At 72.2% G+C, this 53,601-nt stretch carries 59 protein-coding genes (1 of these 59 only partly in view); 25 read left to right on the top strand and 34 right to left on the bottom strand.

Going from position 1 to position 53,601, the window contains the following annotated elements; translation table 11 throughout:
• On the top strand, positions 1–270 hold a 270-nt coding region (locus A37W_RS22335; protein WP_018300961.1), incomplete at its 5' end, for a transposase.
• 63 nt (positions 271–333) lie between these two features.
• Here A37W_RS22335 and pheT read toward each other — a convergent pair.
• Positions 334–2,727: a phenylalanine--tRNA ligase subunit beta gene (pheT, locus tag A37W_RS0117220; RefSeq protein WP_018304290.1), complete on the bottom strand. Its 2,394-nt coding sequence runs from the start codon at positions 2,725–2,727 to the stop codon at positions 334–336.
• A gap of 159 nt (positions 2,728–2,886) precedes the next feature.
• Between pheT and A37W_RS0117225 the strand changes: the two genes are divergently transcribed.
• Positions 2,887–3,153, top strand: coding sequence for a hypothetical protein (locus tag A37W_RS0117225; protein ID WP_018304291.1), 267 nt, complete (start codon positions 2,887–2,889; stop codon positions 3,151–3,153).
• Here A37W_RS0117225 and A37W_RS0117230 read toward each other — a convergent pair.
• Positions 3,150–3,428 (bottom strand): YrhK family protein, encoded by a 279-nt coding sequence (locus A37W_RS0117230; protein WP_018304292.1) that lies wholly within the window; start codon positions 3,426–3,428, stop codon positions 3,150–3,152. The two genes, A37W_RS0117225 and A37W_RS0117230, sit on opposite strands and share 4 nt — an antisense overlap.
• Before the next feature lie 26 nt (positions 3,429–3,454).
• Positions 3,455–4,516, bottom strand: coding sequence for a phenylalanine--tRNA ligase subunit alpha (gene pheS, locus A37W_RS0117235; RefSeq protein ID WP_018304293.1), 1,062 nt, complete (start codon positions 4,514–4,516; stop codon positions 3,455–3,457).
• Positions 4,517–4,690: 174 nt separating this feature from the next.
• On the opposite strand from pheS, the gene A37W_RS0117240 reads away from it, so the two are divergent.
• Together A37W_RS0117240 and A37W_RS0117245 are read left to right on the top strand one after the other, a co-directional pair.
• Positions 4,691–4,948 (top strand): hypothetical protein, encoded by a 258-nt coding sequence (locus A37W_RS0117240; RefSeq protein ID WP_018304294.1) that lies wholly within the window; start codon positions 4,691–4,693, stop codon positions 4,946–4,948.
• A 65-nt stretch (positions 4,949–5,013) separates the two neighbouring features.
• Positions 5,014–5,589: a lysozyme inhibitor LprI family protein gene (locus tag A37W_RS0117245; RefSeq protein ID WP_018304295.1), complete on the top strand. Its 576-nt coding sequence runs from the start codon at positions 5,014–5,016 to the stop codon at positions 5,587–5,589.
• Positions 5,590–5,693: 104 nt separating this feature from the next.
• On the opposite strand, the gene rplT is transcribed toward A37W_RS0117245, so the two are convergent.
• From rplT to pyk, 7 genes are all read right to left on the bottom strand, one after another.
• Positions 5,694–6,056 carry a 50S ribosomal protein L20 gene (gene rplT, locus A37W_RS0117250; RefSeq protein WP_018304296.1) on the bottom strand — a complete coding sequence of 121 codons (363 nt, stop codon included), beginning with the start codon at positions 6,054–6,056 and terminating at the stop codon, positions 5,694–5,696.
• 14 nt (positions 6,057–6,070) lie between these two features.
• Positions 6,071–6,271, bottom strand: coding sequence for a 50S ribosomal protein L35 (gene rpmI / locus A37W_RS0117255; RefSeq protein WP_018304297.1), 201 nt, complete (start codon positions 6,269–6,271; stop codon positions 6,071–6,073).
• A 128-nt stretch (positions 6,272–6,399) separates the two neighbouring features.
• Positions 6,400–6,636 (bottom strand): DUF6894 family protein, encoded by a 237-nt coding sequence (locus A37W_RS0117260; RefSeq protein ID WP_018304298.1) that lies wholly within the window; start codon positions 6,634–6,636, stop codon positions 6,400–6,402.
• A gap of 39 nt (positions 6,637–6,675) precedes the next feature.
• Positions 6,676–7,389: a Crp/Fnr family transcriptional regulator gene (locus tag A37W_RS0117265; RefSeq protein WP_018304299.1), complete on the bottom strand. Its 714-nt coding sequence runs from the start codon at positions 7,387–7,389 to the stop codon at positions 6,676–6,678.
• Between the two features lie 7 nt (positions 7,390–7,396).
• The gene (locus A37W_RS0117270) at positions 7,397–8,056 is read right to left on the bottom strand and encodes an ATP-binding protein (RefSeq protein ID WP_018304300.1); all 660 of its coding nucleotides are present in this window, start codon (positions 8,054–8,056) and stop codon (positions 7,397–7,399) included.
• A 105-nt stretch (positions 8,057–8,161) separates the two neighbouring features.
• Entirely contained in the window at positions 8,162–8,386 is a 225-nt protein-coding gene (locus A37W_RS0117275; RefSeq protein ID WP_018304301.1) for a hypothetical protein, read from the bottom strand.
• A gap of 42 nt (positions 8,387–8,428) precedes the next feature.
• Positions 8,429–9,874, bottom strand: a complete 1,446-nt coding sequence (gene pyk / locus A37W_RS0117280) for a pyruvate kinase (protein ID WP_018304302.1) — start codon at positions 9,872–9,874, stop codon at positions 8,429–8,431.
• Between the two features lie 179 nt (positions 9,875–10,053).
• Between pyk and A37W_RS0117285 the strand changes: the two genes are divergently transcribed.
• From A37W_RS0117285 to A37W_RS22345, 4 genes are read left to right on the top strand one after another with little or no spacing between them, the layout of a single operon-like run.
• Positions 10,054–10,797 carry an N-formylglutamate amidohydrolase gene (locus A37W_RS0117285; RefSeq protein WP_018304303.1) on the top strand — a complete coding sequence of 248 codons (744 nt, stop codon included), beginning with the start codon at positions 10,054–10,056 and terminating at the stop codon, positions 10,795–10,797.
• Positions 10,798–10,799: 2 nt separating this feature from the next.
• On the top strand, positions 10,800–11,453 hold the full coding sequence (locus A37W_RS22340) for an HAD family hydrolase (RefSeq protein WP_018304304.1): 654 nt from the start codon (positions 10,800–10,802) through the stop codon (positions 11,451–11,453).
• A 24-nt stretch (positions 11,454–11,477) separates the two neighbouring features.
• Positions 11,478–11,789, top strand: a complete 312-nt coding sequence (locus A37W_RS0117295; protein WP_018304305.1) for a DUF1244 domain-containing protein — start codon at positions 11,478–11,480, stop codon at positions 11,787–11,789.
• Positions 11,786–12,307, top strand: coding sequence for a putative glycolipid-binding domain-containing protein (locus A37W_RS22345; protein WP_018304306.1), 522 nt, complete (start codon positions 11,786–11,788; stop codon positions 12,305–12,307). Before A37W_RS0117295 ends, A37W_RS22345 begins: the two co-directional genes overlap by 4 nt.
• A 16-nt stretch (positions 12,308–12,323) precedes the next feature.
• Here A37W_RS22345 and A37W_RS0117305 read toward each other — a convergent pair whose 3' ends face one another.
• The 8 genes from A37W_RS0117305 to A37W_RS0117340 all read right to left on the bottom strand — a co-directional run bounded on the left by A37W_RS0117305 (position 12,324) and on the right by A37W_RS0117340 (position 19,366).
• Positions 12,324–12,962 (bottom strand): hypothetical protein, encoded by a 639-nt coding sequence (locus A37W_RS0117305; protein ID WP_018304307.1) that lies wholly within the window; start codon positions 12,960–12,962, stop codon positions 12,324–12,326.
• Positions 12,963–13,027: 65 nt separating this feature from the next.
• Positions 13,028–13,888: a D-amino-acid transaminase gene (locus A37W_RS0117310; protein WP_018304308.1), complete on the bottom strand. Its 861-nt coding sequence runs from the start codon at positions 13,886–13,888 to the stop codon at positions 13,028–13,030.
• A 65-nt stretch (positions 13,889–13,953) separates the two neighbouring features.
• Complete coding sequence (gene dgcA / locus A37W_RS0117315; RefSeq protein ID WP_018304309.1) at positions 13,954–14,919, bottom strand: N-acetyl-D-Glu racemase DgcA; 966 nt, start codon at positions 14,917–14,919, stop codon at positions 13,954–13,956.
• Between the two features lie 68 nt (positions 14,920–14,987).
• Positions 14,988–15,989, bottom strand: a complete 1,002-nt coding sequence (gene dgcN, locus A37W_RS0117320; RefSeq protein WP_018304310.1) for an N-acetyltransferase DgcN — start codon at positions 15,987–15,989, stop codon at positions 14,988–14,990.
• Between the two features lie 455 nt (positions 15,990–16,444).
• The gene (locus tag A37W_RS0117325) at positions 16,445–17,047 is read right to left on the bottom strand and encodes an MSMEG_1061 family FMN-dependent PPOX-type flavoprotein (protein WP_018304311.1); all 603 of its coding nucleotides are present in this window, start codon (positions 17,045–17,047) and stop codon (positions 16,445–16,447) included.
• Complete coding sequence (locus A37W_RS0117330) at positions 17,047–17,796, bottom strand: lysophospholipid acyltransferase family protein (protein WP_018304312.1); 750 nt, start codon at positions 17,794–17,796, stop codon at positions 17,047–17,049. Before A37W_RS0117330 ends, A37W_RS0117325 begins: the two co-directional genes overlap by 1 nt.
• Positions 17,793–18,680 (bottom strand): cell division protein FtsX, encoded by an 888-nt coding sequence (locus A37W_RS0117335; protein WP_018304313.1) that lies wholly within the window; start codon positions 18,678–18,680, stop codon positions 17,793–17,795. Before A37W_RS0117335 ends, A37W_RS0117330 begins: the two co-directional genes overlap by 4 nt.
• Before the next feature lie 11 nt (positions 18,681–18,691).
• Positions 18,692–19,366 carry a cell division ATP-binding protein FtsE gene (locus A37W_RS0117340; protein WP_018304314.1) on the bottom strand — a complete coding sequence of 225 codons (675 nt, stop codon included), beginning with the start codon at positions 19,364–19,366 and terminating at the stop codon, positions 18,692–18,694.
• A 185-nt stretch (positions 19,367–19,551) separates the two neighbouring features.
• Here A37W_RS0117340 and A37W_RS23890 point away from each other — a divergent pair, with 185 nt between their 5' ends.
• The gene (locus A37W_RS23890) at positions 19,552–20,619 is read left to right on the top strand and encodes a zinc-ribbon domain-containing protein (protein WP_018304315.1); all 1,068 of its coding nucleotides are present in this window, start codon (positions 19,552–19,554) and stop codon (positions 20,617–20,619) included.
• On the opposite strand, the gene A37W_RS0117350 is transcribed toward A37W_RS23890, so the two are convergent.
• From A37W_RS0117350 to A37W_RS0117370, 5 genes are all read right to left on the bottom strand, one after another.
• Positions 20,616–21,140, bottom strand: a complete 525-nt coding sequence (locus A37W_RS0117350; protein ID WP_018304316.1) for a DUF3035 domain-containing protein — start codon at positions 21,138–21,140, stop codon at positions 20,616–20,618. The genes A37W_RS23890 and A37W_RS0117350 overlap by 4 nt on opposite strands.
• Positions 21,141–21,199: 59 nt before the next feature.
• Positions 21,200–21,691 carry a signal peptidase II gene (gene lspA / locus A37W_RS22350; protein ID WP_018304317.1) on the bottom strand — a complete coding sequence of 164 codons (492 nt, stop codon included), beginning with the start codon at positions 21,689–21,691 and terminating at the stop codon, positions 21,200–21,202.
• A 10-nt stretch (positions 21,692–21,701) separates the two neighbouring features.
• The gene (purH, locus tag A37W_RS0117360; RefSeq protein WP_018304318.1) at positions 21,702–23,318 is read right to left on the bottom strand and encodes a bifunctional phosphoribosylaminoimidazolecarboxamide formyltransferase/IMP cyclohydrolase; all 1,617 of its coding nucleotides are present in this window, start codon (positions 23,316–23,318) and stop codon (positions 21,702–21,704) included.
• A 17-nt stretch (positions 23,319–23,335) separates the two neighbouring features.
• Positions 23,336–25,066: a heparinase II/III family protein gene (locus tag A37W_RS0117365; protein WP_018304319.1), complete on the bottom strand. Its 1,731-nt coding sequence runs from the start codon at positions 25,064–25,066 to the stop codon at positions 23,336–23,338.
• A gap of 96 nt (positions 25,067–25,162) precedes the next feature.
• Positions 25,163–26,464: an RsmB/NOP family class I SAM-dependent RNA methyltransferase gene (locus tag A37W_RS0117370; protein WP_018304320.1), complete on the bottom strand. Its 1,302-nt coding sequence runs from the start codon at positions 26,462–26,464 to the stop codon at positions 25,163–25,165.
• Between the two features lie 83 nt (positions 26,465–26,547).
• Here A37W_RS0117370 and A37W_RS22355 point away from each other — a divergent pair, with 83 nt between their 5' ends.
• Positions 26,548–26,721: a DUF1674 domain-containing protein gene (locus A37W_RS22355; protein ID WP_018304321.1), complete on the top strand. Its 174-nt coding sequence runs from the start codon at positions 26,548–26,550 to the stop codon at positions 26,719–26,721.
• A 31-nt stretch (positions 26,722–26,752) separates the two neighbouring features.
• On the opposite strand, the gene A37W_RS22360 is transcribed toward A37W_RS22355, so the two are convergent.
• Positions 26,753–27,130 carry a DUF1643 domain-containing protein gene (locus A37W_RS22360; RefSeq protein ID WP_018304322.1) on the bottom strand — a complete coding sequence of 126 codons (378 nt, stop codon included), beginning with the start codon at positions 27,128–27,130 and terminating at the stop codon, positions 26,753–26,755.
• A gap of 496 nt (positions 27,131–27,626) precedes the next feature.
• Between A37W_RS22360 and A37W_RS0117390 the strand changes: the two genes are divergently transcribed.
• Positions 27,627–28,313, top strand: a complete 687-nt coding sequence (locus A37W_RS0117390; RefSeq protein ID WP_018304324.1) for a DUF8692 domain-containing protein — start codon at positions 27,627–27,629, stop codon at positions 28,311–28,313.
• A gap of 219 nt (positions 28,314–28,532) precedes the next feature.
• Here the strand turns inward: A37W_RS0117390 and A37W_RS0117395 are convergent, their stop codons facing one another.
• The gene (locus A37W_RS0117395) at positions 28,533–28,904 is read right to left on the bottom strand and encodes a hypothetical protein (protein ID WP_018304325.1); all 372 of its coding nucleotides are present in this window, start codon (positions 28,902–28,904) and stop codon (positions 28,533–28,535) included.
• 56 nt (positions 28,905–28,960) lie between these two features.
• Positions 28,961–29,803 (bottom strand): 4-hydroxy-tetrahydrodipicolinate reductase, encoded by an 843-nt coding sequence (gene dapB / locus A37W_RS0117400; RefSeq protein ID WP_018304326.1) that lies wholly within the window; start codon positions 29,801–29,803, stop codon positions 28,961–28,963.
• Positions 29,804–29,884: 81 nt separating this feature from the next.
• Here dapB and rbfA point away from each other — a divergent pair, with 81 nt between their 5' ends.
• From rbfA to A37W_RS0117420, 4 genes are read left to right on the top strand one after another with little or no spacing between them, the layout of a single operon-like run.
• Positions 29,885–30,268: a 30S ribosome-binding factor RbfA gene (rbfA, locus tag A37W_RS0117405; protein WP_018304327.1), complete on the top strand. Its 384-nt coding sequence runs from the start codon at positions 29,885–29,887 to the stop codon at positions 30,266–30,268.
• Entirely contained in the window at positions 30,265–30,996 is a 732-nt protein-coding gene (locus tag A37W_RS0117410; RefSeq protein WP_018304328.1) for a phosphodiester glycosidase family protein, read from the top strand. The genes rbfA and A37W_RS0117410 overlap by 4 nt, the downstream gene beginning before the upstream one ends.
• 48 nt (positions 30,997–31,044) lie before the next feature.
• Positions 31,045–31,755: an aminoacyl-tRNA hydrolase gene (gene pth / locus A37W_RS0117415; RefSeq protein WP_026198574.1), complete on the top strand. Its 711-nt coding sequence runs from the start codon at positions 31,045–31,047 to the stop codon at positions 31,753–31,755.
• A complete protein-coding gene (locus tag A37W_RS0117420; RefSeq protein ID WP_018304330.1) occupies positions 31,752–32,777 on the top strand; it encodes a DUF2332 domain-containing protein in 1,026 nt (341 codons plus the stop codon). The genes pth and A37W_RS0117420 overlap by 4 nt, the downstream gene beginning before the upstream one ends.
• A 7-nt stretch (positions 32,778–32,784) precedes the next feature.
• On the opposite strand, the gene A37W_RS0117425 is transcribed toward A37W_RS0117420, so the two are convergent.
• Positions 32,785–33,822 carry an NAD(P)/FAD-dependent oxidoreductase gene (locus tag A37W_RS0117425; protein WP_018304331.1) on the bottom strand — a complete coding sequence of 346 codons (1,038 nt, stop codon included), beginning with the start codon at positions 33,820–33,822 and terminating at the stop codon, positions 32,785–32,787.
• Between the two features lie 65 nt (positions 33,823–33,887).
• Here A37W_RS0117425 and mnmC2 point away from each other — a divergent pair, with 65 nt between their 5' ends.
• Positions 33,888–34,565 carry a tRNA (5-methylaminomethyl-2-thiouridine)(34)-methyltransferase MnmC2 gene (gene mnmC2 / locus A37W_RS0117430; RefSeq protein ID WP_018304332.1) on the top strand — a complete coding sequence of 226 codons (678 nt, stop codon included), beginning with the start codon at positions 33,888–33,890 and terminating at the stop codon, positions 34,563–34,565.
• On the top strand, positions 34,565–35,434 hold the full coding sequence (locus tag A37W_RS0117435) for a DMT family transporter (protein WP_018304333.1): 870 nt from the start codon (positions 34,565–34,567) through the stop codon (positions 35,432–35,434). Before mnmC2 ends, A37W_RS0117435 begins: the two co-directional genes overlap by 1 nt.
• Here the strand turns inward: A37W_RS0117435 and A37W_RS0117440 are convergent.
• On the bottom strand, positions 35,431–37,545 hold the full coding sequence (locus A37W_RS0117440) for a lytic transglycosylase domain-containing protein (RefSeq protein WP_018304334.1): 2,115 nt from the start codon (positions 37,543–37,545) through the stop codon (positions 35,431–35,433). The two genes, A37W_RS0117435 and A37W_RS0117440, sit on opposite strands and share 4 nt — an antisense overlap.
• Positions 37,546–37,716: 171 nt before the next feature.
• Here A37W_RS0117440 and dapA point away from each other — a divergent pair, with 171 nt between their 5' ends.
• Both dapA and A37W_RS0117450 read left to right on the top strand, forming a co-directional pair.
• Complete coding sequence (gene dapA / locus A37W_RS0117445; RefSeq protein ID WP_018304335.1) at positions 37,717–38,589, top strand: 4-hydroxy-tetrahydrodipicolinate synthase; 873 nt, start codon at positions 37,717–37,719, stop codon at positions 38,587–38,589.
• Between the two features lie 88 nt (positions 38,590–38,677).
• Positions 38,678–39,430: a hypothetical protein gene (locus A37W_RS0117450; RefSeq protein WP_018304336.1), complete on the top strand. Its 753-nt coding sequence runs from the start codon at positions 38,678–38,680 to the stop codon at positions 39,428–39,430.
• A 3-nt stretch (positions 39,431–39,433) separates the two neighbouring features.
• Here the strand turns inward: A37W_RS0117450 and A37W_RS0117455 are convergent, their stop codons facing one another.
• The 3 genes from A37W_RS0117455 to A37W_RS0117465 form a co-directional block, all read right to left on the bottom strand.
• Positions 39,434–40,624, bottom strand: a complete 1,191-nt coding sequence (locus tag A37W_RS0117455; protein WP_018304337.1) for an amino acid aminotransferase — start codon at positions 40,622–40,624, stop codon at positions 39,434–39,436.
• A gap of 2 nt (positions 40,625–40,626) precedes the next feature.
• Positions 40,627–41,493 carry a 3-mercaptopyruvate sulfurtransferase gene (sseA, locus tag A37W_RS0117460; protein WP_018304338.1) on the bottom strand — a complete coding sequence of 289 codons (867 nt, stop codon included), beginning with the start codon at positions 41,491–41,493 and terminating at the stop codon, positions 40,627–40,629.
• A gap of 65 nt (positions 41,494–41,558) precedes the next feature.
• The gene (locus A37W_RS0117465) at positions 41,559–42,509 is read right to left on the bottom strand and encodes an asparaginase (protein WP_018304339.1); all 951 of its coding nucleotides are present in this window, start codon (positions 42,507–42,509) and stop codon (positions 41,559–41,561) included.
• A 1,151-nt stretch (positions 42,510–43,660) separates the two neighbouring features.
• Between A37W_RS0117465 and A37W_RS0117470 the strand changes: the two genes are divergently transcribed.
• From A37W_RS0117470 to smpB, 3 genes are all read left to right on the top strand, one after another.
• Positions 43,661–44,107: a potassium channel family protein gene (locus A37W_RS0117470; protein WP_018304340.1), complete on the top strand. Its 447-nt coding sequence runs from the start codon at positions 43,661–43,663 to the stop codon at positions 44,105–44,107.
• On the top strand, positions 44,104–45,315 hold the full coding sequence (locus A37W_RS0117475) for a winged helix-turn-helix domain-containing protein (RefSeq protein WP_018304341.1): 1,212 nt from the start codon (positions 44,104–44,106) through the stop codon (positions 45,313–45,315). The genes A37W_RS0117470 and A37W_RS0117475 overlap by 4 nt, the downstream gene beginning before the upstream one ends.
• A 101-nt stretch (positions 45,316–45,416) precedes the next feature.
• Positions 45,417–45,890, top strand: a complete 474-nt coding sequence (gene smpB / locus A37W_RS0117480) for an SsrA-binding protein SmpB (protein WP_018304342.1) — start codon at positions 45,417–45,419, stop codon at positions 45,888–45,890.
• Positions 45,891–46,340: 450 nt separating this feature from the next.
• On the opposite strand, the gene A37W_RS0117485 is transcribed toward smpB, so the two are convergent.
• Complete coding sequence (locus tag A37W_RS0117485) at positions 46,341–47,618, bottom strand: ammonium transporter (RefSeq protein ID WP_047772162.1); 1,278 nt, start codon at positions 47,616–47,618, stop codon at positions 46,341–46,343.
• Positions 47,619–47,918: 300 nt separating this feature from the next.
• Complete coding sequence (locus A37W_RS0117490) at positions 47,919–48,257, bottom strand: P-II family nitrogen regulator (RefSeq protein WP_018304344.1); 339 nt, start codon at positions 48,255–48,257, stop codon at positions 47,919–47,921.
• Positions 48,258–48,549: 292 nt separating this feature from the next.
• Between A37W_RS0117490 and A37W_RS0117495 the strand changes: the two genes are divergently transcribed.
• Complete coding sequence (locus A37W_RS0117495) at positions 48,550–50,802, top strand: transglycosylase domain-containing protein (RefSeq protein WP_018304345.1); 2,253 nt, start codon at positions 48,550–48,552, stop codon at positions 50,800–50,802.
• On the opposite strand, the gene A37W_RS0117500 is transcribed toward A37W_RS0117495, so the two are convergent.
• Positions 50,799–51,203: a hypothetical protein gene (locus A37W_RS0117500; protein WP_018304346.1), complete on the bottom strand. Its 405-nt coding sequence runs from the start codon at positions 51,201–51,203 to the stop codon at positions 50,799–50,801. The two genes, A37W_RS0117495 and A37W_RS0117500, sit on opposite strands and share 4 nt — an antisense overlap.
• 299 nt (positions 51,204–51,502) lie before the next feature.
• Here A37W_RS0117500 and A37W_RS0117505 point away from each other — a divergent pair, with 299 nt between their 5' ends.
• Positions 51,503–53,236: a type I secretion system permease/ATPase gene (locus A37W_RS0117505; protein ID WP_018304347.1), complete on the top strand. Its 1,734-nt coding sequence runs from the start codon at positions 51,503–51,505 to the stop codon at positions 53,234–53,236.
• On the top strand, positions 53,233–53,601 hold the 5' end (the start) of the coding sequence (locus A37W_RS0117510) for an HlyD family type I secretion periplasmic adaptor subunit (protein ID WP_018304348.1). Its footprint extends 963 nt past the window's final position; 369 of the gene's 1,332 nt are visible here — the first part of the coding sequence; it begins with the start codon at positions 53,233–53,235; the stop codon falls past the right edge of the window. The genes A37W_RS0117505 and A37W_RS0117510 overlap by 4 nt, the downstream gene beginning before the upstream one ends.

Consider the following 53,601-nt stretch of genomic DNA (forward strand, 5'->3'; position numbering starts at 1 on the left):
CTGGCGGGACTGGCGCCGGTCGCGCGCGACTCCGGGATGCGCAGCCCGCCCCGCAGGATCGCCGGCGGCCGACCGGTGATCCGCTCGCTGCTCTACCTCGCCGGCCTGCAGGCCTCGCGCCGGGACCCTGCCTTCGCCGCCTTCCGCGCCCGCCTCGAGGCCGCCGGAAAGCGTCCCAAGCAGGCCATCATCGCCGTCGCACGCAAGCTCCTCACCGTCCTCAACGCCATGCTCCGCGACGCCAAGGATTACGCGACAGCCAACCCCTGAGGTTACAGTTGCCGGCTCAAGGCCGGGACGGGTCGATCCGGAGGAAGCAGCGCGCGCCCCGCCTCAACCCCGCAGCGTGCCGCCGGTCGCCTGGGCGACCTTCTCGACCACCTTCGCCGCCACCGCCTCGATCTCCGCTTCCTTCAGCGTGGCCTCGGTCGGCTGCAGCCGCACGGTGATGGCGAGCGACTTGCGGCCCTCGCCGAGGCTGCCGCCGACGAACTGGTCGAAGACGCGCACGTCCGAGATCAGCGCCTTGTCCGCGCCCTGCGCCGCCGCCAGCACCTGCGCGGCGGTCACGCCCTCGTCCACCACGAAGGCGAAGTCGCGCTCCACCGCCTGCAGGTCCGAGACCTGCAACGCCGGCCGCGTCGCTGCGGCCTTGCGGGGCAGCGGGATCTCGTCCGGCCACAGGGTGAAGCCGACCGCCGGCCCCTTGACGCCCATCGCGGACAGCACCCGCGGATGCACCTCGCCGAACACGCCCAGCACCTTCTTCGGCCCCAGCGAGATCGTGCCGCTGCGGCCCGGGTGCCACCACGCCTCGGCCCCGGCGCGGACCTGCACCCTGTCGGGCGCGCCCATCGCGGCGAGCACCGCCTCGGCGTCGGCCTTGGCGTCGAACAGATCGACCGCCCGCCGCTCGCCATGGACGTCGCGGGGGCCGGTGCGGCCGACCAGCAGGCCGGTCAGCAGCGTCACCTGCTCGCCCGGCTCGGCCCCGGTGAACGCGGCCCCCAGCTCGAACAGGGCGAGGTCGGCCTGCCCGCGCGCCTGGTTGCGGGCGGCGGCGCGCAGGAGACCGGGCAGGAGGGCCGGCCGCATGTGGCTCATCTCGGACGAGATCGGGTTCTCCAGCCGCATCGCCATGAGGTCGGCGCCGAACAGGCCCGCCGCCTCGGCGTCGATGAAGGAGTAGGTCACGCACTCGTCGTAGCCGAGCGCCGCCGCCGTCCGCCGGCCGAGCGCCTGCCGTACCTGTCCGGGCGTCAGGACCGGCGCCGGGACTCCGACCTCGCGGGGCAGCGGCGTGCCCTCCAGCCGGGTCAGAGAGGCGACACGCGCGACCTCTTCCACCAGGTCGGCCTGCCCCTTCACGTCCGACCGCCAGGACGGCGGATGCACCATGTCGCCGTCGAGCCGGAAGCCCAGCGCCTCCAGCGTCGCGCGCTGCTCCTCCGGCGGGATCGCCATCCCGACGAGGCTCTGCACCCTGTCGGTGTCCAGCCGGTAGGCGCGGTCCGTGTCCGGCACCGCGCCGGCGACGATCACCTCGGACGCCTCGCCGCCCGCCTCGCGCAGGATCATCTCCACCGCGAGGTCGAGGCCGACGGGCGTGAAGGCGGGATCGGCGCCCCGCTCGAACCGGTAGCGGGCGTCGGAGTTGATCTTCAGCCGTCGGCCGGTATGGGCGATCTGGATCGGGTCCCAGTACGCGCTTTCGACGAAGACGGTCGTCGTCTCGGGCGTGCAGCCCGTCTCCTCGCCGCCCATGATGCCGGCGATGCTCTCGGGGCCCTCGTCGTCCGAGATGATGACCATGCCCGGCTCGAAGGTGTAGGTCCGCTCGTCGAGGGCCAGCAGCGTCTCGCCCCCTTCCGCGCGGTGGACGCGCAGGTGGCCCTTCACCTTGTCGGCGTCGAAGACGTGCAGCGGGCGGTTCAGGTCGAAGGTGAAGAAGTTCGTCACATCGACGAGGAAGCTGATGGGCCGCAGGCCGATTGCCCGCAGGCGATCCTGCAGCCACTGCGGCGACGGCCCGTTGCGGACGCCCCGGATCACCCGGCCGCAGAACAGCGGCGCGTCGTCCAGCGTGTCGGCGTCGATGGTTACCCCGATCGGGCTGTCGAAGGAGCCGGCCACCTGCGGCTCGCGCAGCGGCTTGAGCGTGCCGAGGCCCCGCGCGGCGAGGTCACGGGCGATCCCGCGCACGCCCAGCGCGTCGCCGCGGTTCGGGGTGATCGCGATCTCGATCACGGGGTCCACCTTGGCCGGGTCGTGCGCCGCCAGCCAGTCGGTGAACCGCTCGCCCACCTCGCCCGAGGGCAGCTCGATGATGCCGTCATGCTCTTCGCTGAGTTCCATCTCGCGCTCCGAGCACATCATGCCGAAGCTCTCGATGCCGCGGATCTTGCCGACGCCGATGGTCGTGTCGATGCCGGGGACGTAGGTGCCGGGCTTGGCCACGACGACGGTGATGCCCTCCCGGGCGTTGGGCGCACCGCAGATGATCTGCGTCTCGCCCTCGTCGGTCAGCACCTTGCAGACGCGCAGCTTGTCGGCGTCGGGATGCTTCTCGGCGTGCAGGACCTTGCCGATGGTGAAGTCGGCCAGCCGGGCAGCCGGGTTCGACACTTCCTCGACCTCGAGACCGAGGTCGGTCAGCGCCTCGGCGATCTCGTCGACGCCGGCGGACGTGTCGAGATGGTCCTTCAGCCAAGAGAGGGTGAACTTCATGGCGGCCCCCGGAATTTTCGATCCGGCGCGGCTTAGCGCACTCCCCGCAGGAGGGGAAGGCCGCCCCCTGTGCGCCATGCCCGGCCGTCACTTGACCCCGGCGTCACCGCAAATCCGACACGCATTACGTTTACCTTGACGTCAACCCAAAGGTGGCCCATGGAACATCGCGGTCTCGTCCTGATCCTCCTCGCGCTGACGCTGCTGCTGTCGCCGCTGGCCCTGCGTCACGGCGGCGCGGGCGGCACGGGGGGCGGAAGCGACGTGCGCGAGACGGTCACGGTCGGAGCGGCCCAGGCGGCCTGCGACGCCGACTCCGTCCAGATCCGGAACCTCCGCCTCGGCTGCCGGGGCGGATCGCAGATCCCGGACCTCGGCCGCAGGCTGAGTTCGGGCGGCGCGGTGTTCCTCTCGGCGCGGAACTAGCGGTCGCGTTTCGACAGGTCTTTGTAATCGCCCATGCGGTAGAGATGGATCTCGCGCACCGTGCGGATCGTCGGCTTGGCCGCGAACAGGATCGAGCCGATCAGGAACAGCCACGTCGCGGCGGTCTGCGTGCTGTCGAAAAAGAAGAAGACCGAGCCGACGACGAACGACAGCGCCGCGCCGAAATCGACGATGGTGTAGAGCAGTTCGGAGCGGGCGTAGTACCGTTTCGACCGCTCGGACTTCTGCCGGGTCTCGTGGCGGAAGAGCTGCATGACGCGTCTCCTTCGCTGGGGCGGGGTCAGCCGCCGTGGGTGGTCGGCACCTGCCCCGGGCCGAAGCCGTAGTGGCGCAGCCAGCGGAGGTCGCTGTCGAAGAACGCGCGCAGGTCGGGGATGCCGTATTTCAGCATCGCGATCCGGTCGATCCCCATGCCGAAGGCGAAGCCCTGCCACTCGTCCGGATCCACCCCCGCCGCGCGCAGGACGTTGGGATGCACCATGCCAGAGCCCAGAACCTCCAGCCAGTCGTCGCCCTGGCCGACGCGCACCTGCCCGTCCGACCACTCGCACTGGATGTCCACCTCGGCCGACGGTTCGGTGAACGGGAAGTGCGAGGCGCGGAAGCGGGTCTTCACCTCGGTGCCGAAGAAGGCCGAGAAGAACTGCTCCAGCGTCCATTTCAGGTGCGCCATCGAGATGTCGCGGCCGATGCACAGCCCCTCGACCTGGTGGAACATCGGCGTGTGGGTCTGGTCGTAGTCGGCGCGGTAGACCCGTCCCGGCGCGATCACCCGGCAGGGGGCGCCGTGCGCCTCCAGGTGCCTTATCTGAACGGGCGAGGTGTGGGTGCGCAGGACCGCCGGCGGGCGGTTGTCGCCCTCGGCGCGGGACATGTAGAACGTGTCCATCTCGGCGCGGGCCGAATGGTGCGACGGCATGTTGAGCGCGTCGAAATTGTACCAGTCGCTCTCGATCTGCGGGCCCTCGGCGACGGCGAAGCCGAGGCTGGCGAAGATCGCGGTGACCTCCTCGGTCACCTGGCTGACCGGGTGGATCGTGCCGCGGCGGCGGTGGCGGGCCGGCAGGGTGACGTCCACCGTCTCGGCCGCGAGCCGCGCGTCCAGCGCCGCGTCCTCCAGCGCCGTCTTGCGGGCGGCCAGCGCCGCCGTCAGCTGATCCTTCAGCGCGTTCAGCGCGGGGCCGGCGACCTGGCGCTCCTCGGGCGACAAGCCGCCCAGCTCGCGCATCTTGAGGCTGACCTCGCCCTTCTTGCCGAGCGCACTGAGGCGCACCTCCTCGAGCGCCGCCTCGTCGGCGGCGGCCTCGATCCGGGCGAGATAGCGGTCTCTCAGGTCGTCCATCGGGTCCTCCGGAACTCGCCGGTCCGGTTAGCGCGGGGCGGGGCGAAGGGCAAGGTTCGGGGAGTCCGGTCCAATTGTCGGGAAGGTCCACGCTTTCGCCGCCCGGCCGGCCGGGCGGCGGCGGGCGGGACGGCGAGACAGCCTCATCGACACTTCGGACAGGAGCCGTTCCTCATGCTGCGCACCGCCGCCATCGCCGCCCTTCTCTCGCTCACCGCCGGGTCCGCCCTCGCGCAGGCCGCCGCCCGCGTCCACGTCGCGCCGCCGGCCAGCTTCCAGGGCCAGTGGTTCACCACCGCCGACGGCTGCTCGTACAGCCGCGCCCAGGCGCCGGGCTACGCCCCGACCTGGCATCTCATCATCAACCCGCACCACATCGGCCAGCCCGCCGCCCACCGCGGCTGCCCGGCGATGCTGACCTCTCGGGGCTGAGCGCCAGCGAAGGAACCTGCGCGCGGGGCCTCGCATTTCCGGGGGAGACACCGGAAGGACCGCCGATGCTCCGCGCTGCCGCCCTCGCCCTCTGCCTGTCGCCCCTTCCCGCCGCCGCGCAGGAATGGTGCGCCTTCCAGTCGCTCAGCCAGACCGAGCAGGCGATCTGCAGCTCGCCCCTCCTCGGCGGGCTCGACGCGCAGCTGACCGAGTTCTACCGCCGTTCCGACGCCAGCGAAGCGTCGCAGACCGACTGGCTGCGCCGGCGCAACGAATGCGGCAGCGACCTGTTCTGCATCGAGGCGTCCTATCGCGGGCGGATCGCCGAGCTGACCGAGGCGCCGGGCGCCCCGCCCGCGCCGGCCCCGGCCGCCCCGTCCGAGCCGTTGCGGCCGTGGTGCGACGCCTCGGGCCTCAACCCGACCGAAGAGACGGTCTGCGCGAACGAGCTGCTGGCGAACATGGACGCCGCCCTCGGCGCGGTCTACGGCCGGGCTATCGCACGGCCGAACGACCCCTCGCAGGCCGACTGGCTGCGCGGCGACCGCGATGCCTGCGGCACCGACGCCACCTGCATCGGCCGCGCGTACCTGCGCCGCATCGTGGAGCTGGGCGGCCGCATCCGCGAGAACGGCGGCTGAGCGACGCGCCCCGCGGCGGCCCTCCCCGGCCGTCTCACCACCCAAACGGAAACCGGCCGCCCGTGGGGGCGGCCGGTCCGGTCGTGTCGCGAGGGGCGCGGCGTTCAGGCCAGCGCGTCGCGGGCCTTGGCGGCGATGGCGTTGAACGCCTCGGGCTCGTGCACGGCCAGATCGGCGAGGACCTTGCGGTCGACCTCGATCCCGGCCTTCGCGAGGCCGCCCATGAAGCGCGAGTAGGTCAGGCTCTCGTCGAACGAGCGGACCGCGGCGTTGATCCGCTGGATCCACAGCGCGCGGAAGTTGCGCTTGCGGTTCTTGCGGTCGCGGGTCGCGTACTGGTTCGCCTTGTCGACGGCCTGGCGCGCGACCTTGAAGGTGCGGCTGCGGCGATCGTAGTAGCCCTTCGCGGCGTCGAGGACCTTCTTGTGGCGGCGATGGGTGACGGTTCCACCTTTGGTGCGGGACATCTCTCAGACCTCCTTCAGCGCGCGTAGGGCATCATGGGTTTCAGGATGCCCTCGTCCGCCTTGGACAGGACCTGGGTGCCGCGGGCGTCGCGGATGAACTTGTTCGTCCGCTTGATCATGCCGTGGCGCTTGCCCGCCTGGCCGGCCTTGATCCGGCCCGAGGCGGTCACCTTGAACCGCTTCTTGCAGCTCGACTTGGTCTTCATCTTGGGCATTTGCTGTCTCCTCTTCGGGACTGAACGCGCGACTCGGCATGCCACATCGGCCGGACGCGCGGAAAACGAAGGCGCCGTATAGGGGGCTGGCGGCGGCTTGGCAAGCCTGTCGCGACGGGGGCGGCCCGTCAGTCCAGCCACCGCTCCCGCAGGGTCAGCGACACGTCGAGGAACGCCGTTCCGCCGTCCTCCCGCACCCGGATATGGACCTGCCACTCGTCCCCGTCGGGCAGGGCGTCGCGCGCGATCTCGGGGAGAGCCTCGATCGCGGTGTCGCGGGCCGACTTCCGGTGAGGCAGATCCTGCCCGGTCTCGTCGCGGGTCGTCCGGTCACCGTCGCGCGTGTCGAAATAGTACGTCGGCATGGACTGCCTCCACTCGTGTCGCACCACCGTCCGGAGGCGCTACCCCGCCGACCCGTTCAGATGCAGGTAATCGTCCTCGAACTCGGCGAAGTCGCGCAGCGCCTCGATGTCGGGAACGGTGATCTTGCGATCCTCGATGGCGATCAGCCCGTCCTGCCGGAGCCCCGCCATGATCCGCTGCGCATGGACCGTGGTGATGCCGAGGAGGTCGGCGATCATTTCCTGCGTCAGCGACAGGTGAAAGCCGTCCCGCCGCCCGACCGCTTCGAGGCGCAGGTGGATCTCGCATAGGAAGTGCGCCAGTTGCCTGTCGGCCCGCCGGCGGCCCATGTTGACCAGCCACTCCCGCAGCACCGCCTCGTCCACTAGGGTGCACCACCACAGGGCGCGGGTGAGAGGCGGGTGCTTCTCGACGATCTCGTCGATCGCCTCGCGGGGAATGTCGACGATAGTGCAGGCCGTCAGCGTGCCGATGGCATGGTCCATGTGGCCGAGGATCGCGACGTTCAGGTCGCAGAAGTCGCCCGGCAGCAGAAGCGCCATGATCGAGCGTCGCCCGTCGGGAAGCAGCTTGTAGCGGCAGGCGATCCCCTCGAGCACGAGGTGGACGTTGGAGGTCGGATCGCCGCGGTCGATGATGTCGGTGCGCGCCTGCACGGTGCGCGGGTTCGCGACCAGCCCCTCGACCACGGCGAGGTCTTCTTCCGGGAGGGGACCGGCGAGCAGCAGCTTTCGGCTGAGGACGTTCAACATGTGCATCCTAGCACTGACGGCCCACGTAGGGCACGTCGACCCTGACGACCGTACCGCCAAGCGGGTCGGCATGCCAGCTTGCCTTTCCACCCGCATAGCGCGCGAGATCGGCGATCAGCGCCCGCCCGTTGCCATGATCCCGCAGCGTCGGAGCGACCCAGTCGAGCTGCGGTGGCTCCGCCGACTCGTCGTCCGGCAGCCCGACGCCGTCGTCGCGCACGGTCAGGACCAGCCGGCCGTCGCCGTCGCGGCCGAACCGAACCTGGATGAGACCGGGTCCGCCGTCGGGGTAGGCATGAGCGAGGCTGTTGGTGATCGCCTCCTGCACCAGCAGAGCCAGCATCATGGCCGCCCCGTCCTCCACCTGCGGCGCGCCGTCGGTGTCGATCTGGACCTGGACATTCCGCTCGGCCCCCAGCCGCGCCCAGAGCTGACCGACCTCGCGCAGGTGAAGCGACAGCCCGTCGCCCGTCGTGACACCGACAGCGCGATGCAGCTGCGTCGCCGTCAGGATGCAGTCCAGCACCCATGACAGCCGCTCGCGCGCCTCCTCGGTGTTGGCCTGCCGCGCCTGCGACCGCGTCAGCGCGGCCAGCGAGGCGAGAATGTTGGTGGTCCGATGCCGCATTTCCGCCAGCTGCATGCGCAGACCGTTCCCGTCGTCCATGGATCGACTCCCGGATTGCCCCGCCTGCAAGCGTCGCCCATGGGGCCGGGTCGGCGCTTCAACAATTGATGCGCGCGCGTGTGCTCCGGCGCTCGACCGGTCGCATCAATTCACGATACGGGCGGCCACGCGGACCAGGACGTCGGGGATCTCGGCGAAGGTGTAGCCGCCCGGCCGGCTGGTCACCGCGAAGGCGACAAGCCCGCCGCCGATCAGCAGGACGACCGCGGCGAGCCGCGGCGGCCGCCCCTCCGTCAGGGCCGAGACAATGGCCGGGAGCGTCAGGACCAGCAGGACGAGCCCCGTGGCGAGATAGAGATCGGTATCCATGCCTGTCCGCCTGCAACGTTATCCGTTGACTTTGCGTAAAGGCTACTCCGGCTCGCCCGAGAAGATCAACCGTTCCTCGCAGGGCGCCACCCGCAGGATGTTGGTGGAGCCGGGCGTGTTGAAGGGCACGCCCGCGGTGACCACGATCAGGTCCTTCGGCCCGGCGAGGTTCTCCTCGCGTGCGGCGCGGACGCCGGCGACGACCGCCATCTTGAACCGGTCCACCGGATCCACGATCACGCAGTTGCAGCCCCAGGTCAGGCACAGGCGCCGGGCGGTCGATTCCTGCGAGGTGAGCGCGAGGATCGGCACCCGCGGCCGCTCGCGCGCGACGAGGCTGGCGGTGGTGCCCGACTGGCTGAAGCAGGCGATAGCCTTGATGTCGGTGGCCTCCGCGATCTCGCGCGCGGCCGACACGATGCCGTCCGCGACCGAGCGGCGCTCGATCCGGCGGCTGCTCTCGATCACCTCGCGGTAGGTCGGGTCGGCCTCGACCTCGTAGGCGACGTTGTCCATCGTGCGCACCGCCTCGACCGGGTAGCTGCCGGCCGCGCTCTCGGCGGACAGCATGACGGCGTCGGTGCCCTCGTAGATCGCGGCGGCCACGTCCGAGACCTCGGCCCGGGTGGGCATCGGGCTCTCGATCATGCTCTCCAGCATCTGGGTGGCGACGATCACCGGCTTGGCCGCGGCGCGGCACTTGCGGACCAGCCGCTTCTGGATCGGCGGCACGTTCTGCACCGGCAACTCGACGCCGAGGTCGCCGCGAGCGACCATGATTCCGTCCGAGACGGCGAGGATGTCGTCGAACGCCTTCACGGCGGCCGGCTTCTCGATCTTGGCCAGCACGGCGGCGCGGCCCTTCGCGAGATCCCGCGCCTCGATCATGTCGGCGGGGCGCTGCACGAACGACAGCGCCAGCCAGTCGACGCCCAGCTCGCACGCGAATTCCAGGTCGGTGCGGTCCTTGTCGGACAGGGCGGCGAGGCCCAGCACGACGTCCGGCACGTTCACGCCCTTGCGGTTCGAGATGGTGCCGCCCACCGTCACCTCGCAGGCGGCGAAGTCGCGGCCGCAATCCTTCACCTTGAGGCGGATCTTGCCGTCGTTGACGAGGAGCGAGGCCCCCGGCTCCAGCGCGTCGAAGATCTCGCGGTGGGGCAGCTGCACCCGCGTCGCGTCGCCCGGCGCGTCGTCGAGGTCGAGGCGGAAGTCCTGTCCCGCCTCCAGCTCGGCCGAGCCGTCGGCGAACGTGCCGACGCGCAGCTTGGGCCCCTGCAGGTCGGCGAGGATCCCGATGGGCGAGCCCATGTCGGCCTCGACCTTGCGGATGATCTCGTGCCGGGCACGCTGTTCGTCGTGGGTGCCGTGGCTCATGTTCAGGCGGAACACGTCGGCCCCGGCCTCGGCCAGCGCGCGGATCACCTCGTAGGTGGAGGAGGCGGGGCCGAGGGTGGCCACGATCTTGACGTTGCGGTGGCGGCGCATGGATGTCCCCGTCTGCTGTCCCTTGTCCGGCCGGCGGGCCTGTGCGGTCCGTTAGCGGATCCGCGTTACGGCCGTGTTACCGCTAACCGCCCGGTCGGCCGTCTTATGGCGCAATTCCATTCCCTTCTCAACTAGCCTAAGTCCGCACCGTGCAAAGACCCGACGGACCTGACGACGCCGTGACCACGGACGCCTACACGATCAGCGGAGCGGACCGCCGCTCGCGCTGGCTCATCACCTGCGACCACGCGACGAACCGCGTGCCGGACTGGGTCGCGGGCGGCGATCTCGGCCTGCCGGCCGAGGACATGGCGCGGCACATCGCCTGGGACGTCGGCGCCCTCGGCGTGGCCGAGGCGCTGGGCGAGGCGCTGGACGCGACGGTCGTGTCTTCCCGCTTCTCGCGCCTCGTGATCGACCCGAACCGCGGCGAGGACGACCCGACGATCCTGATGCGCCTCTACGACGGGACCGTGATTCCGGCGAACCGCGCCGCCGATGCGGCCGAACGCGAACGACGGCTCGACCGGCTTTGGCGCCCCTACCATGCGGCGATCGCCGATCTTGCGGGGCGGCGGGAGGACACCGTCTACCTCGCCATTCACTCCTTCACGCCGCAGCTGAAGGGCCGGCCGTTCCGGCCGTGGAAGGTGACGGTGCTGTGGTCCCACCTCGACGGCCGCCTCGCGCAGCCGCTGATCGAGGCGTTCGGAGAGGACGAGGACCTCTTCGTCGGCGACAACGTCCCCTACTCCGGCCACCTGCCCGGCGATTCGATCGACCGCCACGCCCTGAAGCCCGGCCGGCCGAACGCGCTGATCGAGGTCCGCAACGACCTGATCGCCACGCCCGAGGCGCAAAGCGCCTGGGCCACGCGGCTGGCGCCGTACCTGACCCGTGCGCTCGTCGCGGCGGGGGTCTGACCATGCGCTACAAGGCGGTGATCTTCGACATGGACGGCACTCTGATCGACAGCGAGCGGCTGGTGATCGAGGCCGGCCTCGCCGCGTTCCGGGCGATGGATCTGCCGGAGCGGCGGGACGTGCTGACCGATCTCATCGGCACCGTGGGAGAGGCCGCGCCGACGCTGCGTGCCGCCTTCGGCGCGGCCTTCGACCACGAGGGCTTCGGCGCATTGTGGGATCTCGAGGTGCAGCGCATGTTCGCCTCGGGCATCCCGCTGCGGCCCGGCGCGGACGAGCTGCTGGGCCTCCTCGCCGACAGCGGGGTTCCCGTCGCGCTCGCCACCAACTCGCGCACCCAGACGGCGCGCGAGAGCCTGCGCAGCGCCGGCATCGCCCACCGCTTCCCCGAGGCGCATGTCTGGGGCCGCGACCGGGTGGACCGGCCGAAACCGGCCCCGGACCTGTACCTGCGCGCCGCCGAGGGCCTCGGCGTCGCGCCCGCCGACTGCCTCGCCTTCGAGGATTCCGACGTCGGGACCGTGGCCGCCCTTGCCGCGGGCATGACCGTGATCCAGATTCCCGACCAGAGGCCGCCGGCGACCCGGGATGCGCACATCCTCGCCGAAAGCCTGCTGGACGGCGCCCGCGCCGCGGGCGTGCTGCCCGCCGCCTGACCCGCGCCGATGGAGGACACGCCCATGGACGACGCCACCCGCACCGAGATCGAGGCCGCCGCCTTTCGCCGCCTCCGCCAGCACCTGATGGAAGAGCGGCCGGACGTGCAGAACATCGATCTGATGAACCTCGCCGGCTTCTGCCGGAACTGCCTGTCGCGCTGGATGCAGGAGGCCGCGGCCGAGCGCGGCATCGAGATGTCCAAGGACGAGGCGCGCGAGGACTTCTACGGGATGCCCTACGACGACTGGAAGGCGAAGCAGCCCGAGGCGGACGCGGCCAAGCAGACCGCGTACGAGGTCGCCTACACCCAGAACGTCGGCTCGCGGAAGTGATCGCGGGCGCCCACGCCGTCCTCTGGACCGGCCGCGCCCACGCCGGCACCGACGCCTGCCGCTTCATCGCCACGGGGAACGGCCTGCTGATCGAGGGATCCGCCTCGCTCGCCGCCGACACCGTGCGCTACCGGGTCCGCGCGGATGCCGAAGGGCGGACGGTGCGGGCCCGGGTGGGCCTGGCGCCGTCGCTGCGGATCGAGAGGGATCCGGAGGGCCGCTGGACCCTCAACGGCGCCCGCGTGCCCGAGGTGGACGGCGCCGAGGACGTCGACCTCGGCTTCACGCCCGCGACCAACACCCTGCCGATCCGCCGCCTGCGGCTGGAAGTCGGGCAGTCGGCCGACGTGACGGCGGCGTGGCTGGACGACCGGGACTGGACGCTGAAGTCGCTGCGGCAGACCTACCACCGGACCGGCGAGACGGCCTGGCACTACACCGCGGGAGAGTTCGAGGCCGACCTGGAGGTCAACCGGTTCGGCGTTGTGGAGAGATACGGGTCCCTGTGGACCATATGAGCCGGGACCGGCGCGCCTACTGCCGCCGGATCGTGAGCGTGAAGCCTGCCGCCCGGATCGCGATCGATGAGAGCGCCCCGCCCTGATAGGTCAGCGTCGCCGCGATCTGCCGCAGCCCGAGCGGAGAGGCATGACCCGGCCCGGCCACGACGCGATAGTCGAGGTCGCAGGCCACGGTGTCGCCGTCCCGCCGCTCGGCCACGATGCGCCCCTCGGCCACGCGGCGCCCGTCATACTGCCGGAACGGGGCCGGACAGCCCCCCGCCGTGACCATCCCGTGCACCACCCCGACCGGATCGCGCACGTCCGCAGGATACCGCGCCGGGTCCGACATCTCGGTCGCCTCGCTCTGCGGCAGGATCTCGGTCTGCCGCACCGAGCCGTCGTCCGCGAACAGGACCGAGACGGTCCGCTCATCATTTCGGAAATAGTACTGCGACACCACCGCGCCGTCGTCGGCCTGCACCCGGCCCAGCGTCGCCACCGTCTCACCGTCGGCGATACCGAAGGGCGTGTTGTCGAGAACGGTGCGAAGCAGATCGGCCCGGGACTCCATCGTCCCGATCAGCCGGTCGCCGAGAAGGACGTCAAAGGTCTCGGCTCGCGCCGGCAGGGCGGCGAGGGTCAGGCACAGGGCGGCAAGAGTGCGGAGCATCGGGCGTCCTTCGAGAGGGGTCGAGTCACAGCTAGCGCCTTGCGTCCGGGCGCCCAGCCGCGGACTCAGACGGCGACCTTGCGGCTCTCCTCGAGGTAGATCTCCCGCAGGCGCGTCGCCACGGGCCCCGGCGCGCCGGAGCCCACCGCATCGCCGTCGATCTCCACCACCGGCATCACGAACATCGAGGCCGAGGTGATGAACGCCTCGTCCGCCGCCTTCGCCTCGTCGATGGTGAAGGCGCGCTCCTCCACCTTCATCTGCGCCTCGCGCGCGAATCGCAGGACCGCGGCGCGGGTGATGCCGTGCAGGATCTCGGTGCCGAGGTTGCGGGTCACGATGGTCCCGTCCTTCACGATGTAGGCGTTGTTGGACGTGCCTTCCGTCACCGCACCGTCCTCGACCATCCAGGCGTCGTCGGCGCCCGCCTTCTTGGCCATCATCTTGCCCATCGACGGATACAGCAGCTGCACCGTCTTGATGTCGCGCCGCCCCCAGCGGACGTCGGGGATCGAGATGACGCGGATGCCCTGTTTCGCCAGCGGGCTGTCGGCCAGCCCCGGCTTGGACTGGGTGAACAGCACCACCGTCTGCGGCGTCCCCTCGGGCGGAAAGGCGAAGTCGCGGTCGCCGGGGGCGCCGCGGGTGACCTGCAGGTAGATCATGCCGTCGGTCAGGTCGTTGCGCACCACCAGCTCGCGGTGGATCGTCAGCAGCTCGTCCCGCGACATCGGCATCCCCATGCCGAGCTCGCCGAGGCTGCGCTCCAGCCGCGCCGCGTGGCCGTCGAAGTCGATGAGCCTGCCGCCGAGGACGCTCGTCACCTCGTACACGCCATCCGCCATCAGGAACGCCCGGTCGAAGACGCTGACTTTCGCCTCCGCCTCGGGGACGTACTCGCCGTTTACGTAGACGGTGCGGGACATGGCCGACTCCTCGTGATCGCGGCGCCCTCTTCGGCGCGCCCGGCCGCCGCGTCAAGCCCGCCGGCCTAGCCCCACAGCGCCGCCTCGGGCGGATGCACGCCGGCCGCGTCGTAGGCGAGCGGCGTCTCCCGGTCCTCGGCCAGCAGGAGCGGCCCGTCGAGGTCGGTCACCTGCGCCCCCTGTGCCACCAGCACCGCCGGCGCCATCGCGAGGGACGAGCCGACCATGCAGCCGACCATCACGCCGAACCCTCCCGCCCGCGCCGCGTCCCGCAGCGCCAGCGCCTCGGTCAGGCCGCCGGTCTTGTCGAGCTTGATGTTCACCACGTCGTAGAGGCCGGCGAGCGCGGGCAGCGACGCGCGGTCGTGGCAGCTTTCGTCCGCGCAGAGTGGCACCGGCCGGTCGAGGCCGCGCAGCGCCTCGTCCTGGCCCGCCGGCAGCGGCTGCTCGACAAGGCCGACGCCGAGGCGGACGAGGTGCGGGGCGAGGTCGGCGTAGACCTCCGCCGACCAGCCCTCGTTGGCGTCGACGACGATGCGCGCCTCAGGCGCGCCCCGGCGCACCGCCTCCAGCCGGGGCATGTCGTCCGGCGTGCCGAGCTTGATCTTCAGCAGCGGCCGGTGCGCGTTCTCCCGCGCCCGCGCCTCCATCTCCTCGGGGGACTCCAGCGACAGGGTGTAGGCGGTGATCTCCGGCCCCGGCGCCGGCAGGCCGGCAAGCTCCCACAACCGCCGCCCAGCCGCCTTGGCCGCGAGGTCCCACAGCGCGCAGTCGACCGCGTTGCGCGCCGCGCCGGCGGGCAGCGCCTGCTGCAGCGCGGCCTGGTCGATCCCCTCCGGCAGGCCGCGGATCTGCTCGGCGACGCTCTCCAGGCTCTCGCCGTAGCGGGCGTAGGGCACGCACTCGCCCCGGCCCGTCACGCCGCCCCGCTCCACGCTCACCGTCAGCACCCGCGCCTCTGTGCGCGAGCCGCGGCTGATGGTGAAGGCCCGGGCGAGCCGGAACATGTCCTCGCGGACGGTGATGGTCATGGGCCGCGCCCTCCCCTTCGCATGTCACCCAAATACGCCGGCATGACACCGCCGCCGGGCGCACCGTTTCAGATCGCCGCCAGCGCGTCCACCAGCCGGCCGGCGCCGTGCCGGTAGGGATCGACCGTCGGCAGGCCGAGCCGGTCCTCGATCTCCTGCAGGCACGCCTTCGCCGCGTCCTCGTCCAGCGCCTTGGTGTTGACCGAGACGCCCACCGCGACGCAGGCCGGGTTCACCCGGTGCGCCATCGTCAGCGCCAGGTCGCGCACCTCCTCCAGCGAGGGCAGCGGGTAGCCCGGCAGGCCGCGCATGTGGGTCCGCGTCGGCTCGTGGCACAGGATCAGCGCGTCGGGCTGACCGCCGTGGATCAGGGCCAGCGAGACGCCGGAGTAGGACGGGTGGTGCAGGCTGCCCTGCCCCTCGATCAGGTCCCAGTGGTCGGGGTCGTTCGCCGGGCTGAGCCACTCGATCGAGCCGGCCATGAAGTCGGCGATGACGGCGTCGAGCGGCACGCCCTCGCCGGTGATCAGGATGCCGGTCTGGCCGGTGGCGCGGAAGCTGCATTTCATGCCCCGCTCGCGCATCTCGGCGTCCATGGCGAGCGCGGTGTACATCTTGCCGACCGAACAGTCGGTGCCGACGGCGAGGCAGCGCTTGCCGGTCCGCTTCGTGCCGTCCGCGATCGGGTATTGCACCGTCGGGATGCGCACGTCGTGCAGCGTGCGGCCGGTCGCGTTCGCCGCCTCCACCAGCGCCGGCTGCGCCCGCAGCAGCGTGTGCAGGCCCGAGGCGAGGTCGAAGCCCTGCGCCAGCGCCTCGGTCAGGACGGACATCCAGGCGGGGGAGATGACGCCACCGCGGTTGGCGACGCCGATGACCAGGGTCTTGGCGCCCGCCGCCTTCGCCTCCGCCAGATCCATGTCCGGCAGGCCGAGGTCGGCGTTGCAGCCGGGCAGGCGCATCTGGCCGACGGCGTAGTCCGGCCGCCAGTCGCGGATGCCCTGCGCGACCTTGGCGGCCAGGGCGTCCGGCGCGTCGCCGAGGAACAGGAGGTAGGGCGTCTCGATCATTGGCGGCCTCGTCGAAGGTTGGTCGTCGGCGACACTGCCGCGCCGCGGGTGGAATGTCCTGCGAAATGCGTGCCTGCCGGGATGTGGGCCGCGCGGATGCGGCGTCAAACGCCGCCCGTGCGCAAGGATGATGCGCCGTGGTGGCGGCGGCACCGCGATCGCAGGCGCACGGACGCCCGGAGAAGCAGCCTCCCCGGCAAGGCAGCCGCCCCGGCACCCCGGGCCGGGACCTCACGCAGTCTCGAGCGGGGTCCCGGGTCAGGCCCGGGGCGGGGTCATCCTGTGTCGAGCCCCTCCCCGGCAAGGCAAGGCAGCCCGCCCCGGCCCCCGAGCCGGGGCCCGGCGCCACTCTGCGGGAGGTCCCGGGTCAGGCCCGGGACGGGTCATCTCTTGTGACGGGACCGGGAATGCCGGGGAGCGCGGATTGCGTTTTCACCCCGCACCCGCCGCCCCTCCTACCACATCGTCCTGGCCGCGCGCCCGCTCCACTCGGCGTCGTAGGCCGCGCCGTCGAAGCCCGTCTTCGCCTCGGCGAGCAGCTCGCCCACCGTCGGCAGCGCGGCGCTGCGGTCCTCGCCGGACCACAGGCCGGCGCGCAGGATCGCGCGGGCGCACTGGGAATAGACCTCGGCCACCGTCACCACGGTCACCGTCCGCGGCCGCGCGCCGTCCCGGTCGAACCGGCCCAGCACCCCCGCATCGTCCGTCAGCACCGCGATGCCGTTCACCCGCACCACGTTGGCCGATCCGGGGACCATGAACATCAGGCTCACCCGGCCGTCGCGCACGATGTTGCGCAGCGAATCCATCCGGTTGTTGCCGCGCCAGTCCGGCAGCAGGATCGTCCCGTCGTCCGGCATCTCGACCACCGGGCCGTCGTCGCCGCGGGGGCTGGCGTCGGTGCCTTCCGGTCCCACGGTCGTCAGGATGCAGAACCGCGATTCCGCGATCCAGCGCCGGTAGAGCGGCGTCAGCCGCGGCGCGACCTTGATGAGCGACGCCTCGCCGGGCGCCCCGTACAGCGCCTCCAGCGCCGCGATGTCGTCGATCGTGCGCATCACGCCTCCCGCGGGGGCGCGACCAGCGGGAACCCCGCCTCGGCCATCAGCCGGTCCGAGTTCGCCTCGATCTCGCTTTCGATCAGCGCCATGAACGGCGCCGCCGCCATGCCCGCCGGAATCCGCGGCAGGAACTCGATGACCGCGGTGCCGGGGCGGCGAAGGATACCCCGGCGCGGCCAGAACAGGCCGACGTTGCAGGCGACGGGCACGCAGTCCTGCCCCAGTTCGCCGTACAGGACGCTGGTGCCGATCTTGTAGGGCGCCTTCTCGCCGGGCGCGAGGCGCGTGCCCTGGGGATAGATTATCAGCTGCCCCGGATCCGCCCGGCCCGCGTTGACGTCCGCGATCATCTTCTTGATCGCCTGGGCCCGGCGGCCCCGGTCCACCGGGATGCAGCCGATGCGCAGGGCGAACCAGCCGAGGATCGGGGCACGGGTCAGCTCCTTCTTCATGATGAACTTGCCGCGCGGCAGCGCGGCGTACAGCATGATGATGTCGAGGAACGACTGGTGCTTGGACGCGATCAGGCAGGCGCCGTCCGGCGGCGTGCCGCGCACCTCGGACCTGAGGCCCAGCATCAGGTCGGCGAGGCGCAGGACGAACCGGCTCCACCCCCGGCAGGCGGCGACGGCGCCGTCTCGCGAGCGCAGGGCGGCGGGCAGGTACCACAGGCCGTAGGGGACCATCGCGGCGTAGATGATGCCGCTGAAGAGCAGCGACTTCAGCCACTGCCAGCCGGTTCTCACGCCTGCTCCCTCAAGGAGCGCAGGGCGGCGGCGCGGGTGGCGAAGAACGCGACGATGCCGGCCAGCGGCGGGATCAGGACCGGCCACAGCCAGCCTGCCCCCTCGAAGCCGAGGCCCGACAGGAACCCGCCCGCCACGTCCCGCCGCGGCAGCAGCAGGACGGCGGCGAGACCCGCGACGGTGCCGGCGCCCGCACCGGTCAGCGCGCGCAGGGTGAAGCGGCGGACGAAGGCGCGCGCGATGTAGACGTCGCGCGCCCCGACGAGGCGGAGCACGCGGATCACCTGCGCATTGGCGGCCAGCGCCGCCTGCGCCGCCAGCGTGATCATCGCGGCCATCGACGCGAAGATCAGCGCCACCGACAGCGCCCCGATCAGCCGCAGCCGGCCCGCCGCCGCCACCAGCGGCTCGCGCCAGGCGGCGTGATCGTCCAGCACCGCGCCCGGCACCTCGGCCGACAGGCGGGCGCGCAGGCCGGCGGGATCGTAGCCCTCGCCCTCCTCCACGATCTCGATCAGCTGCGGCACCGGCAGGCTCTCGACCGGCAGGTCGGGGCCGAACCACGGCTCCAGCAGCTGGCGCTGCTCGTCGGCGGTCAGGGCGCGGGCGTCGGCGACGCCCGGCGTCTCCTCCAGCACCCGCAGGGCGGCTTGCGTCTGCAGCTGCACCTGTCCGGCGGGCGCGCTGATGCGCAGGGTCGAGGTCCGGGCCAGTTCCTCCCCCCAGCGCGCGGCGAGGCGGCCGGTGGTGGTGGACAGCGCCAGCGCGAAGACCGCGAGGAACGCCATCGCGCCGGCGGTGAACAGGGTCAGCCGCGCGGTGAAGCCGGTGGGCGGCACCGCCTTGTCCGCCTGCGGGTCGCCCGCGAGCAGCGACAGGATCATGCCGAACCGCCTCACAGGTCGGCCCCCGCCACCTGAAGCCGGCCGCCCCGCAGACGAAGCACCCGGCTCTGCACCTGCGCCTTGGCGGCGCGGATCAAATTGAGGTCATGGGTCGCGACGAGGACCGCCTTGCCCATGCGGTTCAGCTCGATCAGCAGGCGCAGCAGGCGCTGCGACATCTCCCAGTCGATGTTGCCCGTGGGCTCGTCCGCCAGCACCACGTCCGGCGACATGATGACGGCGCGGGCCAGCGCGGCGCGCTGCCTCTCGCCTCCCGACAGCTGCGGCGGCAGCTGTTCGGCCTGGGCCGACAGGCCGACCCAGTTGAGAAGATCCGGCAGATTGCCCGCCGCCTCGGACTGGCGGCCGGCCACGGTCAGCGGCAGCGCGACGTTCTCGGACAGCGGCAGATGGTCGAGGAACTGGCAGTCCTGGTGCACCACGCCGATGCGCCGCCGCGCCAGCGCCACGCCGTCGCGGTCGATGCCGCGGGCGTCCTGACCGAACAGGGTGACGGTGCCCGAAGTGGCGCGCAGATCGCCGTAGCAGAGCTTCAGCAAGGTGGTCTTGCCGGCGCCCGAGGGGCCGGTGAGGAACTGGAACGAGCACGGCGCCAGCTGCAGCGACAGCTGCGAGAACAGCTCGCCCCCGCCGTAGCTGTAGGACACGTCCTTCAGTTCGATCACGTCAGGGTCCCCACCTCGGACCACCGGGGCCCGCGCGCCCTTGTGCCGAAAAGGTCGCGCCAGTTCAATCGGGTGCGGGGGAACGAATCGTTAAACCTTGGCCCCCGCCCCGCGGATTGCTAGGCTCCGCGCCACCGAACAAGAGCAGGAGACACTTCCTGCCGGCGAGGCATGGGACGACGAGCATGCGGCTGATCTGCCCGAACTGCGACGCGCGCTACGAGGTGCCGGACGACGCGATCCCGGTCGGCGGGCGCGAGGTCCAGTGCTCGAACTGCGGCCATACCTGGCTGGAACGGCCGGGCGCATCCGACGGCGGCGAGGGCGCGGCCATCGTGCCGCCGGAGATGCCGCCCGTTCACGACGACGGCGAGGAGCCGGATCCGGAGCCGATGCTCGACCCCGAGGAGGAGGACGATCTCGCGGACGCCGCGGCCGAACCGTGGGCCGAGCCGGAGCCGGAGCCGATCGTCGCACCACAGGATGAGACGAGGTCCGATTTCGTGGAGACGGACGCGGCTGACGCTCACGTCGCTGCCGTCGACCCGCGGGACGACGAGGACGGGGACGGGACCGAGGCGGACGATCCGGCCGAAGAGGCCGTCGCGCCCGGCATCGCCGCCGCGGCGATGGCCCGTCGCCAGACCGTCTCTCCCGACGTGCAGCAGATCCTGCGCGAGGAAGCCGCCCGCGAGGAGGCCGCCCGGCGTGCCGCGCGAGAGACCTTCGGAACGCAGGAGGATCTCAACCTCGACGCGCCGCCGCCGCCCTCGCCGCCGGACACCCTGTCCGCCGTCCCCACCGCCCCTGTCCCCGGCGACGAGCAGCGCGCGGAGGAGAGCCGCCGCCGCATGGCGCGGATTAAGGGCGAGCCGGCGCCGCCGACCTCGGCCGCGGTCACCGGCGGCCCCGCCGCGCGGCGCGACCTGCTGCCCGACATCGAGGAGATCAACTCCACCCTGCGGCCGCGGACCGAGCGGGCGCCGCCGCCCGCGCCGGAGCCGACCGAGGGCGAGCGGCGCGAGAAGGAATGGCGCCGCGGTTTCCGCCTCGGCTTCGGCATCGTGGCGATCGTGATGGTGCTTCTCGCCGCCGTCTACATTCAGGCGCCGCGGATCGCGGCGTGGCTGCCGGCGGCCGCGCCCGCGCTGGGCGGCTATGTCGAGGCGGTGGACGAGGGGCGGCTGTGGCTGGACCTGACGGTGCAGGGCTTCCTCGACGGCGACACCGCCGCGGCGGACGACGCCGGCTAGTTGCCGGCGGGCGGCGCCGTGGGGACCGTGATCCCGGCGGCGCGGAACCTCTCCAGTTCGGCGTAGGCGTCGAGGGCCTGGCTGCGATAGGCGCGGTAGTACAAATCGCTGCCGAACAGGTTGAACGCCTGCAGGTACGAGGCCCGGCCGCGGAACGCGGCGTCCTCGTTCGCGACCACCTGCCGGATGTCGGCGGTCACGCCCCCCTGCGAGACGGCGGCGACGAGCGCCGCGTCCCGCGCCGGCACACCGCCCGCGACGGCGGCGCCGGGATTGCCGTTCATCGCGACGACGGCATCGCTGAGCGGCGCGATGTCGGCGCGGTTTCGCCCGCCCGGCGTCGGCGGCGGCAGGGCCGTCGTCGCGGGCAGCTGCAGCGGCCGCTGCGGCATGATCGAGAACTCGTCGGGCCCGCCGCCGGGCGCGTCCAGCTGGTGCAGGCTCCCGTCGGTCGCGGTGCAGGCGCCCAGCGCCGCCAGCGCGGCGGCCAGGACCAGGCTCTTGCCGTGTGCCGTCCTCACCCGTGTTCCCTTCCCGTCTCCGTCCCGTGCCGCCGTCATAGCCCAGCCGCCGCGCCCCGTCACGTCTTGCGGCGTTTCGGGCGTTTCGCCCCGTCCTTGCCGTCGCCGGGGAACACCACCAGCCCCAGCGCGCCGAAGAACACCGCGATGTCCGCGACGTTGAAGGCGTAGGGGTTCTCGATCCCGCAGCAGGACATGTTGAGGAAGTCCGCGACCGCGCCGTAGAGGATGCGGTCCACCACGTTGCCGATCGCGCCGCCGACCAGCAGGCCGGCGGAGACGTGCATCCACTTGCCCCCGTCGCCGCGCCAGACCCAGGTCAGCACCAGCGCCGAGACGGTCACCGCGACGGCCACCAGCACCCAGCGCATGTCGGCCTCGCCGAAGAGGCCGAAGTTCACGCCCCGGTTCCACGCCATGCGGAAGTTCAGCAGCGGGGGGACGACGTCGATCGCCTGCCGCTCCATCAGGTTCAGCGCGTGGACGACGAGGTACTTCGTCGCCTGGTCGGCGAGGAACACCCAGAAGGCGGTCCAGAGGGTGAGCCGCATCGGTCCTCCTTCAGTGCCGGAAATGGCGCATGCCGGTGAACACCATGGCGATGCCCGCCGCGTCAGCCGCCGCGATCACCTCGTCGTCGCGCATCGACCCGCCGGGCTGGATCACGCAGGTCGCGCCCGCCTCGACCGCCTCCATCAGGCCGTCGGGGAACGGAAAGAAGGCGTCCGAGGCGACGGCCGATCCCTGTGCCGGCGACGCCGGCAGGCCCAGCGCGTCGGCCATCCGCTGCGCCTTGCGCGCTGCGATCATGGCGCTGTCGACGCGGCTCATCTGGCCGGCGCCGATGCCGACGGTGGCGAGGTCGCGGGCGTAGACGATCGCGTTCGACTTCACGTGCTTGGCGACGGTCCAGGCGAACATCAGGTCCGCCATCTGCGCCTCCGTCGGCTGCGCCTGCGTCACCACGCGCAGGTCCGCCGGCTCCACCCGCCCCGCGTCGCGCTCCTGCACCAGGAAGCCGCCCGCCACCTGCCGCCAGGCGAGGCCGGGCGCGCGGGCGTCGGGCAGGCTGTCCGTCGTGAGGAGGCGCAGGTTCTTCTTGGCCGCGAACGCCGCGACCGCGCCCTCGTCGGCGCCGGGGGCGATCACGACCTCGGTGAAGATGCCCGCGATCTCCTCCGCCGTCGCGGCTTCGAGCGGGCCGTTCAGCGCGACGATCCCGCCATAGGCGGAGGTGCGGTCACAGTCGAAGGCCTTGCGGTACGCCTCGGCCAGCGTGGCGCCGCGGGCGACGCCGCAGGGATTGGCGTGCTTGACGATGACGCAGGCGGGGCCGTCCACCGGATCGAACTCGGCCACCAGCTCGAACGCGGCGTCGGTGTCGTTGATGTTGTTGTAGCTCAGCTCCTTGCCCTGCAGCTGCCGGGCGGTGGCGACGCCGGGGCGGGCCGAGCCGTCGGCGTAGAAGCTGGCGGACTGGTGCGGGTTCTCGCCGTAGCGCAGCGTCTGCGCCAGCGTCCCGGCCATCGCCCGCCGCCGCGGCGTCGCCTGCCCGATCGCGCCCGCCATCCAGGTCGAGACGGCGGCGTCGTAGGCGGCGGTCCGGGCGAAGGCGATCTGCGCCTGCCGCCGGCGGAAGTCGCGGCGGGTCGCGCCGTCGGCCGCGTCCAGTTCGGCCAGCAGCGCGTCGTAATCCTCGGGGTCGGTGAGGACCGTGACGTAATCGTGGTTCTTGGCCGCCGCGCGGATCATCGCGGGGCCGCCGATGTCGATGTTCTCGACGGCGGTGGCGTAGTCGGCACCGCCCGCGACGGTGGCCTCGAACGGGTAGAGGTTCACGACCAGCAGGTCGATCCCCTCGATCGCGTGCGCCTCCATCGCCGACCGGTGCTCCGCATCCTCGCGCACCGCCAGCAGTCCGCCATGCACCCTGGGATGCAGCGTCTTGACCCGCCCGTCCATCATCTCGGGAAAGCCGGTCACATCCGCGACGTCCGTCACCTCCAGCCCCGCCTCCCGCAGCATCGCGGCCGAGCCGCCTGTGGAGACCAGCGCCACGCCGCGGCCCGCCAGCGCCGTCGCCAGCTCCACCAGCCCGGTCTTGTCCGACACCGAGATCAGCGCCCGCCGCAGGGGCGCGGCGTCGGGGGCGGGCGGCAGGGCTCTGGCGGTGACCATGGGCGATCCTCTCGGCGTCAGTCGGCGTCCGAGCCGGCGGCCGGCGCGTAGTCCCGCACCGCGTCCGGCGTCTCGTGCGCCTTGGACAGCGACCAGCGCACGCGCGTCGCATAGGACATGGCGCGCCCGGATAAAACCACCTGCTGCGTCGCGCGGGGGCGCAGGCGCCCGCTTTCCAGGTAGACCGACTTCTCCAGCGTCATCCGCGCCGCGCCGTCCTGCCGGAACACCCAGATCTCGCCCGACCGCAGCGCGAGGCTGACGGCGTGGCCGCCGAGATCGAGCCCCGCCTCCACCTCGGGATGCAGGTGGAAGCGGACGGTCCAGCGCAGGCCGGCCAGCTTCTCGGCCTCCATCACGCGGTCGAAGACGGTCTCGTCGGCCTTGGTGAGGGTGGTGAGGACCTCCTCGCCCACGAGGCCCCGCCCGTCGAAGCCGAGGTCGAGCGTGCGGGCGTGGACCAGGCCGTGGCTGCGCCGCCAGCCGTCGTGGCTCAGCTCCAGCCGCGTGCCGTCGGCGAGCGCGGTCCATTCGGCCTGCACCGCCTGCGGGCCGTCGGCGATCAGGTCGGCGCCGGTCTCGCCATCGTCCGCGAGGCGGGCGGAGGAGACGCCGTCGATGCACAGGGTGGAATGCGACGGCGTCGCCCGCCCCGCGCGGCGCCAGTCCGGGCCGAAGCTGCGGCCCGAGCCGCAGTTCACGACGACCGGCCGCCGGGCCGAGGTCAGCTCGAACGCCAGCGTCGAGGCGTGCGCCTCGGCCGAGACCGCCCCCCGCGGCGGCGGCGCGGCGTCGGCGATCAGCGTCGTCCGGCCGCCCTGCATCCGGGCGAAGCCCATGGCGAGGCCGCCCGTTCGCCGCCCCCGCACGCCCGCCGCAGACAGCGCCTGCTCCAGCCGGCCGTCGATGCCCCGCCCCCCGCCATGGAACCGCGCCAGCCCGCCGTCCGCGTGCCGCAGCGCCCGCAGCGTCGGCGCGATCCTCGTGATTGCCGCCGCGATCGCCTCGGGAACCGGCCGCCCCGCCTCGTCCAGCGCCTCCGCGGCCCAGGTGAGGAGCGTCAGCACCTCGAGGAGGTCCTCGGGGTTGCGGCTGGCGATCCCACCGTCGCCATCGACCTGATGGATGCACTCGCGCGACAGCGCGAGAATGGCCGGCGCGGCCAGATCCTCCTGCCCCTCCAGCGCGAGCGCGGCGTAGATCAGCCCGGTCAGCGCCTCGAACCGCGGCAGTCCCGGCGGGGCCGAGCGCCAGCGGCGGGACAGGAACAGGGTCTGCCCGCCGAGGCTGCGGAAGACCCGCTGCTGCGCGTCCGCCTCCCGGCCCTGCAGCAGGAAGATCGCGTGGGTGATCCAGCGGATCAGCCGCCGCCCGGTCAGGCCCGGCGTCCAGCCCGGCCCCTGCCCCCCGCCATACCGGTCGAGCCAGGCCCCCTGCCAGTCCTGCGCCCGGGCCCGGGCCCGGCTGTCGCCCACGGCCGCCAGATCGTCCAGCCAGCCGAACCCGTGCAGCTCGGCCTCCGCCGGGCGCCCCGACACGGCGTCCCACGGCGCCTCGGCCCCCAGCTGCAGCAGCTCGCCCCCGATCAGGAGGTTGCCGGCGACGATCTGCCGACCGCGGGCGAAATGGCCGACGGTGCGCGGCTCGGGCATCGTGTGGAAGGCGGCCGCGGTGCCGCGCCGGGCCGAGCGACGGGCCTCGACCCGGTCGAGCAGCCGGGCCAGACGGCCGGTCCACCTGTCGCGCATGCCCAAGAGCCGCCTCGCCTCGCCGGGGCCGTTGGCCGGCCCGTTCTTGAAGGGGAAGGATACCCCAGCGGGCGCCCTGCGTCCATCGCGCGGGGGTCAGGCCCGGCGGAGCCGCGCCATGTAGAAGCCGTCGATGCCGCCGCGCCCGGCCCAGTGGTGCGGCAGGACACGAAGCCCGCCCTCGGGCGAGGACCAGCGGGCGTCGATCCAGGCACCCTCCGGCGGCTCGGCCCTGACGCCCTCATGCCGCTCCACCGCCGCCCGGACCTGCGCCTCGCCCTCCTCCGGCAGCAGCGAGCAGGTGCAGAAGACGAGCCGCCCGCCGGGGCCGAGCAGGGCCAGCGCCCGGTCGATCATCCGCGCCTGCAGGCCGATCAGGTCGCCCAGCCCCTCGCCGGACCGGGCGAACGGCAGGTCGGGGTGGCGGCGGATCGTGCCGGTCGCGCTGCAGGGCGCGTCGAGGAGGATCGCGTCGAACGGCCCGCCCTCCCACGTCAGCGCGTCGGCGACGACCACCTCCGCCGGCAGCCGCGTCCGGGCCAGGTTCTCCCGCAGCCGCCCCAGCCGCTCGTCCGACAGGTCGAGCGCGGTCACCTCCGCCCCCGTGGCGGCGAGCTGCATCGTCTTGCCGCCCGGCGCGGCGCAGAGGTCCAGCACCCGCTCGCCCGGGCGCGGGTCCAGCAGCCGCACCGGCAGCGCCGCGGCGGCGTCCTGCACCCACCAGTCGCCCGCGTCGTAGCCCGGCAGGGCCGACACCTGCCCCGCCCCGTCCAGCCGCACCGATCCCGTCGGCAGCAGCGTCCCGCCGAGCGAATGCGCCAGCACCGCCGGATCGCCCCTGGCGGTGAGATCCAGCGGCGGCGGCATCGCATGCACCGCCTCCATCGCGGCCACCGTCTCGGCCCCCCAGGCCCGCACCAGCGGCCCGCGCAGCCACTTCGGCAGGCGCGGCGCCGGCAGGTCGGCCCAGCGCGCCTCGGCGTCGGGGGACAGCCGGCGCAGGACCGCGTTCACGAGGCCCCGCGCCCCGGCGGTGCGCTTGCCGCGGCCGGCGATGCCGACGAGGTCGTTCACCACGCCGTGCGCCGCCGCGCCGTGCGCCAGCTCCACCGCGCCGAGGCGCAGGATGTTGAGCACCGGCATCGGCGGCCGCCGCTCCACCAGCGGCGCCAGCAGCGCGTCGGCGCGGGCGAGGCCGCGCAGCGTGTCGGTGGCGAGGCGCTGGGCGCGGGCGCGGTCGGGCGGATCGAGGGGGGCGAGGACGGGGGCGGCGTCGGAGAGGAGCCGGCGCTCGGCGAGGACAAGGGTCAGCAGGCGCAGCGCGGCCTGGCGGGCGGCGGCGCCGCCGGGGGCGGGCGCGGCGGGGCGCGCCGTGCGGTCCGGCCTGGTGCGGCGCATCGCCCGTCTCCCTTGCGACCCCGGCGGGGACCGCCCTATATCAGGGGAGAACCCCTTACAAGCTTGGCCTTGCCGGGACCGCCATGACCCAACCGGACACCCTCCCCCCCGCCGCCCGCCGCGCCCTGCAGGAGGCCGAGGCCCGCCGCAAGGCGGCCGCGCCGCTGGACCTGCCGACCGAGCTCGGCGGCCGCGACGGGCCCGAGCCTGTGCGATTCGGCGACTGGGAGCGCAAGGGGATCGCCGTCGATTTCTGAGCCGCGGCGCGGTCGTCCGGCCGCCCCGGCCCTACTGGTAGGGCACCGGCCGGGCGTCCGCCCGCAGGTACAGCGGGTGCCGCGGATGGCCGTCCTTCGTGAGGCCGAGGCAGAGCGGATCGCGCCCGGCCAGCATCGTTCGCACCTCGGCATCCCGCCCGGCGAGCGCGCCGTGGACGCCCCAGGCGCAGAGGACCGAGCCGGCCCCGCGCACCTCGCGCCGCAGGATGCGGTCGGTGCGCGGGCCGACCGGATCGGCGGCCTGCCGCAGCGCCTCCGGACGGGTGGCGCGGAAGGCGAAGAGGTTGCACACGACGAACCCCGGCCAGCCCCACAGACGCGTCCGCGCCTCGACCCGGGCGATGGTGGGGTCGTTCCGGTGCGCGTCCGCCGTGGCGGGGTTCAGCATGATCCACAGGAGCGGCGGGCCGTCGGCCAGCGGCGGGTCAGGCGGTAGCGGTAAAGGCCGCAGCGGGAGACGTGGGCGGTGGAGTCGAAGGTCACGGGGAGGGGGGGACGGCAAGCGGTCGTTCGCTGCGACGACGATCAACGCTGCGACGACGATGAACGTTGTGGAAGGGCGGGAAGCGCACCTTAGCTGCGAAGCCGAAATGCTTTGGGACAATCTGCGAAAGCGGACATCAGGGTGGAATGCGTGCTCTGAGCCCCGCATGCTGAGCAGTAGCCACGACGAGTGTCTGCCGCCACTCATTTCGACGCATCCGGGTCAGTCTTGGGACTAATGGAGGATTGACCATGGCTTTCTTCTTTCGGTTGCAGTCGCCTGCATGGCTTCAGGAAGATCTGAGGGTGCGCCACCCCAAAAGGGTTCACAGCCTCCGACTGAAGCCAAGCCGCACCATGTCCATCTTGATGGCGCGTCACAAGTTCGTTACAATGTCCTGATGAAGCCTGATGCCTTTTTCGTATCGTCTCGCAAACTTCTGCTTGCACTCACTTTGTCATGGCTTCTGCTCTGGTTCGGCAGCGTTATACAGGATCTGGTCATTCTCGCTACCGGCACCGAAGAGAAGATCTGGCTTCTTGATGTTGACAGCGAGGTTAGCGTTTACACCTGGCTCTCGACCATTCTGCTGAGCGGTGCTGCTCTCCTATCCTTTGTTCTAGCGTCCCATGGGAATGACGCGCCTCAATGGCGCGCTATCGGAGTTATATTCTTGGCCATGTCCATGGACGAGATGCTATCCCTGCACGAAAGGCTCTCCGGAGTTCTAAGTTCCTCGCTGACAACTTCAGGCCCATTCTTTTTCGCTTGGGTCATACCAGCAGCAGTTTTCATTCTCATGGTCGCCGTCGTCTTTTTGCCCTTCGTTTTTCGATTGCCGCGCAGTGTGGCGATCATGATCATAGCCGCAGGCTTCGTTTACATTTTGGGCGCTCTCGGCCTCGAAATGGCGGCTGGGCTATTCCTTTCCGGAGAAGAGAATTTGGCTTCAGCGCTCGAGTCGCCGCGCTACCGGATCATGACAAACCTGGAGGAGGGACTCGAAGTGCTCGGGGTAATCATTTTCATCGCGGCGCTTCTCATCCGGTGTGCGCAAGTCTTTCCTTCGACCTTCGAGACTGATTGAGTGACGCGGGCGTCGCGCAGAGACGTGCCGAAGTAGTGCGCGACCGGCACCGAAGGCGTTCGGCGCGAAGCCTTTGCGCCCGCGATGTCCGCAATGGGCCGATTGTGTTGAAAAACCCGGCCTCGTCACCGCGGGATGCGCAGGTTCCCCTTGAGCGCGTGCGCCCTCTGCTGGGGATCGCATTCAGTTCAACGCCGCTACTAATGCATAAAGCCCCCCTCACCCCAACCCGAACGTCGCGCTGTCCCCCGTCCCATGGTCGCTGGTGAAGCGCACCCGGCCGGGCTCCACCTCGACGAGTTGGCAGTTGTAGGGGATGGCGGTGCCGCTCCAGTCCATCTGGCGGCAGAGGTAGCTGCCCTCCCAGCTCCACGAGCCGGTGACGGCCCAGCCCTGGGCCTGGCCGCTGATCGTGCCGTCGGCGTTCACCACGATCTCCACCCCGAGGAGGCGGTGGACGATGGGGCGGCCGACGACCGTCGAGAGGAAGGCGTCGCGGGTCGGCACCGGCTCGAACGCCAGCGCGGCGGCGGGGGCGAGGGTCAGGGCGAGGGCGAGGGCGAGGGTGCGGGGGGCGGCGGGCAGGGGCATGGGCGTCTCCTTGGCGGGGCGTTCGCCCGGAGATACGCAGCCGCGCCCGGATCAGTTCACGCCCCCGTGCGCGGCGCCCCGACCGGCGCCCGCAGGCCGAGCACGTCGATCATGTCGAACTCGCCCGGCCCCTTGTCCTGCCCCCATAGGACGGCCCGCAGCGCGCCGCGGGCGAACAGCGCCCGGTCGGTGGCGACGTGGCGCAGCACGATCCGCTCTCCCTGACCGGCGAAGATGACGTCGTGCTCGCCCACGATGTCGCCGCCGCGGATGGCGGAGAAGCCGATGGCGCCGGGGCGGCGGGGGCCGGTGTCGCCGTCGCGGCCGCGCTCGGAGCAGGTGTCGAGCGGAACGCCGCGGCCGTCGGCGGCGGCGTGGCCCAGCATCAGTGCGGTGCCGGAGGGGGCGTCGACCTTGTGGCGGTGGTGCGCCTCGACGATCTCGATGTCGAACTCCTCGCCCAGCGCGGCGGCGACCTGACGGGTCAGGGTGACGAGGAGGTTGACGCCGAGGCTCATGTTGCCGGCGCGGACGATGGTGGCGTGGCGCGCGGCGGCGGCGATGGCGCGCAGGTGCCCCTCGCCGAGGCCCGTGGTGCCGATGACGTGGACCGCACGGGCCTGGGCGGCGAGGCCGGCATACTCGGCCGTGGCGTCGGGGGCGGTGAAGTCGAGGACGCCCTGCGCGGTGGCGAACGCCTCCACCGCGTCGTCGGTCACGGTGACGCCGAGGGGCGCGCCGCCCATCGCCTCGCCCACGTCGCGGCCGATCCAGTCGTGGCCGGGACGTTCGAGCACCGCGGTGAGGCGGGCGGCCTGGCTGTCGGCGACGGCGCGGATCAGCATGCGGCCCATGCGGCCGGAGCCGCCGGTGACCACGATGCCGGGAATGTCGGTCATGGGCGTGTCCTTTCGATTGCCCTCTGATAGCGGCGGGTCCGGGCATTGGCAAAGCCGGGCGGGACCTCTATCTGGCGGGGCATGTCCCGCTCCGGTTCCACCCCGTCCCAGCGCCAGCTCCGCGTCGGCGAGCTGATCCGCCGCACGCTGTCCGACGTGCTGATGCGCGGCGACGTGCACGATCCCGACCTGCAGGCGACGTCGATCACCGTCGGCGAGGTGACGGTGACGCCGGATCTGAAGATTGCGACGGCCTACGTGTTGCCCCTCGGCGGGCGGAACGCCGAAGGCATCCTGGGCGCGCTGCGGCGCAACAAGGCCGAGCTGCGGCATCAGGTGGCGAAGGCGATGAGCCTGAAGTTCGCGCCGGATCTGAAGTTCGCGCTGGACGAGACGTTCGACCGGATGGACGAGACGCGGCGGATGCTGTCCGAGGACCGCGTGCGGCGGGACGTCGAGGAGTGATTCGCGGGCTGGCGGCGCTGCTCGCCGCCCTGTTCGGCATCGTCGCGGTGCCGGCGGGCGCGCTCGAGTGCCGGGACGTCGTCTTCGAGGGCCAGCGCTACACGACGTGCGAGGTCGATCCGGCGGCGGACGACCTGCGCACGTTCCTGACCGGCGGCGACGGGCGGACGCTCGGCAGCTTCTCGACGGTGGAGGCGGCGGCGGGGCGGCCGCTGCTGTTCGCGATGAACGCCGGCATGTACCATGCGGACCGCGCGCCGGTGGGCCTGTATGTCGAGGACGGGCGAGAGGTGCGGGGCATCGTGACGGCCGAGGGGCCGGGGAACTTCGGGCTGCTGCCGAACGGCGTCCTGTGCATCGGCGACGGCCGGGCGCGGGTGATCGAGAGTCGCGCCTTTGCGGCCGATCCGCCGGCCTGCCGTTATGCCACCCAGTCGGGGCCGATGCTGGTGATCGGGGGCGACCTGCACCCGCGCTTCCTGCCCGACTCCACCTCGCGCTACGTGCGCAACGGCGTCGGCACCTCGGCGGACGGCACGCGGGCGGTGTTCGCGATCTCCGCCGCGCCGGTCACGTTCTGGGAGTTCGGGCGGCTGTTCCGGGACGGGCTCGGCCTGCCGGACGCGCTGTACCTCGACGGCAGCGTCTCGCGCCTGCACGCGCCGTCGATCGGGCGGTCCGACAGGGGCGTGCGGATGGGGCCGATCGTGGGCGTGCTGGGCGAGTAGCGCCCCCGGCACTGGCGCGGGCGGCGCCCGGGCGCTATCTCACTGGCCATGCAGCTTTGGGTCGGCCTCGGAAATCCGGGCGGGAAGTACGCCCGCAATCGTCACAATATCGGGTTCATGGCGCTGGACCGGATCGCGGAGGATCACGGCTTCTCGCCGTGGCGCGGCCGGTTCCAGGGCGAGGTGGCAGAGGGTCGCCTCGGCTCCGACAAGGTGACGCTGCTCAAGCCCTCCACCTTCATGAACCTCTCGGGCCAGTCGGTGGGCGAGGCGATGCGCTACCTCAAGCTCGAGTCGACGGACATCACCGTTTTTCACGACGAGATCGACCTCGCGCCCGGCAAGCTTCGGCTGAAGGCCGGCGGCGGGCACGCGGGGCACAACGGGCTGCGGTCGATCCACCAGCATGTGGGGCCGCATTACGACCGGGTGCGCCTCGGCGTCGGGCATCCGGGGCACAAGGACGCGGTGCCGGGCTACGTGCTGCGGGACTTTCCCAAGGCGGACGAGGACTGGCTGGACGATCTGCTGCGCGGGCTGTCGGACGGGGCGCCGATGCTGGCGGCCGGGGACGGGCCGGGCTTCCTGAACAAGGTGGCGCAAAGGCTGACGCCGGCGCGGTCGGGCGGGGGCGAGCGGGCGAAGACGCCCGGCGGGGCGGCGGGACCGGACAGCGCACCTGCGAAACCGCCCGGAACGGCAGAGGAGCCCGACGACCGGCGCTCGCCGCTGCAGAAGCTCGCCGACAGGTTCCGGTGACGGAGGACGCGCCGATCCGCGACCGGTTCCGCGGCCAGGCGCGGGCCTGCGCGGACCTTGGCTCGCCCTTCATGGACCGGCTGATGACGCTGTTCGCCGAGCGGCTGTCGCCGGACGACGGGCCGGTGGCCGAGGCGCTATTCGGCCGGGACTGGCCGAAGGAGGCGGTGGCGCCGCTGCGGATCGCCAGCGGGTTGCACTGGCTGGCGCGGGGCGGCGACGCGGCGCTCGTGGCGGTGTATCCGCCGCAGGATGCACCGGATGATGCGCTGTGGAGCGCGGTGCGAGACGCGATGGAGCGCGAGGCGGAGACGCTGCTGCGCTTCCTCGCCCAGCCGCCGCAGACCAACGAGGTGCGCCGCTCATCGGTCCTGATCGCCGGAGCTCTGGTGGCGGCGGAGCGCCACGCGCTGCCGATCGAAGTGACCGAGCTGGGCGCGAGCGCGGGGCTGAACCTGAATTTCGACCGTTTCACGCTGGAAGGGCCGGGCTGGCGGCGCGGGCCGGCGGAGCCGGTTCTTACGCTGCGGCCGGACTGGCGCGGGCCGCCGCCGCCGGAGGGCGTTCTGGACATCCGGGCGCGGGAGGGCGTCGACCTCGCCCCGCTCGACCCCACCGATCCCGCGGCGCGGGCGCGGCTCATGGCCTATCTCTGGCCGGACCAGCCGCAGCGGCTGGCTCTGACCGAGGCGGCGCTCGCGGCGGCGGACACGAAGGTGGAGGGGGCGGACCTGCTCGACTGGCTGCCCGGGCGGCTGGCGCCGCGGGAGGGGCGGCTGCACCTCGTGACCCACACGATCATGTGGCAGTACCTGCCGCCGGAGGGCCGCGCCAAGGGCGAGGCGCTGTTCGCCGAGGCGGGCGCTCGGGCGACCGCGATGGCGCCGCTCGCGCGGCTGTCGCTGGAGGCGGACGATGGCGGCCCCGGCGCGGCGGTGCGGCTGACGACATGGCCTTCGGGCGCGACCGAGACGCTCGGCCGGGCCTGCTTCCACGGGCGCTGGGTGGACTGGGCGGGCTGAGCCCGCCTCAGAGCGACGCCTCCGGGCGAAAGCCTTCGGGGATGCGGTCCTCGCCGGTTAGGATCGCCGCCGCCAGCACCTCCCCCGCGAGCGGCGCCATGCCGAAGCCGATCTTGAAGCCGCCGTTCGCGATCCAGTGCCCCGGCCGCCCGGGCCAGGGGCCGAGGATCGGCGCGCGGCTGCGGGCACGCGGGCGCAGGCCGGCCCAGCGCTCGACGACGGGGGCGTCGCGCAGCGCCGGGACCGCCGCGCGGGCGGCGGCGACGACGTCGTCCAGCTGCGCGTCGGTGGCGGCGGGGTCGTGCCACTCCCGCTCGGTCGTGGAGCCGACCGCGACGGTGCCGTCGGCATGCGGCACGACGTGGACGCCGCCGGCGAAGAGTTGCGGCGCGTCCGGTGCGTCGTAGCGCATCAGCGCGGCCTGCCCCTTGATCCCCTGCCCCGCCGGTCGGCCTTTCGCCGAAACCAGCTCCGCCAGACCGGCCGCGCCGGTGGCGTGGACGATGGCGCCCTCCTCCGGCCCCGCCGCGACGACCTCTCCGCCCCGCGCCCTCACCGCCGCGGCGAGGGCGGCGACGGCCTGCCGGGGATGCAGGCGGGCGGAAAGGGTGTCGCGGACCCAGAGACCGGTCGGGCTGTCCGGGCGGAAGGGGCCGGCGGCGGTCTCGTCCACCACCTCCCACACCGCGCGGCCCTGCCAGAGGTGGGCCGCGGACGCCGCCCGGGCGCGGGCCAGCGCGACGGCCTCCACGTCCGCGAGGGGCTGCAGGCGGCCGGTGCGGGCATAGCCGGGGGAGCGGGCGGAGGCGGCTTCGACGTCGGCCCAGAAGGTTTTGGCCATCAGCAGGCTTTCCAGCTGGAACGCCTTCTTCTCGTTCCACGCCTCGGGCACGTGCGGCGCCAGCGCGCCGACGATGCCGCCGGAGGCGCCGGCGCCCGGACCCCAGGGGTCGATCACGCGCACCCGCGCGCCCCGGGCGAGGGCCGCCCAGGCGACCGACAGGCCGAAGACGCCCGCCCCCTTTATCGTCACGTCCGCCCGCATCGGCGCGACCCTAGGGGCGGCGGCGCGGCTTGCCAATCGCCCGGCCGGGGCGGAGGGTGCGGCCCATGACCGGCGATGGCCCCGACCTCGACTGGCGGGACGGGCGCGTGCCGGTCTCGCGCCGCTACGGCGACCCGTACTTCTCGTTCGAGGACGGGCTGGCCGAGACGCGGCACGTGTTCCTCGCGGGCAACGGGCTGCCGGGGCGGATCGGGCCGGGCTTCGCGGTGGCGGAGCTGGGGTTCGGGACCGGGCTGAACCTGCTGGCGCTGCTGGCGGCGCTGCCGGAGCCGCCGCCGGGGGTGGGCTTCACGACCTTCGAGGCGGCGCCGCTGGACGCGGAGACGGCCGCGCGGGCGCACGCGTCCTTCCCCGAACTAGCCGAGGTGTCCGCGGACCTCCTCGCCGCGTGGGGCGCGCTGGCGGGCGGGGCGACCGTCCGCGGCGTGCGGGTCCGGGTCGTCGTCGGCGACGCGCGCGAGACGGTGCCGGCGTGGGACGGGGCGGCGGATGCGTGGTTTCTCGACGGGTTCGCGCCAGCGCGGAACCCCGAGTTGTGGGATCCAGCCCTGCTCGCCTCCGTCGCCTCGCACATGCGGCCCGGCGGCACGCTGGCCACCTACAGCGCGGCGGGAGCGGTGCGGCGGACGCTGGCGGGGGCCGGCCTTGTGGTGGAGCGGCGGGCGGGCTACGGCCGCAAGCGGCACATGACCGTCGCCGCCAAGCCCGGACACCCCACCTGATGCGCAACGACACGCGCCTCGGCATCCTGCTGATGATCGCGACGACCTTCGTCTTCGCGATGCAGGACGGCCTCAGCCGGCACCTGGCCGAGACCTACAACGTGCTGATGATCGTCGCGATCCGGTTCTGGTTCTTCGCCGCCTTCGTCATCGCGGTCGCGCGGCGCCAGTCCGGCTCGCTCCGCGCCGCCGCGCGGACGGCGCAGCCCAAGGTGCAGGTTCTGCGCGGCGTGCTGCTGGCGACCGAGATCTGCGTGATGGTGCTGGCCTTCGTCCTGCTCGGCCTGGTGCAGAGCCATGCGGTCTTCGTCTGCTATCCGCTGATCGTCGCGGCCCTGTCCGGCCCGATCCTGGGAGAGCGGGTGGGCTGGCGCCGCTGGGTCGCCATCGCAGTCGGCTTCGTCGGCGTGCTCATCATCCTGCAGCCCGGCGTCGCGGTGTTCTCGCCCGCGGCTCTGGTGCCGCTCTTCGCCGCGACGATGTTCGCCTGCTACGCCCTCCTCACCCGGTTCGTGGCGCGCAAGGACAGCGCCGCGACCTCGTTCTTCTGGACCGGCGTCGCGGGCGCGGTGGCGCTGACGCCGATCGGCCTCTGGGCGTGGGAGCCGATGACGGCGCCGGACTGGGGCATGATGCTGGCGCTGTGCATCACCGGGGCGGGCGGGCACTGGCTGATGATCAAGGCCTACGAGGCGGCCGAGGCGTCGGCGATCCAGCCCTTCGCCTACCTGCAGATGCCCTTCGCCTCGGCCATCGGCATCGCGGTCTTCGGCGAGGTGCTGGAGGCGCGTCTCGTCCTCGGCGCGTCGATCATCGTCGGCGCGGGCCTCTTCACCCTGTGGCGCGAGCGGCGGGCGACGGCGAGCTAACCGCCGGGCCGGGCGATCGGGCGGATCGCGGCGGGCGCGGCGGGGCCACCCGGCGCGGCGGGCTCGGGCGTCACCGCCTCGATCGGGGCCCCAGTCTCGACCGGCGACTCCGATCCGGGCCGCGCGACGGGCCGCACCACGGGCGGCGCCCCGGTCAGCAGCGCGGCGAAGCGGACAGGGCCGCCCGGATCGGTGCCAAGGCGGGCGCGGTAGATCGGGATCGCCTCGGTCACGCGCATCACGTAGTTCCGCGTCTCGTCGAACGGGATCGACTCGATCCAGTCGATCACGTCGGCCTCGCGCCGGGGATCGCCCCGCTCGCCCATCCAGGTCATCGGTCGGCCGGGGCCGGCGTTGTAGCCGGCGGCGATCAGGACGGGGCTGTCGCCGAACCTCTCCTGCAGCATCTGCAGGTAGCGCGTCCCGAGCGCCGCGTTGTAGGCCCAGTCCGAGGTGAGACGCGCCCGCGAGTAGGGCAGGCCGAGGTCGCGCGAGACGTCCTGCGCGGTGCCCGGCATCAGCTGCATCAGCCCCAGGGCGCCGACGGGCGAGCCGACCCCCTCGTTGAACTCGCTCTCCTGCCGGGCGATGGCGAGCGCGAGCGGCGTCTCGACCGGCCAGTCGCGGTCGGCCATCGCGTGCAGCGGGTGGTAGATCGCGGGGATCAGGATGTTCCGCCGGACCGCGATCTTGCCGACGAGGAGCGACAGCCACGTCTCGTCCCGTTCGGCCAGCCAGGCGCCGAGGGCGGCGACCTCGTCCTCGGGCAGGGTCTCGGCCAGCGCCACGATGAACAGCACCGCCGCGCCGCGGTCCCCGCCGTCGAGGAGCATCGTCGCCGCCTCGCCCAGCGGCTGCGACGGGAAGGCGGCGGCGCGCCAGTCGGGCGTTTCGTGCTGGTCGGCCAGGGCCGGGTCCAGCGGCACGCCGAGCCGGTCCGCGGCGAGGAGGCCGTAGAAGGAGGTCTGGTAGTCGGCCCCCTGCGCATAGGCCGCCTCGGCCGCGGCGACGTCGCCCTGCGCCTCGTAGGCGCGCCCGCGCCAGTAATGCGCCCGGCCGAGCGAGATCGGCCCCTCGACCGCGGCCGCCATCCGGTCGAAGTGGAACAATGCCGCCTCCGGCCCGTCCAGACGGGTGAGGGCGATGTAGCCGGCCAGCCACTCGAGGTCGGCGTAGAAGTCCCCCTCCGTCAGCCAGTGCCGCGAGGCGAGGTCGTAGGCCTCCTGCGGGCGCCCCTCGCGCATCAGCCACCGGGCGAGCCGTGCCCGCCAGCTGGCCCAGCGGAACGGCTGGCCGAGGCTTTCGGCAGAGCCCGTCCGCTCGCTCAGCAGGGCGATGGCGTCGGTGTAGTCGCCGCCGTTCGCGAGGCGGTTGAAGCGGTCGTAGGCGAGGCCGGGATGACCGGAGAGGGGCTCGGGCACGGCCTCCGCGAGGTCGTCCGCGTTCCGGTCGCCCCGGATCAGCGCGGTGCGCGCCCGTGTCAGGGCCTGGTCGCCCTCGGGCAGCAGGTCCATCAGGCCCGCCGCGTCAGAGGTGCGCCAGCGCCACAGCATCGCCTCGGCACGGGCGGCGTGGTACGGCTCCAGCAGCTCGCCGAACGCGGCGAGTATCGCGGTCTGGCCGGCGCGGTCGAGGCCCAGGGTGAGCCAGGCCTCGATCACCGCCGCCTCCGCCTCCTCGCCGCGGCCGAGCTCCTCCAGCGCGCGGGCGCGCATCACGACGCCGCGGCCGGTCTGCGGGGCCTGCTCCTCGAAGTAGGCGACGACGGCGGCGGGATCGGCGTCCGCCGGGATCGCCGCCTCGCCCGCCTCGCGCAGTCCGTCGAGGCCGGGCCAATCGGCGTGGGTGGCGGCGAAGTCCGTGTATTCCTCGAACGTGCCGGCGCCGGCCCGCAGCCTCTCCCACGTCACGAGGTCGCGGGCGGTCTGCCCCATCGGCGCGGCGAGGAGGTCGGCGCTGTCCCAGCTCTGGTCCTCCATCGCGGCGATGACGGTCGCGAACGAGCGCGCCTCCGGCCGCAGGTCGGCGGCGGCCGGCTCCTCCTGCGCGAGGGCGGGCGCGACGGTGCACGCGACTGCGAGGAGGGCGGCGGCGAGACGGAAAAATGTCACGATATTGCGGCTCCTTGGACGGCCAGCGGAGTCGGATGGCAGCGACGGCGAAGAGCCTAGCGCCCGTGCGCGCGGGACGAAACACACAAACTTGGCAACAGGCGCAAACCCGACTAGGTTCCGCCCGCTTTTCGGGGCCTGTCGCCCCGGCGTCATCAAAGGAAGCGTGTCATGATCAAGGGGTCCATTCCCGCCCTCGTCACGCCGTTCGCGAACGGCGAGCTCGATCTGGACACGCTGAAGAAGCTCGTCGACTGGCACGTCGCCGAGGGCAGCCACGGCCTGGTCCCCGTCGGCACCACGGGCGAAAGCCCGACCCTGACGCACGAGGAGCATGACCGGGTCGTCGCGACCGTGGTCGAGCAGGCCGCGGGGCGGATCCCGGTGATCGCCGGCGCCGGGTCGAACAACACGGCCGAGACGATCCGCCTCGTCGACGCGGCCAAGGCCGCCGGCGCGGACGCGGCCCTCGTCGTCACGCCCTACTACAACCGCCCCACCCAGCGCGGCCTGATCGCGCACTTCACCGCCGCCGCCGACCGCGGGCTGCCGATCATCATCTACAACATCCCCGGCCGCTCCTGCGTGGACATGACGCCCGACACGATGGGCGAGCTGGCGAAGCATCCCAACATCGTCGGCGTCAAGGACGCCACCGGCGACCTCAGCCGGGTGTCCAGGCAGCGGATCACCTGCGGCACCGACTTCTGGCAGATCTCGGGCGAGGACCCGACCGCGGTCGGGTTCAACGCGCAGGGCGGTATCGGCTGCATCAGCGTGACCGCGAACGTCGCGCCGAGTCTTTGCGCGCAGCTGCAGGAGGCGACGCTGGCCGGCGACTACCGCGCCGCGCTGGAAGTCCAGGACCGCCTGATGCCGCTGCACCTGGCGATCTTCACCGAGCCGGGGCTGGTGGGCGTGAAATACGCGATGCACATGCTCGGCCTCTGCCGCGACGAGGTGCGCCTGCCGCTGGTGCCGCTGTCCGAAGGGACGCGCCTGGCGGTCAAGGATGCGCTTAAATACGCCGGCCTGCTGGACTGACTCGCCTCTGCCACAATCCGGCCCGCTGAACGCCCCACCCTGCGCCTAGGTCCGCGTCCAACAAGAGACGCGAGCGAGGAGGCGCAGGATGGAGCAGACCCCGATCACCCGGTTCGGCACGCAGGACGCGATCCTGGTGGCGCGGTCGCAGCGCGACGTCGCCCGCGCCATCGCCGCCCTGCTGACCTTCTCGGCCGAGCCGGACGCGCCGCCGCGCGCTGGCCTCGTCGGCCGGCTGCTGGGCCGACGCCGTGCGGCCGCGCCGCAGGCGCGCGCCCTGCCGACCTACACCTTCCGCGCGGTCACGCCGGCCGAGGCCGATCTGCCGCTGATCGGCTGGCGCCTCGCCGACGGGCGCACCGCCGAGGCGGACGAGACGATCCGCCTCTCGACCCCGGTCGCCGCGCCGGACTGGACGCTGGTCGAGACCTGCGAGACCGTGCATGGCATCTCGATGACGGCGCTCGGCCTGTCGGCGCACCTGCCGGGCAGCGAGGCGTTGTACCTGCGGCGCACCATCGGCAAGGGCGGGCCGCGGCAGGCGGCCTTCCACGTCTACCGCGAGGCCGAGGCGGTGCGCCGCATCGCCTGCACCGCAATCTGGGCCGACGGCAGGCCGGCGTCGGAATGGTGGGAGCGGATCGCCGACGGCGCGCCGACCGCTTACGAGCCGGCGGGGCTGATGACCGAGGGCGCGTTCGGCGCCGACCATTTCGGCGAGGCCGGCATCGAGGCGATCCTCGGCCGGCTCGGCCTGTCGCTGGACACGCTGCTCGGCCCCCGCGCCCGCCGCGACGCGCACGCCTTCGAACGCGCGGCCGAGGTGCCCGCCGCGGCCTGACCTTCAGTCAGCGGACGCCACCTCGGCGATCGCCTTCGCCAGCACCGGCACGGTGTCCTGGTTCAGGCCCGCAATGTTGATGCGGCTGTCGCCGACCATGTAGACGCCGTGATCCTTGCGCAGCACCTCCACCTGCTCGGGCGTGAGGCCGAGGCGCGAGAACATGCCGCGGTGGCGCGCGATGAAGTCGAACCGGTCGGAGTTGGTCAGCCGCCGCAGCTCGTCCGCGAGCGCCTGGCGCAGGCCCAGCATGGTATTGCGCACCTCCTCCAGCTCGCTCTCCCAGTCGGCGCGCAGGTCGGCGTCGGTCAGGATCTCGGTCACCACGCGGGCGCCGTGGTCGGGCGGGAAGGAGTAGTTCTGGCGGTTCAGGAAGGCGAGCGTCCCTTGCGCGACCTTCGCCTGCGCGGCGTCCCGCGCGACGGCCATCAGCAGGCCGGTCCGCTCGCGGTAGATGCCGAAGTTCTTGGAGCAGGAGGCGGCGATCAGGCACTCCTCCATCGCGCCCGCGACCGCGCGGGTGCCCGTCGCGTCGGCGCCGAGGCCGTCGCCGAAGCCCTGGTAGGCGATGTCGATCAGCGGCACCGCGCCGGCGGCCCTTACCGCCGCGATGGTCTGCTGCCACTGGTCGGCGGTGAGGTTCGCGCCGGTCGGGTTGTGGCAGCAGCCGTGCAGCAGGACGACGTCGCCGGCGGCCACGCCCCTCAGGTCGGCGAGCATGCCGTCGAAATCGACGCCGCCCGTCGCCTCGTCGAAGTAGCGGTACTCGGCGGACGGCATGCCGAGGTATTTGATGATGGACGGATGGTTCGGCCAGGTCGGGTTGGACAGCCAGACCGTGGCGGAGGGCGCGGCAAGGCGGATCAGCTCCAGCGCCTGCCGGATCGCGCCGGTGCCGCCCGGGGTGGCGACGGCGGCGACGCGGTCGCGCGGGACGGCGTCGCCGAGGACGAGGCCGATCATCGCGTCGGCGAAGGCCGGTTCGCCGGCGAGGCCGGTATAGGCCTTCGTCTCCTGGCTGGACCAGATGCGCCGCTCGGCCTCCTTCACGGCGCGCATGACCGGCGTGTTGCCGGTGGGGTCCTTGTAGACGCCGACGCCGAGGTCGATCTTGTCGTCCCGCGGGTCGGCGCGATACGCGCCCATCAGGGCGAGGATCTTGTCGGCGGGCTGTTCCTTCAGCGCTTCCAGCATTCTCAGGCGTCTCCGGTGGCGATCGGCAGGTCGGCGTACATGCCCCATTCGGACCACGAGCCGTCGTAGAGGGAATGATCGGTCTTTCCGATCCGGGTCAGGGCGAGCGACAGCACGGCCGCCGTCACGCCCGAGCCGCAGGTGGTGATGGCGGGCTTGGACAGATCCAGGCCCGCGGCCTCGAACACGGCGCGCAGCTCGGCCGGCGGCTTCATCGTGCCGTCCTCGTGCAGCAAGGTGACGAAGGGCACGTTGCGCGCGCCCGGAATGTGGCCCGAGCGCAGGCCCGGCCGTGGCTCGGCCGCCTCGCCGCGAAACCGGGCGGCGGCGCGGGCGTCGATGATCTCGTGCGTGCCGAGCTTGGAGGCGCGGGCGACCTCGGTCACGTCGCGCACCATCTGGTTCTGCCGGGCGACGGTCATGTGGCGGTCGCGGATCTGCGGCGGCGCGCCCGTGACCTCGCGCCCCTCGGCCCGCCATTTGGGCAGGCCGCCGTCGAGCACGGCCACGTTGCGTTGGCCCATCAACTGGAACAGCCACCAGACGCGGGCGGCGCTGAACAGCCCGGCGCCGTCGTAGACGACGACCTGGTGGCCGTCGCCGACGCCCATCGCGCGGACGCGGGACATGAACTTCTCGACCGGCGGCACCATGTGCGGCAGCTCGGACCGGTTATCGCTGACGTCGTCGATGTCGAAGAAGCGGGCGCCGGGGATGTGCGCGGACGCGAACTCGGCCTTCGCGTCGCGGCCGGCGTCCGGCAGGTACCACGAGGCGTCGAGGATCCGCAGGTCGGGGTCGCCGAGATGGTCGGCGAGCCAGCCGGTCGAGACGAGCGTTCGGGGATCGTCGGCGGTGTCGGCCATCATGCACACCCGCGGCTTTCGGTCGCCGTGGTCCCTAGCGTGACGCCCGTGGGGGCGCAAGGTGGCCGTCAGAGGCTCGCCTCGCCGCACAGCGGCCTGGCGAGCATCGCGTGCCGGTCCTCGGGGCCCAGGTCGCGGGACAGGACGTGGGCGAGTTTCGCATAGGCCGCTTCGACACTCATGTCGGCGCCGTCGGCGACGCCCGCCTCGACCAGCAACGCCCCGGCGGCGTAGGTGCCGAGCGCCAGCCGCCCCTGCGGCGCCTGGCTGACCGCGATCACCGGCTTGCCGGCGGCGCGGGCGGCCATGAGGCCGTCCCGCAGCTGCGGCAGGTCCGGCACGGTGCCCGAGCCGTAGCAGCGCAGCACCAGCCCGTCACAGAGCTCCAGCGCCGCGGCGACGAGGCGGCCGGAGACGCCGGGGGCCATGGTGAGGATGCCGATCTCCGGGGCGCGGTAGGGGTGGAGGGTGAGTTTCGGGCCAGACACGCGCGGCGGGCGAGCCTCGTCCGCGGCGGTGAAGGCGTCGTCGGCGCTGGAGTGGCTCTTGCGGACGCGCGCGCCATGGAGCCGCCGGCCGGCGAACTGCACCCACACGCCCGGCGGCGCGAGGAGGGCGGTGTCGAGCGCGTCGCTGAGGTTGCGGGGTCCGTCGCTGCCCGTCTCGCCCAGCGGCCGCATCGCGCCAGTGACGATCACCGGCCGCGCCAGTCCCTCCAGCGCGAAGGCGAGCGCGGCGGCGGTGTGCGCCAGCGTGTCGGTGCCGTGGGTGACGACGAAGCCCTTCGCGGCGTCGTGCCGTGCGGCGATGGCCTCCGCGATCCGGGTCCAGTCGGCCGGGGTCGCGTTCGCGCTGTCGATCAGCGGGTCGAGGCGGGCGATCTCCACCTCGGCGCGCAGCTCGTGTCGTGCGATCAGCCTGGCGACCTCGGCCTCCACCAGCCCCGCCTTCGGCGCATAGCCCCGCGGCGTCCGGGCCATGCCGATCGTCCCGCCGGTATGGATGAGGCACAGGTCCATGTCGCTCCCCTGCGCGGAGGGTGGCAGAGGTGGAGGGGGATGTCATGGGGGGGCGTTCCGAAGGGGGGGTGTGCTTTCCCGCGGGGGAAGAGCAACCCGTCCCGGGCCTGACCCGGGACCCCAGCGCGAGAACAGCTCGCCCACTTCTGCAAGGCCCCGGGTCAAGCCCGGGGCGGGTGACACGGAGACGACGGAGGGCGGCGTCTGGCCGCGGTCGGACGCTCCGACGATGCGGTGGGGGCCCTTCATCCCGCGGGGTAAAAGCAAACCCGTCCCGGGCCTGACCCGGGACCCCAGCGCGAGAACAGCTCGCCCCACTTCTGCAAGGCCCCGGGTCAAGCCCGGGGCGGGTGACAAGGAGACGACGGAGGGCGGCGTCTGGCCGCGGTCGGACGCTCCGACGATGCGGTGGGGGCCCTCTATCCCGCGTTGCCCGGACGACCTCCAGCGTCTCGCAGGGGGCGAGGAAGCGGCTGGCCGGGGGGCGGCCAGACGCTGCCCGGGCCGCTTGCGCGGCTGTTTCCGGGCGGGGGAAGAGCAACCCGTCCCGGGCCTGACCCGGGACCCCGGCGCGAGAACAGCTCGCCCGCTTCTGCAAGGCCCGGGTCAAGCCCGAGGCGGGTGACAAGGAGACGACGGAGGGCGGCGTCTGGCCGCGGTCGGACGCTCCGACGATGCGCTGGGGCCCTTCATTCCGCGGGGCGAAAGCAACCCGCCCCCGGGCCTGACCCGGGACCCCAGCGCGAGAATAGCTCGCCCGCTTCTGCAAGGCCCCGGGTCAAGCCCGGGGCGGGTGACACGGAGACGACGGAGGGCGGCGTCTGGCCGCGGTCGGACGCTCCGACGATGCGGTGGGGGCTCTTTATCCCGCGTTCCCCCGGACGACCTCCAGCGTCTCGCAGGGGGTGAGGAAGCGTCTGGCCGGGGGGCGGCCAGACGCTGCCCGGGCCGCTTGTGCGGCTGATTCCGGGCGGGGGGAGGGATTGCATGATGGGGCGCGACCCGCCGGTGGCGGGCGTGGTGGGTTGCACCCACCCTACGGGGCGGCGATGTCGCCTTTCGCGGGGGTGTCCCGTGATCGGTCGACGCCGGGGGTCTGGCCCCCTCCCCGGGCCGCCGCTAGGGTCGCGCCCACCGTCCGTCCGAAGATCATGATCCTCCAGCTCGCCCTCGGCACCGTCATGATGACGCTCACCCTGCTCGCCATCGGCGTCGGGTTCTGGGCCATCGAGCTGTGGCTGGCGCGGTCGCGGGACTGGCTGGTGCGGCCGCCGCACCGGCCGCGGCTGCTGGCGGCGCTGGGCGTGCTGGGGGCCTGGGTCATCGCCGAGATGACGGTCGCGGTCTGGGCCTGGGCGCTGCTGTTCCTGGCGCTCGGCCTGTTCGACCACGTCGAGCCGGCGGTCTACTTCGCGCTCGTCGTCTTCACCACGCTCGGCTTCGGCGACATCATCCTCGGCCACGACGAATGGCGCCTGCTGTCCGGCCTCGCCGCCGCCAACGGCCTGCTCTCCTTCGGCGTGATGACCGCGCTGCTGGTCGAGGGCGTCCGGGGCATCCGGGTGGACCAGATGGCGGCGGACGAGGCGCGGCGGTGAGCCGGCCGGTCCTGTCCAACGCCCGCGCCCGGCGGTTGTTCATGGCGCGGCACGGTCTGCTGGTGCCGGAGGGCGGGCCGGGGCGCGGGGCGGATCTGGCGCGGGTGATCGACGGCATCGGCTTCGTCCAGCTGGACAGCGTGAACACCGTCGCCCGGGCGCACGACATGATCCTGTGGGCGCGGCGCGGGCAGTACCGGCCGCGGGCGCTGGACCGGCTGCTCGCCGACCGCGCGCTGTTCGAGCAGATGACGCACGACGCCTCGGCCGTGCCGATGGCGCGCTATCCGCTGTTCCGGCACAAGTTCGCCCGCGACCGCGAGCGGCTGCCGGCGAAGCTGTCGCAGTGGCAGAGCCACGAGTTCCTGCACGAGACCGAGCGCGTGCTGGCCCAGATCGCCGAGCGCGGGCCCTGCACCACGTCCGAGGCCGGGCCCGAGGGCACCGCCGGCAAGGGCGGCGGCTGGTGGGACTGGCATCCCTCGCGGACCGCGCTGGAGTTCCTGTGGCGCACCGGGCAGATCGCGGTGACGCGGCGGGATGCGTTCCGCAAGGTCTACGACCTGACAGAGCGGGTTATCCCGGCGGAGGTCCTCGGCCAGCGCGTCGATTGCGTGGACGGGGCGATGGAATGGGCGCTGGACCGGCTGGGGTTCGGCACGCACAGCGACCTCGTCGCCTTCTCGATGATCCCGACCTACCCCGAGGGCCGCGCCTGGGCCGAGGCGGCGCTGGCGGACGGGCGGGTGGAGGAGATCGCGGTCGAGGGCGCGGACGGGCGGCTGAAACCGGCGCTGGCGCGCCCCGGTCTGCTGGACGAGGCGGCGGACCTGCCGGACCCGCCGGGGCGGGTGCGGGTGCTGTCGCCGTTCGATCCGATGCTGCGCGACCGGGCGCGGGCCGAGCGGCTGTTCGGCTTCGCCTACCGGATCGAGATCTTCGTGCCCGAGCCGAAGCGGCTGTACGGGTACTACGTCTTTCCGGTGTGGGAGGGCGACCGCGCGATCGGCCGGATCGACATGAAGCGCGCGGGAGGCACGCTGGCGGTGCGGGCGTTCTGGACCGAGCCGGGGGTCCGGCCCGGCCGGGGCCGGCTGGCGCGGCTGGCGGCGGAACTCGAGCGGATGGCACGGTTCGCGGGCTGCGACGGGGTGGCCTACGCCGACGGGTGGCTGCGGCAGGGGGACGGGCGAATCCGAATTCCTTGAGGAATTCGGAACGAAAGCCGATGCGGCTTTCGACGCGAAGTCCGGAACGGACTTTGCCGCGCCGCTTGTGACGCGGGCGGCGGTGGCCTATCTCGGCCGGCATGGCCAAGGACAAGGGCAATCCGAACTACAAGGTCGTCGCCGAGAACCGGCGCGCGCGCTACGACTTCGCCATCGAGGAGGATCTCGAGGTCGGCATCGTGCTGACCGGGTCGGAGGTGAAGTCGCTGCGCACCGGCCAGTCCAACATCGCCGAGAGCTATGCCGAGGTGAAGGGCGGCGAGCTGTGGCTGGTGAACGGCTACGTCGCGCCCTACGAGCAGGCGATGTTCGGCCACGAGGAGCGGCGGCGGCGCAAGCTCCTGGCGTCCAAGCGCGAGATCGCGCGGATGTGGAACGCGACCGAGCGGCAGGGCTACACGCTGGTGCCGCTGGTGATGTACTTCAACGACCGCGGCATCGTGAAGCTGAAGATCGCGACGGCGAAGGGCAAGAAGGTCCACGACAAGCGCGAGACCTCTGCCAAGCGGGACTGGAACCGGCAGAAGCAGCGGCTTCTGAAGGAGAACGGGTAGAGGGAACGCCCGCCCCGGGCCCGGGGCCTTGCGGACCCGGGATCTTGCGGCATTGAGCCTGACCCATCGTGGTCCCGGCTCAGGGCTGGGACGGGTCGCTTCTCCTTGCCATACGCCGAAATTCGTTCCCGCCCGGAATCAGCGGCGCAAGCCGCCCGGGCAGCGTCTGGCCACCCCCGGCCAGACGCTTCCTCGCCACCTGAGAGACGGTCGAGGTCGTGCGGGGGTGGCGGGATGAAGCGCCTCGACCTTTACGTCGGAGCGTCCGTCCGCGGCCAGACGCCGCCCTCCGGAGCGCTCGGGAATGCCCGATGATGGGGTTGGACCCCATCCTGCAGCGCCGCCGGAGGAGGGTCGGCCCACCCCGGCGCCCACCCCTCCCCGGACAACAAAAAAACCCGGGCACCGAGGTGCCCGGGGGAGTTTGCGAATGGCTGACAGGAAGGAGGGTCAGCCTTTCGAGAACTCGGGGTAGGCCTCCATCCCCAGCTCGGCCATGTCGAGACCCATGACCTCGTCCTCCTCGCTGACCCGGATGCCCATGAGGCCCTTGAGGACCACCCAGACGACCAGGCTGACGACGAAGACGAACACGCCGACGATGATGATCGACAGAAGCTGCCCGCCGATCGTGGCGTCGCCGTTGGTCAGGACGACCGCGAGCGTGCCCCAGATGCCGGCGAACAGGTGGACCGGGATGGCGCCGACGACGTCGTCGATCTTGAGCCGGTCGAGGAACGGCACCGCGAACACCACGATCACGCCGCCGACCATGCCGATCAGCGTCGCCGCGCCGAGGCTCGGCGTCAGCGGCTCGGCGGTGATCGAAACGAGACCCGCCAGCGCGCCGTTCAGCACCATCGTCAGATCCGGCTTCTTGTAGAGAAGCTGGGTCAGGATCAGCGCCGCGATCGCTCCGCCCGCCGCCGCCGTGTTGGTATTGGCGAAGATGCGGGAGATGTCGGCCACGTTGCCGGAGGTGTCCATGTAGAGCTGCGAGCCGCCGTTGAACCCGAACCAGCCGAGCCACAGGATGAACGTGCCCAGCGTGGCGAGCGGCAGGTTGGCGCCCATGAACGGGATCGTCCGGCCGTCACGGTACTTGCCGATGCGCGGGCCGAGGATCAGCGCGCCCGCCAGGGCCGCCCAGCCTCCGACCGAGTGCACCACGGTGGAGCCGGCGAAGTCGAGGAAGCCGAGCTCGGCGTCGAGGTAGCCGCCGCCCCACTTCCAGCTGGCCTGGATCGGGTAGATCAGGCCGGTGAGGATCACCGTGAAGATCAGGAACGGCCACAGCTTGATCCGCTCGGCCAGGGTGCCCGAGACGATCGATGCGGTGGTCGCGCAGAACATCAGCTGGAAGTAGAAGTCCGAGCCGACCGAGGCGTAGGTGAGGTCGGTCTCGGTTTCGGCGAGGCCCACCGGCTCCAGCCCGGTGATCGCGAAGGCGCCGAGCCAGTTCGAGATCGTCCAGCCGTCGCCCGGATACATCAGGTTGTAGCCGATCAGATAGTACATGATCGCCGCGATGCTGAAGAGCGAGACGTTCTTCAGAAGCTGCATCGTCGTGTTCTTCTGCCGCACCAGCCCGGCTTCGAGCATCGTGAAACCGGCGGCCATCCACATCACGAGGAAGCCGCAGACGAGGAACATGAAGGTGGTGAAGATGTAGCCGATCTCGTCGTTCGTCGGCGTGCCGTCCACTTCGGCAGCATCGGCGCCGCCCATCTCGGGTGCGCCCTCGGGCGCGTCGGTGATGTCGTCGGCGGCCGCCTCGATGGCGTCGCCGGTTTCTTCGACCGCGTCGCCGGTGGCCTCGGCCGCGTCCTCGACGGCCTCGCCGGCATCCTCGGCCGCGTCTTCGGTCGCCGCCTCGGCGTCGTCGACCGCCTCCTCGGTGGCGGTGTCGGTATCCTGGGCCATCACCGCGTGCGGTGCGGCGAGGCCCGCGCCCAGCGCCAGGATCAGCGCGAAGAGCCAGAGCTTCAGTTTCGTCATGCGTTCCATTCCACTAGTCCCCCGTCGCGATCAGAGCGCGTCGTCGTTGAGTTCGCCGGTGCGCACGCGCAGCGCGCTCTCGACGTCGAGGACGAAGACCTTGCCGTCGCCGATCTTGTCGGTCTTCGCCGTCTGGGCGATGGTCGAGACGACCTGGTCGGCCATCGCCGCGGGCACGACGATCTCCAGCTTGATCTTCGGTACGAAGTTCACGGCGTATTCGGCGCCCCGGTAGATCTCGGTGTGGCCGGACTGCGAGCCGAAGCCCTTGATCTCGGTCACCATCATGCCGCGCACGCCGATGGAGGTGAGCGCCTCGCGCACCTCCTCGAGCTTGAACGGCTTGATCGTTGCGATGATGAGTTTCACGTTCTTCCCCTTGCTCAGGTCGCGTCAGCGGGCAGTCAGTCCCCATGGGAAGGCACAGGAAGGTGCGCCCTCTTGGCGGTCACAAGGAAAGGAAGCGCGGAGCGGGACAAGCCGTGGCGGCCCTTGCCGGGCATGGCCCTGAGGCAGACTTGCACATTTTTTGCACATATCCGGATGGACGCCTAATTTCCGGGCGATCAAGAAAACGCCGGGCGCGGCCATTGCATCTCTACATTCGCTCGCGGCGCGCCTATCCTTGCGCGACACGGCACAAGACCGGCAGGCGGAGCAGATGAGCGGAAACGGCAAGCGGACCCTCGTGGCGGACCGGCGCCACACCTCTGGCGGAGGCGCGGGCGCGACGCCGCGCAAGGCGGCGGAGGGCGGCGGGCGCCGGTCGGGCGGCGGCTCCGGGAACGGCTCGGGCGGCGGACCGCGCAAGCCGCGCCGGCAGCCGGCGCCCCGGCGGCGACGGAGTCCCCTCGGGATGCTGGTCGCCGCGATCCTCCTGCCGTTCCGGCTGGCCTGGAAGCTCGCCTGGCGCGCCGGCGTCGTGGTCGCGGTCTTCATCGCCCTCGGCATCGCCTACTACGCCTCCACCATGCCGCCGATCGAGGAGCGGGTGGACGGGCGCGCCCGCGGATCGGTCACGCTGATGGACCGCAACGGCCAGACCTTCGCCTGGCGAGGGGAGCAGTTCGGGGGCATGGTCACCGCCTCGACCGTCAGCCCGCACCTGCGCAACGCCGTCATCGCGACCGAGGACCGCCGCTTCTACTGGCATCCGGGGGTCGATCCGGTCGGCACCGCGGCGGCGATGTACCGCAACGTGAACGAAGGGCGCGGCCCGCTCGAGGGGCAGGGCGGCTCGTCGATCACCCAGCAGACCGCGAAACTCCTCTGCCGCGGGACCGAGTTCGATCCCCAGCGGTGGGAGACCGAACGCGCCTACGAGGACGACTGCCGGCGCACCACCCTGTGGCGCAAGGTGCAGGAGGCGGTCTACGCGCTTGCGATGGAGGTCCGCTACACCAAGGAAGAGATCCTCACGATCTACATGAACCGCGCCTACCTCGGCGCCGGCAGCCGCGGCTTCGAGGCGGCGGCGCAGCGCTATTTCGGCAAGTCCGCGGCCGAGGTCAGCCCGGCCGAGGCGGCGATGCTCGCGGGACTCCTGCGGGCGCCGTCGGCCTACGCGCCGACCTCGAACCTGCAGCGCGCACAGGACCGCGCGAACGTGGTGATCGGCCTGATGCAGGAGCAGGGCTACCTCTCCGCCTCGGCCGCCCAGGAAGCGCGCACCAACCCGGCGCGCCTGTCGTCCGAGGCGCAGCAGGATTCGGGCGGCTTCTTCGCCGACTGGGTGATGGACACCGGGCCCGAGTTCTTCACCCGCGACACGACCGAGGACGTGGTGATCCGCACCACGCTGGACCCGCGGATCCAGGCGGCGGCGGAAGAGGCGCTGATCCACGTGTTCGAGACCCAGGTACGGGACGGGTCCGACGCGCAGGCCGCCATCGTGGTGATGAGCGCCGACGGCGCGGTCCGCGCCATGGTCGGCGGGCGCAACATAGACGCGACCGGCGCCTTCAACCGCGCGACCCAGGCGCTGCGGCAGACCGGCTCGTCATTCAAGCCGTTCGTCTACGCCGCCGCGCTCGACATGGGGATGACGCCGCTCGACACGGTCGAGGACCGGCCGCTGACCATCGACATCCCGGGCTCGGGCCCGTGGACGCCGGACAACTACGACCACGAGTTCCACGGCACGATCACCCTTCTGGAGGCGCTGCAGGAGAGCCGGAACATCCCCGCCGTCCGCCTCGCCCGGCAGGTGGGCCTGCAGAACGTCGTCACGGTGGCCGAGATGTTCGGCATCGCCCACGACCTGCGGGCGGTGCCGTCGATGGCGCTGGGTGCCAACGAATCGACCCTGCTGGAGATGACGGGCGCCTATGCCGGCATCCTCAACGGCGGCTCGTCGGTGACGCCCTACGGCCTTGTCGAGCTGCGGCTGCAGGGCGACCCGGAGCCGATCATGGGCCAGGGCGGCGGCATCGGCGAGCGGGTCATCCAGGAGCATGCCGCGCGGGAGCTGGTCTGGATGATGTACAACGTCGTCGAGAACGGCACCGGCCGGCGCGCCCGCGTCGACGGCCACCAGATCGCCGGCAAGACCGGCACGACCTCGGCCGCGCGGGATGCGTGGTTCATCGGCTTCTCGGGCGAGTACGTGGCGGGCGTCTGGATGGGCTACGACAACAACACGCCGCTCAGCGGCGTCACCGGCTCCGGCCTGCCGGCGGAGATCTGGCGCGAGACGATGGCGCGGGTGCTCGCAGGGCAGATCCCCGTGCCGCTGCCGATGGACCGGCCGACGGCGCCGAGCGGCGTGGTCGCCGGCGCGACCGACCCGGCGCTCGACGCCGCGCTGCGCGAGGCGTTCGGCGAACCGGTCGCGGCACCGCCACCGCCGGCCGGCACAGACGGGACCGACGACGCGCTGATGGACGTCCTGTCGAACATCCTGTCGGGGAACTAGTCCGCCGCGTCGTCCGGACCGGCGGCCCCCGCCGCGCCGGGCTCCACCGGAACCGTGTCGTCGGGACAGCGGTCGTAGCGGAACGCATAGCCGTTCCAGATCATGAAGAGGCCGTCGCGGTCCGGCGTGTGCATCAGCATCGCCCGCTCGGTCCATGCCTCGCCGCCGGCCGCGCACTCCATGGTGTAGAGCGTCGCGTCCATGTCCACGACGTCGACCGGCAGAGTCATCAGGCACTGACTGCCGACACCCTCGAAGACGCCGTCCGCGATGCGGACGCTGCCGCCATCGGCGCCGACGAGGGCGCAGTCGGCGTTCTCGGCCTGTCGGTAGATGCCGTCGTAGGGCTCCGCCGCGGCGGACGCGGGGAGGAGGGCGAGGGCGAGGGCCGCGCCCCGCATCAGCCCTGCGGCAGCTCGGCGTGGAACTCGAGTTGCAGCGGCGACCGACCCCGGAGCAGGAGCCGCGTCTGCCGACAGCAGGACCGCCACGCCGCCTGCGGAATTCGGCCCCGGAGCCGGGGCGCGGAAAGGAAATCCTTCGCTCTTCATCGTATCCTGCGTTAGACAGGAGGCTGCCGCGAAACTCAATTGCAGCAGCGCAACAGGTGGTGCCATCGGCACCGGGAATCGATTTGAACCCTTCGTCCGCCTCGTCCATGCCGGCGAGCCGAGACGGTCGCAAAGGCGAGAGTACGCTCATGGCACAGGATCCCGCCAAACTCGGTGCCGCGGAGCTGAAGGCCGCACGACGCGAAAGCAGGGGGCTCTACGTCGCCGTCGGCCTGTTCAGCCTGCTCGTCAACATGCTGATGCTGACGGGTCCTCTGTACATGCTCAACGTCTATGACAGGGTCCTCGGCTCGCAGTCGGTCGAGACGCTGATCGGCCTGACGATCCTCGTGGCGTACCTGTTCGGGATGATGGCCCTGCTCGACGTCGTGCGGACGCGGGTGATGGGCCGGATCGCGGCGCGTTTCCAGGCACGGCTCGACCAGCGGGTCTTCGATGCGCAGATCCGCGGCGCGGCCCATCCTCAGGTCCATGCCGAAGCGTCGAGCGGCCTGCGCGACCTGTCCTCGTTGCAGCGCCTCCTGGCTTCTCCGGCCCTGATGGCCCTGTTCGACCTGCCCTTCGCCCCGCTCTTCTTCTTCGGGATCTTCCTGTTCCACCCCTGGCTCGGATATCTAGGGCTCGCGTCTGCCGTCATTCTCGTCGCGCTCGCCATCATCAACCAGGCCGTGTCACGACACCCGCTCGAGACGGCCAACAACACGACCGTGCGGGCCGAGATGATGGGCAACCAGATCCGCCAGGAGGCGGAACTGGTCCAGGCGCTGGGGATGCGGCGGTCCGCCTTCAACCGCTGGAACGATGCCCGAGCCCGATCGCTCACCAGCAGCCTGCGCGCCACCGACACCACCGGCAGCTTCTCGTCGTCGATCAAGTCGTTCCGGCTGTTCGTGCAGTCCGCGATGCTGGGCCTCGGCGCCTTTCTCGTGCTGCAGGGCGAGATGACGTCGGGCGCGATGATCGCGGGCTCGATCCTGCTCGGGCGGGCCCTGGCGCCGATCGAGATGATCGTGAACCAGGCCTCGGTGTTCGAACGGGCCCGCGAGGGGTGGCGCAACCTGTCCGTCCTGCTCGGCACCATCCGGCCGGAGCCGCCGCGCACCGCCCTGCCCCGGCCGAAGGCGCGGCTCGCGGTGGAGCAGCTGACCCTCGTCATTCCGGGCGAGACCCAGGCCACGCTCAGGATGATCTCGTTCAAGGTCGAGCCGGGCCAGGCGGTGGGCGTGATCGGCCTGTCGGGGTCCGGGAAATCCACGCTGGCGCGGGCGCTCACCGGGTACTATCGACCCGCGGCGGGGAGCATCCGGCTCGACGGCGCCGCGCTCGACCAGTACGACCCCGAGACGCTCGGCACCTACATCGGCTACCTGCCCCAGCGCGTCACGCTGTTCGACGGCACGATTCGCGACAATATCGCCCGTCTCTCGCCGCAACCGGACGACGCGGAGGTGGTCAAGGCGGCGCAGCGCGCCGCGGCCCACGATCTGATCCTGAACCTGCCCGACGGATACGACACCCGCGTCACCGCCCTCGGCGGACGTCTGTCGGGCGGGCAGATCCAGCGCATCGGCCTCGCCCGGGCGATGTACGGCAACCCCGAGGTGATCGTCCTCGACGAGCCGAACTCGAACCTCGACAACGACGGCAGCCTCGCGCTCAACCAGGCGATCCGGGCGCTGAAGCAGGAGGGCAAGACAATCCTCATCATGGCGCACCGCCCGGCGGCGATCCAGGAATGCGACCTGCTTCTGGTTCTCGAGAACGGTACGCGCCGGGCCTTCGGCCCGCGGGAAGAGGTCCTTCGCTCGATGGTCAAGAACCACCAGGAAATCCAGGCCGGCGGAGCGGGAGGCGTGTCATGAGCCAGCTTGCCACCAATCCTGCGCGCCCCTCCGCAGACGAAGGCCGCTTCGGTGCTGCGGGACCCCTGATCGTCGGGTTCCTCGGCGTGCTGCTGCTGGTCGGCGGGCTCGGCGGCTGGTCGGTCTACGCCCGGATCGCCGGCGCGGTCATCGCGTCGGGACAGATCGTCGTCGACCAGAACCGGCAGACGGTCCAGAACCTCGACGGCGGCATCGTGGACGAGGTCCTGGTCCGCGAGGGCACCGAGGTCGAGGCCGGCGAGGTGATGATCCGTCTGCGCGCCGACGACATCGTCTCGGAGCTCGCCGTGGTCGAGGGTCAGCTGTTCGAGGTGCTGGCCCGGGCCGGCCGCTTCGAGGCGGAG

Origin of the sequence: Wenxinia marina DSM 24838 (assembly GCF_000379485.1) — a bacterium.
Classification (GTDB): domain Bacteria; phylum Pseudomonadota; class Alphaproteobacteria; order Rhodobacterales; family Rhodobacteraceae; genus Wenxinia; species Wenxinia marina.

Coding starts and splice junctions, on each gene's coding strand:
- pheT (WP_018304290.1), bottom strand. CDS start 2,727: ATGAAGTTCACCCTCTCTTGGCTGAAGGACCATCTCGACACGTCCGCC.
- A37W_RS0117225 (WP_018304291.1), top strand. CDS start 2,887: ATGGAACATCGCGGTCTCGTCCTGATCCTCCTCGCGCTGACGCTGCTG.
- A37W_RS0117230 (WP_018304292.1), bottom strand. CDS start 3,428: ATGCAGCTCTTCCGCCACGAGACCCGGCAGAAGTCCGAGCGGTCGAAA.
- pheS (WP_018304293.1), bottom strand. CDS start 4,516: ATGGACGACCTGAGAGACCGCTATCTCGCCCGGATCGAGGCCGCCGCC.
- A37W_RS0117240 (WP_018304294.1), top strand. CDS start 4,691: ATGCTGCGCACCGCCGCCATCGCCGCCCTTCTCTCGCTCACCGCCGGG.
- A37W_RS0117245 (WP_018304295.1), top strand. CDS start 5,014: ATGCTCCGCGCTGCCGCCCTCGCCCTCTGCCTGTCGCCCCTTCCCGCC.
- rplT (WP_018304296.1), bottom strand. CDS start 6,056: ATGTCCCGCACCAAAGGTGGAACCGTCACCCATCGCCGCCACAAGAAG.
- rpmI (WP_018304297.1), bottom strand. CDS start 6,271: ATGCCCAAGATGAAGACCAAGTCGAGCTGCAAGAAGCGGTTCAAGGTG.
- A37W_RS0117260 (WP_018304298.1), bottom strand. CDS start 6,636: ATGCCGACGTACTATTTCGACACGCGCGACGGTGACCGGACGACCCGC.
- A37W_RS0117265 (WP_018304299.1), bottom strand. CDS start 7,389: ATGTTGAACGTCCTCAGCCGAAAGCTGCTGCTCGCCGGTCCCCTCCCG.
- A37W_RS0117270 (WP_018304300.1), bottom strand. CDS start 8,056: ATGGACGACGGGAACGGTCTGCGCATGCAGCTGGCGGAAATGCGGCAT.
- A37W_RS0117275 (WP_018304301.1), bottom strand. CDS start 8,386: ATGGATACCGATCTCTATCTCGCCACGGGGCTCGTCCTGCTGGTCCTG.
- pyk (WP_018304302.1), bottom strand. CDS start 9,874: ATGCGCCGCCACCGCAACGTCAAGATCGTGGCCACCCTCGGCCCCGCC.
- A37W_RS22340 (WP_018304304.1), top strand. CDS start 10,800: ATGCGCTACAAGGCGGTGATCTTCGACATGGACGGCACTCTGATCGAC.
- A37W_RS0117295 (WP_018304305.1), top strand. CDS start 11,478: ATGGACGACGCCACCCGCACCGAGATCGAGGCCGCCGCCTTTCGCCGC.
- A37W_RS0117305 (WP_018304307.1), bottom strand. CDS start 12,962: ATGCTCCGCACTCTTGCCGCCCTGTGCCTGACCCTCGCCGCCCTGCCG.
- A37W_RS0117310 (WP_018304308.1), bottom strand. CDS start 13,888: ATGTCCCGCACCGTCTACGTAAACGGCGAGTACGTCCCCGAGGCGGAG.
- dgcA (WP_018304309.1), bottom strand. CDS start 14,919: ATGACCATCACCGTCCGCGAGGACATGTTCCGGCTCGCCCGGGCCTTC.
- dgcN (WP_018304310.1), bottom strand. CDS start 15,989: ATGATCGAGACGCCCTACCTCCTGTTCCTCGGCGACGCGCCGGACGCC.
- A37W_RS0117325 (WP_018304311.1), bottom strand. CDS start 17,047: ATGCGCACGATCGACGACATCGCGGCGCTGGAGGCGCTGTACGGGGCG.
- A37W_RS0117335 (WP_018304313.1), bottom strand. CDS start 18,680: ATGATCCTGTCGCTGCTCGCGGGCGACCCGCAGGCGGACAAGGCGGTG.
- A37W_RS23890 (WP_018304315.1), top strand. CDS start 19,552: ATGCGGCTGATCTGCCCGAACTGCGACGCGCGCTACGAGGTGCCGGAC.
- lspA (WP_018304317.1), bottom strand. CDS start 21,691: ATGCGGCTCACCCTCTGGACCGCCTTCTGGGTGTTCCTCGCCGACCAG.
- purH (WP_018304318.1), bottom strand. CDS start 23,318: ATGGTCACCGCCAGAGCCCTGCCGCCCGCCCCCGACGCCGCGCCCCTG.
- A37W_RS0117365 (WP_018304319.1), bottom strand. CDS start 25,066: ATGCGCGACAGGTGGACCGGCCGTCTGGCCCGGCTGCTCGACCGGGTC.
- A37W_RS0117370 (WP_018304320.1), bottom strand. CDS start 26,464: ATGCGCCGCACCAGGCCGGACCGCACGGCGCGCCCCGCCGCGCCCGCC.
- A37W_RS22355 (WP_018304321.1), top strand. CDS start 26,548: ATGACCCAACCGGACACCCTCCCCCCCGCCGCCCGCCGCGCCCTGCAG.
- A37W_RS22360 (WP_018304322.1), bottom strand. CDS start 27,130: ATGCTGAACCCCGCCACGGCGGACGCGCACCGGAACGACCCCACCATC.
- A37W_RS0117390 (WP_018304324.1), top strand. CDS start 27,627: ATGAAGCCTGATGCCTTTTTCGTATCGTCTCGCAAACTTCTGCTTGCA.
- A37W_RS0117395 (WP_018304325.1), bottom strand. CDS start 28,904: ATGCCCCTGCCCGCCGCCCCCCGCACCCTCGCCCTCGCCCTCGCCCTG.
- dapB (WP_018304326.1), bottom strand. CDS start 29,803: ATGACCGACATTCCCGGCATCGTGGTCACCGGCGGCTCCGGCCGCATG.
- rbfA (WP_018304327.1), top strand. CDS start 29,885: ATGTCCCGCTCCGGTTCCACCCCGTCCCAGCGCCAGCTCCGCGTCGGC.
- pth (WP_026198574.1), top strand. CDS start 31,045: ATGCAGCTTTGGGTCGGCCTCGGAAATCCGGGCGGGAAGTACGCCCGC.
- A37W_RS0117425 (WP_018304331.1), bottom strand. CDS start 33,822: ATGCGGGCGGACGTGACGATAAAGGGGGCGGGCGTCTTCGGCCTGTCG.
- mnmC2 (WP_018304332.1), top strand. CDS start 33,888: ATGACCGGCGATGGCCCCGACCTCGACTGGCGGGACGGGCGCGTGCCG.
- A37W_RS0117435 (WP_018304333.1), top strand. CDS start 34,565: ATGCGCAACGACACGCGCCTCGGCATCCTGCTGATGATCGCGACGACC.
- dapA (WP_018304335.1), top strand. CDS start 37,717: ATGATCAAGGGGTCCATTCCCGCCCTCGTCACGCCGTTCGCGAACGGC.
- A37W_RS0117450 (WP_018304336.1), top strand. CDS start 38,678: ATGGAGCAGACCCCGATCACCCGGTTCGGCACGCAGGACGCGATCCTG.
- A37W_RS0117455 (WP_018304337.1), bottom strand. CDS start 40,624: ATGCTGGAAGCGCTGAAGGAACAGCCCGCCGACAAGATCCTCGCCCTG.
- sseA (WP_018304338.1), bottom strand. CDS start 41,493: ATGATGGCCGACACCGCCGACGATCCCCGAACGCTCGTCTCGACCGGC.
- A37W_RS0117465 (WP_018304339.1), bottom strand. CDS start 42,509: ATGGACCTGTGCCTCATCCATACCGGCGGGACGATCGGCATGGCCCGG.
- A37W_RS0117470 (WP_018304340.1), top strand. CDS start 43,661: ATGATCCTCCAGCTCGCCCTCGGCACCGTCATGATGACGCTCACCCTG.
- smpB (WP_018304342.1), top strand. CDS start 45,417: ATGGCCAAGGACAAGGGCAATCCGAACTACAAGGTCGTCGCCGAGAAC.
- A37W_RS0117485 (WP_047772162.1), bottom strand. CDS start 47,618: ATGGGCGGCGCCGATGCTGCCGAAGTGGACGGCACGCCGACGAACGAC.
- A37W_RS0117495 (WP_018304345.1), top strand. CDS start 48,550: ATGAGCGGAAACGGCAAGCGGACCCTCGTGGCGGACCGGCGCCACACC.
- A37W_RS0117500 (WP_018304346.1), bottom strand. CDS start 51,203: ATGCGGGGCGCGGCCCTCGCCCTCGCCCTCCTCCCCGCGTCCGCCGCG.
- A37W_RS0117505 (WP_018304347.1), top strand. CDS start 51,503: ATGGCACAGGATCCCGCCAAACTCGGTGCCGCGGAGCTGAAGGCCGCA.